A 47,742-nucleotide genomic window follows, 5' to 3' on the forward strand; every position below is an offset into this window, starting at 1 on the left:
CTAGGACGGAGGCGGAAAGACAATATGTTTGAACAGATAGGTGCGGCGCTCACAGGAGCGCCGAACGGACGGGCACGCACACCCGTCAGAAGGCAGAGCCGCGCGCTCGGCCGATGCGAAGCCGTCTTCTGGCGGCGCACCAATCGCGAGGAAGTGCAGCGCATTCTTCTTGCTGCTAAGCGCTATGAACGGATCGAGCGCCAAGCCGGCGCGAGGAGCGGCCCCTTGGGTGCCGTCGCCATCGAGGTCCTGGAGCTGTTCGTCAATCTTGTCGATTACAAGACCGGCCGGCTGGAGCCATCGATCGACACGCTGATGCTCCGGCTCAAACGCTCGCGTGACGCAATCGTCCGCGCGCTGAAGAATCTTCGCACCCATGGTTTTCTGGATTGGCTGCGTCGATACGAGCCGACGGGCAATACGGGACGTGGCCCACAGGTTCAGCAAACCAGCAATGCCTATCGCCTCTCCCTTCCCGAACGCGCCAAGCGCTTCCTTGGCCGGTTCGGGATTGCCCCTCCCCTCCCCGACGACCATCTCCAGGCCATGGCGGCGCGAACGGCTGCCATTGAGGAGCATCGTGTTACCCTGGCGCTGGATGAACGCGCCCTATTCGACCTCGGCGACAATCCCCTGGGGCAAGCCCTCGCACGCCTTGGAAAATCAATAAAACAACGCGAGTCCGCCAGACAGACTGAATCCCTTCCTGGTTCTATAATATATAGACGGGAATAAGCGGACGCCGCTGTTCGGGCTTCTAACGAAGCCCTGCGGCGGTTCCGGCCCGCGCCTATTGCGGGCCGGTGCGGCACCCCCAGATGCAAAATCGCCGTCGACGAATGCGCGGAAAGGAAAAATGGCTCTTGAAAGGGGCGAAGGGGGTTGGCGGCAGAGCCAAATAATGCGAATATCAGATAAACGCACCGAGGTTATTAGATATGGAGACGGAAATGGCGACGCTTTCTTTCCCGGACACGATTGACGGCAAAGCCGTGAAAAATCTGGCCGGCGCGCACGCGCTGAACGGCGCCGTGGTGTTCGGCCAGCCCGGCGGGTTCGCCGTTCTCGTCAAATATGGCGCCAACGAACGGGCCGTGGCCGCGCAGCGATCCAAGCGCATGCGGATTTGGCGGAATTTGAACACCGCCGCTGCCTATGTCCGCGACGAGCTCGGTCTTGCCCGCTTCGAAATCGACATGACCGACCACGATCCGGCGGCCCTCGAAAGGAGGCGGCCGGATACGGCCGAGCGACAGCGACAGCTGCACGAGGCAGCTGAGCATGATGCCTGGTTTCGTGGGGAGGTCCAGAAAGCCCTCGACGGCATCAGCGACGGCTCGAACCACGCGATTTCGGAGGAAGATTGGGAAATTCGCTCAAAAGCCAGACGGGCCGAGCTCGAACGGCGTGTCGTGAAAAATGATCGCTAAGCGCATGCGCCTTGTCAGGCGCGAGACCTACGCCCATGATCTGGACCGGATCGTTGAATATATCGCCAAGGACAATCCGGTGGCCGCTCTCGCCATGTGGGATGAAATCGAAGGCCAGGTCGAGCGGCTAAGAGACTTCCCGCTGTCCGGTCGGTCAGGCCGAGTACCGGAGACGCGAGAGCTTGTCGTCGCCGGCACAGCCTATATCGTCATCTATGTCGTGGGTGATGATGTGGATTTGGTTCGCGTCCTGCATGGCGCGCAGAAGTGGCCCCCAAATCCGTGAAATCGCTGTAGATCGTTGTCGGCAATTGCTGGCTGATAGATAATAGATTGCAAAAAGCTAGCTTTTTATAATCTGCTAGAAAACAGCATGTAATTTGTTTATTAATAATAAGCAGCTATCATATCTGCTGATAAACAGATTGTGAGGATTTGATATGCCCGTCATATCTCTGGTATCGAGCAAAGGAGGCGTCGGCAAAACGACTTCCGCCGTCGTGCTTGCCGGTGAATTCGCAGCCGCTGGCCGCAAGGTAATCCTGATTGATGCTGACCCCAACCGACCGCTCCAGGCTTGGTCAAATCTAAAGATCCTCCCCGAAACATTGCGCTTGATGATCGATGATTCCGCCGAGACGATCATCGACACGATCGAAGAAGCGCGTGCAGCGGCGGATTTCGTGATCGTTGACCTCGAAGGAACGGCTACAGACCGTATCGGCTTTGCGATTGCTCGATCGGATCTCGTGCTCATCCCACTGCAAAGTTCAGTCTTGGACGCAGCGGAGGCTGCGAAATCCGTGAAGCTCGTTCATCAAATGCGAAAAGTAGCCAACCGCGATATTCCGTATCGGGTCTTCTTCACGCGGGTTCCGCCCGCCATTCGCGAGCGGACCGCTCGTGATATTGGCCGACAGTTTTCCGAAGCTGCTATCCCAGTGCTGCCAGCTACACTGATTGATCGCGCGGCCTATCGCGCGTTGTTCTCTCTGGGCGGCTCGCTGCACGAACTGGAGGCGTCTGACGTTTCCGGGCTTGAAAGTGCAAGAGAGAACAGCCGGGAGTTTGCGCAGTCTGTTGTGAACGTCCTGAAAGGGGAGCACGCATGAATAGCGATGACAAAAAACGCGCTACGCTCGATTTTGGAGATTTAGACAACACGCCAGCGCCGCCGGTGGACACGGCGGCGGTGAAGGCGGCAACGCGCGCCGCGGGCTTTAGGGAAACACCGAAAGCAGTCGTCTCGGAGAGTTCTGTATCGTCACGGCCTATGAGACGGGCTCGGCGCAAGACCGGCCGCACAGAGCAGTTTGCGACACGCCTCAAGGCGGAAACCTTGGAGGCTATATATTCCTATGCTGATACTAACGAGATAACCTTGGCAGAAACGATCGAGCGGGCAGTGGCTGCACTTACCGAGATTGACAGAAAGAGCTAGCAGCAAGATAGCAATCTGCTACCTGAATGATAGCACCGGCCGGCATCCGGTGAGCCTCAAGCTCCAAGCCAATTAGAGGATGTAAATCGGACCTCAGCAAAGGAGTTCCGATGAATTACGATTGGACCGTCGTCAAAACAAAACGTCTAAAGGTAGCGAAAACCGCCTTACTCGCAGCCTCGCTGCTCGCCATCTGCCTCATCCCGTGGATAGCGCTTTGAGGCCCAGGCGGCAAAACCGTAGAAGTGTCGCTCCTACCAAGACGAATAGAAAAAGCTAGCATAAAGTTAGCAGTTTGCTATCTGATAGCAATCAGCTAGATTGCTGCTGTCCCGTCAAACTACCGCAGGGGAACTGACCGTCGGCAGATGCGTCGCGATAACGCGCGATGGCTTCAACCAACCGCGCGATCTTCTCCCGGTTCTCTGCGATCAGTTGCTCTGCCTTTTTACGGTCCTTTCCGGATATGGCCATAGTCACGAGCATGTTGCGGGTGAGGTCGATCGACTCCCTCAGGCCTTCGATGTCGATCTCCATCAACCGAATACGATCTTGCATCTCATTATGCGAGTTCATGAGCATCCCCATCGACAACGCAGAGATCCACTTGGTTCAGGCTCCGCTATTTTACAAGAGGCCTAAGCAGCCATCCGAGGTTGCTTCCACGGCAAGCTTGCAATCCTAATTTTGGTCATGGAAAATAGGCCAGGCCTAAGGGCGAGGGCTGAGCTACAAAATGGACGGGTGGCAACCGCCGAGTTCAATACCATCGGATCTAAGACGCAGAGCGCGGCAGGCCCTGCGGGGGTACACTTTGGCGGAAAATCAGTTTCAAAACATCCAGGATGAGCGGGATGCACTTGAAGAGCGGATGCGGATCCTCCTAAAACGATGGGCGAAGCTGCACTCGTTGGCGCCGCTGCCTCCTGAGGCCAGCGCCCAGGTCGAAATGGAAGTATTCTCGATCTGCGGCCGATTGCAGGATCTTTTGCTGCCATGGCAGACGGCGCATATTGCTCTGCTCTCGGCTTATGAGGAGGTCCAAGCCGTGTTGCGCGCCGGTGGCTTCACAGCGCACCTCGATAGCTGAGGTGCGGCTTCCCCCGTTGTAGTGGCAGGCGGGACAACCGGCCTGAAGAAAAAGGCCGCCACACGATCGCTGGCGGCCCGAGTTGTGCAAGTCGGGGTAACTTGCTGGTCTCTGGAATACAGAGAAATCCATGGAGACGGCCGTAAGGTAGCCACCCAGGGATGCTTTGAGCAAGTCGGCGACTGATGTTTCCCACGTCGACAGCGGCCGACGAGCGACAATGATGCGGAGGCGCATGCATGAAATGGTGGCCGGGCAGGGACATGCCCAATCTCCGAGCGATGGGTGATAGGGCAAGGGATGCGCTGAAGGCGTATGAGGTGGCCGAGGCCGTCTATTCCGAATATCGAAAAGAGCGAGATGCGCTGGAGGTCCGATACCGATCGCTCATAGGACGTTGGTGGGGCGAGTATGAAGCAGGTCATCTCAGTCCGATGGACCGTTATAGCGTGGAAAGGGAACTCGCGGCGATCAGCACCGGGATCGTTGAACTGGTGCAGCCCATGCATCACGCGCGGGTGGCGCTCGAGGTCGCCCAGCAGGAAATTCGCGCTGTCCTGCAAGCAGCCGGTTTTGCGCTGCCTCCGGATGATCTCACGAAGCTGTAGCGCGTGGATGCGCGGCTTTCGCCGCGTATCGGCCCGGAGGCGAACGCTCTCATCAATTGGGCTGTAGAGAGCCGGAGGGCCGCCTGTGACAATGCCCCGGTGCGCCAGCACTAGGACTACTTGGTCTTCGATTCGAGATGTTCGGCGCAGATCGCTGCGACGGCCTCTTGCAATGCTTCTGTCCGGTCGATCAGCCAGGCCAACTCCTCGCTGGTGATCTGGGGTCAGAACAAGAGCTGCTCGAAATCGTACGCTAAGACCGAACGGAGCGGGAACGTCATGCAGCGCGGAGGATTCTTCCAGGAAGTCGCAATGGCCTGAAGCCTTCGGGCATCTGCTGCTCGGTGTCCCAGGAATAGATGCCGGTGAGATTTATGTGCTCCCAGCTGAGTGGCGAGACATGCTTGAGCAATATGTCGGGGATAGTTCGACCACTTTGACGCAGATGGGCTACGGCACGGCTGAGATAAACGGTATTCCAGTGGACGATGGCGCTGACGACAAGGTTGAGGCCCGAGGCACGGAATGCCTGACTTTCGAACGATCGGTCGCGGATTTCGCCGCGCTCATGGAAGAAAACGGCCCGCTTGAGCTTGTGGGCGGATTCTCCTTTGTTAAGACCGGCTTGACATCGCCGGCGAAGTGCCGGGTTGGAATACCATTCGATCATAAACAGGGATCGCTCGATGCGCCCGAGCTCACGCAGGGCTTTCGCCAACTGGCTCGGTTTCGAGGATGCCGCCAGCTTTTTGAGGATCATTGAGGGCGCAACAGAGCGTGTCGTGATTGATGCCGCCAGATGGAGAAGGTCATCCCAGTGTTCCAGAATGAGGGCGGTATTGATCGGCGCGCCGATATGGTTGGCCAGTGCTGGATATGAGTCGGCCTTTTCGAAAGTATGGAACTTCCGGTCCTTGAGATTGCGCAGCCGAGGCGCAAAACGCTTTCCGATCAGAGTGAAGAGGGCAAATACATGATCGCTCGCACCTCCGGTATCGGTAAAGTGCTCCTCGATCTCCAGGATGGTGTCGTGGTCGAACAGGCCGTCGAGAACATAGGCTGCCTCGCTCTCGGTCGGGCTGATCGGCAGAATGCTGAAATAGCCGTACTGATCGGAAAGGTGGCTGTAAAATTTCGAGCCTGGCTCGCTGCCATAATGCAGGTTGATATCACCGCGTTTGGCGGCACGATCACTGGCCCGGAAGAACTGACCATCAGATGATGCGGTCGTCCCTGTTCCCCAGAGCTGGGCGTGGGGATGACGCGCATGGGCGTCGGTCACACATGCCTGCGCTGCGCGATAGGTTTCCGTGCGGGCATGGAACATGCGCATCCATCCGATCTGATGGGCGCTGATCCCCTTGGAGGCTCCGGCCATACGTTTCGGGCCAAGATTGGTGGCGTCCGCGAGCGTGCCGGCGAGCATGGCCGGAATGTTTTGCGGTGAATCGCCCGTTCGAACATGGGTGAACTGGTCGGCAAAGCCGGTCCACTCATGCACGTCTCTTAAGAGATCCGGCACTTCGACAAGCGGATACATTTCGCTGAGTTCGATATTTAGTTCATCGGCTGCAGCGGGCACTTCGCTCGCCAGCGGTGTTACAATCAGGGTTCCGGCATCGAGACGGACGCCTTCAAGTTTGCCGTTGCGGGCGCGATGGGCGAGACGTTTCAGATTGAAGTCCAGCAATTGTTGCATTTCGGTGAGCCAAGCCACCCCGTCGCGCTGCACACCGAGCCCAAGCTGGTCAGTTTCCTTCAGCTTGGTAAAAGTAGGGCGGGGCATGAAATTTTCATTTATCGGCCGGAACGCCCTGCTGCCTTCGACCCAGATGTCGGCCGAACGAAGCCGCTCGCGCAACGCTGCCAGTGTTGCAATCTCATAGAGACGGCGATCGGCCTTTGCCTGCCCGAAGATCAGTTTACGCTCCGCCGCGCCGAGATGAGCGATCGGGACACGTTCGGGAAGCACGCGCCTTCCTTCCGCGTAAAGGGATCTGAGTGTTTCGATCGCTGCCAGCAAAGGATCATACCGACGACTTGAATGGAATGTGAAGGTCAGGAGGAACCGGCCTGCATAATTGCGAACATTGGCATATTGCTCAGCTGCAATAAGCAAGGGTGAGGCGTCATTGTCTTCCACCATCGCCGCAAGCGTCGGCTTTGCCTGCACCAAGCGATGCCAGCCGACGTGGCGGTCGAGCGTTTCAATTGCATCTTCATCATTGTCATTGGCGCACTGAAGAGCCGATATCGTGTCGAGAAACAGCCGTAGTGCCTTAGCCGTCTCCATCCGGGTGTTCACATGGCGCTGCTTCTTGCGGTTATTCGCCTGCGAAAACAGCCTGCCGATCAGCTTGATGAACATGGTGACTGCGGCGTCGGTGAGCTTTTGCCCAAGCTTGATGATCTGCGCGATGATCGTCGCGCGCCGCCGACTGGCGTTGAAGTCGGCGGCAAGCCATGCCGGTGTCACATCGCCCTCCCGGACCATCTGCTCCCAGCGACCGGAGTGGATGCGGGCTTGTAGTCGGGGATCGATATCGAGCGCGCGGATGAAAGCGATCCTGTCGGTCAGCGTGACCAGGTTGGTTGCTCCCGGAGCATCTGGCGCAGATCGCAGCCAATGGAATCGCGTCTGTCGTATCTCGGGATCAACCGTCAAAAGATCATCGAGGGATTGGAGCTTTTCGGCTGAAAGGCCCGATATCAGGGCAGCCTCGGCGCGACGGCGGGCTATTACGCGGCCGGCAAAGCCGATCCGCTCTATTGTGTCAGGTGCGGGAAGTAACACCTTCCGCTCCCGCAGCGTGGTGACAATAGCTTGGGCAATAGAATGGCCCTTGTCCGTTGCGGTCGCCGTTTCGACGGCGGATAGTAAGGCGGCGCGCCGGTCCTGTGCTGTTGCTGTTCGTTTTCCAAAATAGGAAAGCAAATGCGCGATATGCTCGCGGCGAGTTTCCTCCCGCCTGGCATAGGAACGGAAACTCTCCGGATCAGCATCCAATTGTTCGGCTATATAATTGAGCATCGCCCTCGGCGGAATTTCGTGCACCATGAGAGCCCGGCCCGGATGCCGCATCATGCAAAGCTGGACAGCAAAGCCGAGCTGGTTATGTTTTCGCCTGCGGACTTCGATCTCCAGCCGGTCCGATGGAGATAGAGTGTAGTGACGGATCAGACTATCCTCATCGGTCGGTACGCCGAACAGCTCCTGTTGATCCTGAATTTTGAGAAACTTCCGCCGCGCCATTTTTTACTCCATACAAACTTGCGTCGATGGTTCCGGGCATGTCCGGAAACGGTCGTTTGCGTACAGGCCTAAATCACCCTGTCCACAAATTATCTTGACTTATTTGTGGACAGGCATCACCTTTCGGACAACCTATTCGGACGAAATTGAACCTTATGCCACGCACCTTTGCCTATGTCCGTGTCTCCACGACCGGACAGACCACCGAAAACCAGATTCAGGAAATCGAAGCGGCCGGCTTCCACGTCGAGCCACGCCGTATAGTCACCGAGACCATCTCGGGCAGCGTCGCCATTGCGCAGCGCCGGGGTTTCTCGCGACTGATGGATAAACTCGAAGCCGGGGACGTGCTCATCGTCACCAAGCTCGATCGGCTCGGCCGAGATGCGATCGATGTCAGTACGACGGTCAGGAAACTGGAGGAGCTGGGCGTGCGGGTCCATTGTCTGGCCCTCGGCGGCGTCGATCTGGCGAGTTCCGCCGGGAAGATGACGATGAGCGTCATCAATGCCGTCGCTCAGTTCGAGCGTGATCTGCTGATCGAACGCACGCAGTCGGGCCTCAAACGAGCCAAGTCGGAAGGCAAGACCCTCGGCCGTCCCGCTCGGCTCAATGAGAAGCAGAAATTGGATGTTCTCTCGGATTTGGCGGGCGGGATGAGCGTTTCCGCACTCGCCAGAAAATTTGACACCAGCCGCCAGACCATCATGCGTGTCAGGATCGAGGGCGACCGCTCCGTTTAAGCCGTGACTTGAGTAGGCACCCGTTTCCCTTTCGCCTCACCCCGCGCAGCAGGACAGTTTTTTCACATCCCTGTCGAAGGTCTGAGCCGCAAGCTTCAAACCTTCGACAGTCGTCAGATATGGAAAGATCGTCTCCGAGAGATCATCGATCGTCAGGCCGCAGCGGATGGCCAAGGCTGCCGTCTGAATGCTGTCAGCACCCTCTGGTGCAAGGATGTGAGCGCCAAGGAGTTTCCGGGTTGACCCGTCGGCGACCAGCTTGATCAGGCCGCGCGTGTCGCGCGCCGCCAGCGCCCGCGGCACATTGTCGAGGGAAAGGACGGAGGTGCGAACCGAATGTCCGGCAGCCCGCGCCTGCGCTTCGGTCATGCCGACGCTCGCCACCTGCGGATCGGTAAAGACCACGGCGGGCATTGCGGTGTTGTCGTAACTCAGGCTGTTGCCGTTCAATGCGTTCTTGGCGGCGAGCTTTGCGCCATAGGCGGCCATGTAGACGAACTGATCTTTTCCGGTTACATCGCCGGCGGCATAGACGCCCGCCTTCGAGGTGCGCATGCGATCATCAACGATGATGGCCCCGGCCGGTGTCAGGTCTATACCGGTTTCAGCAAGCCCAAGGGCTTCAGTGTTCGAGCGGCGTCCCGTCGCCACAAGAATCCGCTCGGCAGTCAAGATTTCCGGACGTCCGTCCCGCGCGATGGCGAGGGCAACACCACCATCATCGGTCTTGCGGGCGGACTCGTAGGTAATGCCGCTGACGATTTTAATCCCCTCATCGGCCAGATAGGTGGCAAGCGCAGCGCCGATTTCGGGTTCAGCCTCCGGCAGAAGCCGGCTGCGGAACACGAGTGTCACTTCGACACCGGCCCGTGCGAAAGTCTGGGCAAGCTCCACGCCGATGTAGCCGCCGCCAAGCACTATCATCGAGCGTGGCAGCTCGGTCAGGGCGAGCGCTGTCGTGCTGTCGAGCGGCGATACGTCAGCGATCCCCGGAATCCCCGGCAACGCCGGACGCGCACCGGTGGTGATGATAATTCGCTCGGAGCCGATGTGCTGGCCCGCGACCTGGACACCGCCGTCAACGAGGCGGGCCGGACCTTCGTGGTAGACCACATTGTTGTACTCCGGCAGCAGATCAGCGTATTTCGCCTGTCGCAGACCGGCAACCAAAGCGTCTTTCTGGGCGATCTGAGCGGCCCAATCAACCACGCGCGCGCCGCTTTCGATCCCATCAAACCGGGCAGCCGCATCGTTGGCGTGACGTACAGCCTCCGTGGCCCGGATCAGGGCTTTCGAGGGCACGCAGCCGATGTTGACGCATGTACCGCCGATCGTGCCATGCCCGACAAGAGCCACTTGGGCGCCTAGTTCGGCGGCCGTGATCGCGGCGGAGAAACCGGCCGAGCCAGCTCCGACGACCACAAGATCATAACGGCCGTTGCCTTTGTTGGAAGTTGGAACGTCGCAAGCTTCACACATTCAATTCACCTTTGTTGTCTTGTTATTCATCGAGCAGCAATTGGCATCCGCTGATGAGGCGGAACGCCGACGCCGGTAAAGATAAAGTGCGGACGCCCCAATCGCGGCGAGAGCGATCGGGATCAGCACATAGCCGGCCGCTGCGAACCATGCGGAAAAGCCAAAAGAGCCAGCGGCGACCAAAAGAAATGGCGCGGCGCAACAGATGACGGCGAGAAACCCGACTTCGCCAAGGCCGATGAACTTTCCATCTGTCATGCTGAACCTCCTTACTGCGAAACGCCGGACGGATAGCCAGCATTGGTGGTTGCGGTGATCAGCGCGGCGACATTCGTCTGGCTGTCGTCAAAGCGCACCTTCGCGATCGCCGCGCCGGTCGCCTCCGATACATCAACATCGAGCACGCCTGGAACGTTGCTGAGCGCCCGCTTCACAATCGGGCCGCAGAGTTCGCAGGTGGCATTGGCAACATTCAAGGTTACGGTCTGCTCGGCGGCAAAAGCGTGACCACCCGTCAGCAGGGACGCAGTAAGGGCAATGAGGGGCAGGATTTTCATGAGATTCTCCTTGGGATTAAGCATCGAGGACAAGGCGGGCGGCGTAGGGAAAGCCCACGGCGATAATGATCAAGACAGTTGCGACCCAAAGGCCGATCTTGGCGTTCCGATGGGATGATGGACGCGCGCAGTAGGAACCCTCGGCGCATTCAGCCGCCTTCGGCCTGCGATAGACGAGATAGAAACCGTAGCCGAGGCAGGCGAGCGCGATCGTGATAAACACAGGCTGGTAGGGTTCGAACGCGGTCAAATTGCCGATCCACGCGCCGCTGATGCCAGCGAAGAACAAGGCAAAGGGCAGCACGCAACAGGTTGCTGCGCCCAGTGCCGCAACGATGCCGCCGACCGACAGCAATGCTGCCCGATCAAAACCCTTTTCGGCTGGCTCTGTGACTGTATTTGCCAGCGTCCGTGTTTCATCCTGCATCATCGTTCACATGCTCCCGCAATTGATCTATCGTGACCCTAGTGCCTGTAGCGACTACAGGGTCAAGCGAGAAATTTTCACGGATTTGTGCGAGCTATGTGATGACACAGAATGATGAATTTTCGATCGGCGTGCTGTCCGAGCGCAGCGGCGTCAACATAGAGACGATCCGCTATTACGAGAAAATCGGCGTCATGCCGAAGCCCGCCCGCAGCGCAGCGGGTTATCGTATCTACACAACTGAACACGCAAGGCGGCTGCATTTCGTGCGGCGCGGCCGTGAACTCGGCTTCAGCCTGGACGAGTTGCGCGGCCTGCTTCGCCTGGTCGATGGGCATACCTACACCTGCCGGGAGGTCCATGCGCTCACCATCGAACATTTGAAAGATATCCGTCAGAAAATCGCCGATCTGCGGCGTCTGGAGCGGGCCATGTCGAATATGGCGGCGCAATGCACCGGCGATCAGGTTCCAGAATGTCCGGTCATAGATGCCCTTTTTGAAATGCGGTCAATCAAGCGTTCCCGCTCCGTTCAAGCTTAGCGTACGATTTCGAGCAGCTCTTGTTCTGACCCCTGATCTCGTAGGCGGGTGAATAGCGGGCATCGACATAGGCGCGATCGAGACGGGTGAAGCATCGTTTTGTAAAACGATCCTCGCGCGGCCACACGTCGATCAGTTGAGGTGCCAGACGCTCGGCCTGGGATCGCAGAAAGATCAGCCTGTGAGATTTCGGGCTGTAGAGGGCCAGGACGAGCAGGATGCAATGGTAGAGGTATTCGGCCGCTTGGTGTAGCTCAAAGGCTGCTTCGTCACCATAGCCTTGTTGAAGAGCAAGTTTTGCAAGATGGAGACGGCGACTTGCCTTCGGAAACCACTGGTCGAAATGCCGTTGCGCCTCAGTGCGGGCTTCCTCTGGCGCAAGTGCCTTGGGAGAGGCGAGGGGGAAGCCCGGTGTTTCATAGATCACGATGCCGTCGCGGGCGATGTCGATGAAAAAGGGCCGGCCTTGCGCCAACTGGTCGTTGAAGTCCTGATAGGTGTGGACGATGAAGTTGACCGGCGTCGACAGTCTGCGGGTAATCGTCAGTTCTTGCAAAAAGCGCTCGCCTGCCTTTTCCCAGGATTCATGCTGTTCGCCAAAGCTCTCGTAATTGACGACGACGAGAAGGTCATAGTCTGAGCGATAGCCGCTTTTTCGATCCTCAACCCAATCACCGCGGGCATAGGAGCCGAACAGAATGAGCTTGAGGATACGCCCCCTCTTTCCCTTATCGGAAAGCTTGGTCTTAACCGCGTCCTCGAATTCATCGAACAGGATCTGCATTGCGCGTTCCAATTCGCGGCGCTTCCTGTCGGGCAGATGGGGCAGGCGTTCAGGGAGCGTCATATTGCCCCCTGAACTCGGGATCGGCGTAATAGGCGAGCTTGCCGGCGGCGATCGGCCGTTGGCCCGCCAGGAACAGCAGTTGTCCTTGTGCCGGCAGGTTACGCACTTCATCAGGAGTGAGCAGCGGCCGGGCCGTGTGTTGCTGGCTGTAGGAGATCCCGGTTTTTTCCGAATCGAGGGCGCGGGCCATGGTCTGGAAGACGACGGTTTCTTGTCCGAGCAGATCGGAGACGAGCCGGGCGCTGTCGTGATCGTTGACGCCGAAGACCTGAAGCACACCGGCGTTTGAGAGGAAGGTGCCGGCACGCTGCCCGTAGGTGGCGCGCAGCTGGTGGACGTCCTGAAGGATCGGCCAGAGCTGGACGCCATAGCCTGCCATCAGGCCCATGGCGCGCTCGACTGGAGCGAGATGCCCGAGAGCGGCGAATTCATCGAGTAGATAGAGGACCGGCACGGCCGGCTTGGCCGGATCGCGTGCCATATCGAGAAGGCTTTGGCTGACGAGCAGGCGCAGCCAGCGCGAATAGGTCGAAAGGCGGTCGGGCGGCAGGACAAGGAACACCGTCACATTACGGTGCTTGAGATCGGCAAAGCGGAAATCCGATCGGCCGAGCACGGCCGTCATGCGCGGGCTGTCGAGGAAATGGGTGTGGCGCTGGGCGGCCGACAGCACGCCGGTCGCCTCGCGATCGGATTTGCCGAGATGGCGGTTTGCAGCGCGGGCGATCAGGCCGCCCGCCTCATCAGAGTCCTGCATGCGCTTGAGCAGGGCGGCGAAGGTTTCCGGAGCAACCGTCAGATATTCGCGCAGCGTGCCGAGATGGCGGCGGCTGGGAGATTCCACCGCAACGATCTTCAGCAGCAGGCCGGCAATGAGCGCCTTGGCTTCCTCATTCCAATGGGCCTCACCCGCCATGCCTGGTTCATCGAACACGAGGGCGTCGGCCAGGGTGGCGGCATCTTCCGCGACATCGAGGCTGGACGGATCGAGCGTATCGAGCGGATTGAAGGCGGCCGACGCCATGCCGGTGACGCCGAACGGATCGAGGACATGGACCGGGCCGAATTTCTGGCGAGCGCGGCCAGCGATCTTCGCATTCTCGCCCTTCGGGTCGATGCATATCACGGAACGGTCGGCGGTCAGCAGGTTCGGAATGATGGTTCCGACACCCTTGCCGGTACGCGTCGGCGCCATCGTCAACAGGTGCGCCGGCCCATCATAGCGCATGAGATTTTTCGATTTCGGATCGCGGCCGATCAGCAGACCGGTATCGGACCTAGTGAGGGGCGCGACCTCCTTGTTGGTGGCGAAGCGCGCCGAGCCGTGAGTGTCATCCTCCATGTCGCCAAAGTGTAGGATCAACTCAGCGGTGAGGAGGCGGAAGGCAATTGCCGCCATGATCAGCAGCGTCACGAAGTCCCAGGCAATAACCGGGATCGAACCGACGTTATAGCCGAATTCCCGAAGAACGGTTCGTCCGCCCAGGCCGACGATAAACAGGACGAGGAACAGAATGAACAAGGTCTGGAGCAGCGGCTTCCAGATGCGAAAAGGCATGCCGATCAGATTGACGAAAGCCCATATCGGATCACGGGCGGCGGCGCGCATCATGTTCTTGAACGCGGTCCATGCAAGTCCGGCCTGAATCATGAGGCAGCCTCCGTGCTATTCTCCGCTTTGCTGGTCGGGGCTGTGCCGAGCAGATCGGCAAAGAGCGCCTTGTCATTGTCACGTGTGAGGAAGCCGGGCAGCTCTCGGCGCAACCAGTCACCGAGGCGCTTTGTAAATTCCGGATCGTTGGTATTTTCGAGCCGATGTAAGACGAGTGCGCCGAGCAGGACCTTGCGACGCGTATCGTTCGCACGGTCCTGCTTCGAGAGCCGGGCCTTCAGCGCCGAGCGCTGCGCATCCAGTTCAGCCAAACGCTGTTCGATCGATTTCTTTGCCACGGTTGATCCTTTCACTTTTCTCCGGCAGAGGCCTTCAGCCTGACCGTTATTGCATTCGGGTTATCGCCAACGCTCTCCATGACAACCAGGCCGGATGCTGCCAGCATCTCAGACAGCCGTGCGAACCCATAGTCGCGGGCATGAAAATCCGGGGCCAATTTCGCCAGGTGCCCGCCGACGCGTGCGAGGTGGGCTCGGCCGTCGCCATCGGCCGAGGCCGCGATGGCTTTGGTCAAAATATCGAGGGCGGCCCGATCAAGGGTGTGCCTGGCTGTTCCGGGCTTGGCTTCTCCATGCACACCATGGGTGGAAACGAAGGGTCGCGCCATCACTTCGTCGAGGGCAACAGCGGCGCGTTTTATGTACTCGCGAGACTCCGGCATAGCTACGTTCTCCCGTGTGCGATTGCACCAGCGACGGTCCGTTCTCCAATTCGCGCGGAAGTGGGGAAAATCGCCGACGCACTCAACGCGCACTTTTCTGCCATTGAAGAATGAAAGTTGCAACGCCCACGGCAAGGATACCGGCAGTCAGCAGCATCGTGCCGAAGTCGAAGCGACTCTTCCTCTCAACGCTGTCGAAATGCGCGTTCACCAGCCATTCGAAGGCGTTCATGAGTGGTGTGCCCACCAGAATGGCCAGACAAGCAGATATACAGCGAGAATGCCAGTGGGTGCTCTGTGTTTCGAATGAGAGGCAGCGGCATCAGGAATACTGGCGCTCCGGCAAAGATCCCAAATGCAACAAGCCTCGCCAGATATGTTGGCCACATCGACATGGCTCTACGCTTTGGTTCTGTCTTCATTGTAATTCTCCGTGTTGTGCCAATCGGTTGATTGTGGCCTACATCAATGGGACTTCGAAAATCACGGAGCCGTCAATAGCCGATTTCGAGATTCCTTTCATTCTTACAGAACCCGCAGGATCTGACGTTCGTATGGAGACATACCTTAGCCGCTTGCGCGACACCGAGAAGCGAAGTAGCGTAGCGAATAAGTTAATAAGGGCGCATATACGGGTTGTTCCACAACTCATGTGCCGCTAGCGCGGGGCCTACGGCCAGAGAGGAGAAACAGCATTGGCGATCTTCTATTGCCAGATGTCTGTTGTCTCTCGCTCGTCTGGCCGCAGCGCTGTGGCGGCTTCAGCCTATCGCACGGCGGAGAAGCTGATCAACGAGCGTGACGGGCTGGTGCATGATTACTTACGGAGAGATGGCGTCGAACATTCGGAGATCGTCTTGCCGGAAGGCATGGAAGCTGCCTGGGCTCTTGAGCGTTCAACCTTATGGAACGCAGCCGAGGCGGCCGAGAAACGCGCTGACGCCCGTGTTGCGCGGGAATTCGTGATCGCGCTTCCACATGAGCTGAGTGCAGAGACGCGATTGGAATTGACGCGGGAGTTTGCACAGGATCTTGCAAACCGTTATGGCGCGGCAGTGGACTTTGCGATCCACGCTCCTCATCCGGAAGGCGACGTTCGCAATCATCATGCTCATGTGTTGATGACGACGCGGCAGATTACGGAGGAAGGGTTCGGCGCGAAGACATATCTTGAGCTTGCCAACAAGGAACTGCTGCCACGCGATCTGCCGACAACACAGATGCAGCTCGTCGACATTCGCCGCTCTTGGGAAGGAATGGCAAACGAACGTCTGGCGCAGGAAGGACTGGATGTTCGTATCGATCATCGCTCGCACGCCGAACGTGGTTTGGAGATCGAGCCAACGCAGCACATGGGTGTTGCCTCCACCAGCATGATGCGGCGCGGCGGCAGCGTGGAGCGCGGGCGCATTGATGAGAATGCGGCGAAGCGGAATGCCGACCTTATTCGCGAGAAGCCGGAACAGGTCCTGACGCTGATCAGCAATGAGAAGAGCGTGTTCGATCGGCGTGACATCGCAAGGACGCTGCATCGTTACATCAATGGCGATGTTCAGGAGTTCCAAAATGCCTTTGCGTCGGTGATGGCCTCGCCGGCGCTGGTGGAGCTTCAGGCAGAGCGAACGGATGTCGAGTCCGGCGAGCTCACGCTGGCGCGCTATTCGACACGTGAGATGGTCGACATCGAATACGGTATGATGGCGTCGGCCGAGCGCATGCATGGGGCGGAGCGCCACCGCGTCAGTCGCCGCCATGTGGAAGCGGCGATCGGCGTTCAGGACGAGGCGATCCGGCGGGCCGTTTCGTTCGACACGGAAGCCAAGGTTGGACGTGGCGAGATGTCGGAGGCCGAGCGGCAAACCCGCATCGACGGAGCAGGTCTGTCTGATGAGCAGCGCAAGGCGATCGAGCATATTACCGGGCCGGAGCAAATCGCGGCCGTGGTCGGGTTTGCCGGCGCTGGCAAATCGACAATGCTCGCCGCCGCTCGATCGGCGTGGGAAGCGCAAGGGTATCAGGTTCATGGTGCCGCCTTGTCGGGCAAGGCGGCCGAAGGGCTGGAGGAGAGCTCGGGTATCGAAAGCCGCACGCTGGCGTCATGGGAGAGAAGTTGGAAGCTTGAGAAACGTGAGCTTGGGCGAGGGGACGTATTCGTGATCGATGAAGCCGGCATGGTGGGCAGTCGACAGCTTGCCCGCTTTGTTGGCGAGGCCGAGCAGCGTGGCGCGAAGATCGTGCTCGTTGGCGATCATGAACAGCTGCAGGCGATCGGAGCCGGCGCGCCATTCCGGGCCATTGCCGAAGAGATCGGCCATGCCGAATTGTCGGATATTCGTCGCCAGCGCGAAGGTTGGCAGCGGGAGGCCTCCGTAGCTTTCGCCACCCACAAGACGGCCGAGGGACTGGCGGCCTATCGAGACAATGGCGATATTCACTTCGCCACCGATCGCGACCAGGCGCGGGCGGAGATCGTGCAGGATTATCTTGCCGACCGCGAGCAACGGCCGGAGGGCACGCGCGTCGCCATGGCGCATCGTCGTGTCGATGTTCGAGCGATCAATGACGGTGTTCGAGCCGAACTTCAGGAGAGGGGGCAGCTCGCCCAGGGTGAGGAGAGCGGCGAGCTCTCGTTCCAAACCAATGACGGCCAGCGTTCGTTTGCGGCCGGCGACCGCATCGTGTTTCTGGAAAACAATCGCGATCTCGGCGTGAAAAACGGGATGCTCGGGACCGTCGATCACGTCGAGTCTGGTCGTATCGTTGCGACCCTCGACGGCCGCGGCGACAGCATTTCGATCCCGACCAATGACTATCAGGCGATCGACCATGGATATGCGACAACGATCCACAAAAATCAGGGGGCCACGGTCGACCGCGCCTATGTGCTGGCATCCGGCACCATGGACCGGCATCTGACCTATGTCGCCATGACCCGTCATCGAGACAGTGCGCAGCTCTATGTCGATGCCCAGGAATTCACGGATCGAAAGGCCGGTCGCTTGGTAGAGCATGGGCAGGCGCCGTTCGAACACAAGGACGGCAACAGCCAAAGCTATTTCGTGACGCTGGAAAACGCGCAGGGACAGCGCTCGACGACATGGGGCGTGGATCTCGGCCGCGCCATGCAGGAGGCTGCACCGGAGATTGGTGCGACAATCGGACTCAAGCATGAGGGATCACAGCCGGTTCGGCTTCCTGATGGCACGGAGACGCATCGCAACGCGTGGAGCGTTCAGGATGCCGGCGAACTGGTTTATGCCCAGCTTGAAAGCCGCCTGTCACGCTCAGGGGCAAAAGAAACCACTTTGGACTATGCCAAGGATTTTGCCGAACGGCGCGGTATTGCGGAACAATTCGGAGTGCGCAGCGAGATCGAACTTGCTCCTGTCCAATTCCAAGGGCAGGAACTGTCGGCCCGTGCGGTGCGACCTGCGCAGGAGCAGCAGGACCGGCCTACCGAGCGCCAGCATGTTTACGAGGAACGTGCCGGCGAGCGGGCCGGTCCTGTACTCACGCAGGATGCGGCACAGGATCTCGCCCATGATGTTGCCAAGCGCGACAGCCAGAGCCGGACTGCATTTGACGGCCTGAAACTGGGGCGTGGCTCCGTCGCCGATAAGTCGCAGCAGGACCGCTCGGAGGGGAAGGGTATGCAGGCAGGGCAGAAGGGGCCGGAGAAGGCCGATCGCCAGCGGCGTGGCATGTTCGATGGTCTGAAGCTGAAGCCGTCCGTGCCGACCTATCGGCCGGAAAGGGAAGGGGGCGAGCGTCCCTCTCTTGGGCGAAAGGAGACGGCACAGGATCGCCTTGCGGAGCGGTCGCGGCCACTGTCGGGCTTTGAACAGGCGGTCGACGGTTATGCGCGGGCATTCAGCGCTGCCGACAAGCAGCTCCAGCAGAATTTGCCCGTACTCGAAGGGCAAAAGCAGGAGCTGCACACAGCGGGCCAGCGTCTTGACCAGACGCGGCCGGGATCGCATGACCTCATCCGGTCCGCTCTTCAATATGACCCCCAGACGGCGGATGCGATGACGCAGCTTTCCGGCCGCGAGCGCGTCGGCCAGCTTATCGCCGGCATGGACCGCGAGCGGGCTGCGCTTTCCGATCCCAATATTCGTGCAGAACGGTTCGTCCAGCACTGGCAGAAGCTGGATAAGGAGCGCAAAACACTGACGACGGGATGGCATGTCGAGGCCCGTCAGAAGGTCGAGGGACAGATGCGCGACATGGCGAAGAGCCTGGAGCGCGATCCGCAACTTGAATCGGCCTTGCGCAATCGAGGGCGAGATCTTGGTATGGGACGGAATCTGCAGCAAAACGAGCGTGTGTCCCAGGAACTGCAAAAGGGCATCACGCAGAGCCGTAGCCAGGGAATGGGACTTGGCTTGTAAGAGAAGGAAGCGGAATGACGGAAGACGATCGCAACGAAGTTCAGGCCGATGAATACCAGGATCACACAGACTCCGAAGCTTCGAACGAACATGATCCCGGCGACCCGGCGGCTGCCTTCGAGGCATTGCGCGAGACGGTCGAAGATCTCGCCGCCGATCTAAGCCGGGAAATGACCACAATCCGCAAAGGTGTCGAAGCGGCTTTTGACCGGCTTGAAGGCCAAAGCGCGCCGGTCGACTACAGCGCCGACATTGGCCGCGTCGTCCAGAGTCTCAACATTGTCGGAGAACGCCTGCAGGCCATCGAAAAATCGCCGGCTCTTCGGCAAGGACCGGACCATTATGCTCGTACGATCGAGCGCAGCGGCACGGACCTTGTTCGCAATGCCGCTCAGCAGCTTGAGCGCCAAGCGTCCGATCTCGAGCGTATCGGCAGGCAGCTCGCGACCGTCACGAAAGGGGCCTATATCCGGGAGCACCAAAATTTCCGGATGTGGATGGCCGGCGCGATCGGCATCATAGCCGGTATGGTGCTGCTCGCCCTATTGCCGCGCTTCCTGCCTTTTTCGATCGACAGCCATGTTGCCAGCCTTGTGATGGGAAGAGACCGTGTCAGCGCCGGCCGGGCGATGATCGAGGTTGCCGATCCCAACAAATCACAGGACATAGTTGTAGCGGCTTGCCAACATAAGCGCCTCTGCTCGCAAACATCGGCATTTTCTGCTCGAATTATCTGACAATGGAGCGGGCGTCGTGCTCACGCTCTTTGCCAATGTGCTCGCAAACATCCGGGTCTGCTTGCAAACATCCGCCACGTGCTCAGATTAATTGCCAGCGACGGCATGGTCAAACCGGGACGCCTGCCTGTCGTAGTTGCTCGGTCAGCTGACGGGAATATTCGGGATCAAGGGTGCCCGCCAGGAAGGCGCGGATATACGGACATGCGCTGTGGCTTTCCCTCCTTGGCGCTTCGGGTGCAGGAGGTTCTGCAGCATGATCCGTTGTCAGGGCATCTCTTCGTCTTCAGGGGCCGCAGATCGGATATTTTGAAGATCATCTGGCATGATGGTCTGGGCGCCTGCCTTTTTACCCGGCGGCTGGAGAAGGGCCGGTTTATCTGGCCGAATATGGGATAGCATCCGTCAAGGTGGTGTAGAATTGGGACCGGGCCGTCATGATCAGGCGGCTCTGGGTGAAATTTCTCCATCGCAGCTACGCGAGGAGGTAGAGCTGAGTTTAAGTGCTGTCATTGAAGTTTCACGAGCCTGATAAACGGACGTCATATGTCGCCCATAGTGATGCAAATATTCAATCGATGCACCACTAACGATCAGGATTATTGTGATGCTGGCTCTGAACGGAGTTGCCGTGACCTATGCCAACGGCACCCAAGCTTTGAAGACAACGACATTGACGTTCAACCAGGGTCAGTTCGTCGTGCTCCTCGGTAGATCCGGCGCAGGCAAATCTACCCTCATCCGGACACTCAACGGCTTGGTTGCGCCGACGTCTGGTTCGATCACTTCTAACGATATTGGTGCTCTGGATGCGGAAACTAAGCTTCGCATTCACCGAAGGCGAACTGGGATGATATTCCAGCAGCACCAACTCATAGGGCGCTTGAGCGCGCTCGACAACGTCATGACGGGCCGCCTGGGCTACCACTCTGGCTGGCGTACGTTGTTCCCTATGCCGCGTTCGGATCGAAGGCTGGGGTTGGAATGCCTTGAACGCGTAGGCCTTCTTGATAAGGCTCTCGTCAGGGCGGATCAACTATCCGGCGGTCAGCAGCAACGGGTGGGCATTGCGCGCGCGCTGGTCCAGAAGCCCCAACTGGTCCTTGCAGATGAGCCCGTTGCAAGTCTGGACCCTGAAACGGCTGTCGAGGTCCTGTCGCAGCTTCGCGAAATATGCACAGCCGACGGCATCACTGCTGTGATCAGCCTTCATCAGATCGATCTAGCTCGCCGGTTCGGCGACCGGGTCATTGCTATGCGCGACGGGGAAGTGGTTGCGGACGCCGCTGTCGACGAACTGACCGATCAAATGTGTGCGTCGATCTACCGCAGCGCCCCAAGAAATCCGACCACAACACAAGATTTGTCCAACTACGAGTATGATCAACCTTTAGCTGCCATGGAGGCCGCATTATGAAGAAGCTTCTGTCCCTCGCATTCCTCGCCGTTCTTGGCTGGAGTTCGTTGGCGCATGCTGGCTCAAATCCAGAGACATTGCGCGTCGCGTTGCTACCGGACGAGAACGCCGCCACTGTCATCAAAAACAATCGTCCTCTCGAGGAGTATCTTGAGAAGACACTCGGTCGGGAGATTGAACTGATCGTAACGACCGACTACTCGTCAATGATCGAAGCGATGCGTTTCGGCCGGCTTGAGTTGGCTTATTTCGGGCCGCTCTCTTACACGCTCGCGAAAACCAAGGCTGATATCGAGCCTTTCGCAGCACTTATGAAGGATGGCGAAACTACCTATCGCGCTGTAGTTGTCGCCAATGCAGAGGCTGGCATCGAAAGCCTTGAAGATGCAAAAGGGAAAAAGGTCGCGTTTGGGGACGTGGCTTCCACCTCAAGCCACCTTATCCCGAAATCTATGCTGCTTAAGGCCGGAGTTGAGGCTGGAAAAGACTATAGCGAGAACTTCGTAGGGTCGCATGATGCCGTGGCTATTGCAGTGCAGAATGGCAATGCTCAGATTGGCGGACTTTCGTTGCCCATCTACAATTCAATGGTCGCTCGTGGCACCATTGATCCTAAGAAAGTTATCGCCCTCGCCGAGTCCGATCCGTTCCCGCAGTACCCCTGGACCATGCGGTCGGATCTTGACACTTCGTTGAAAGAGGCGATCACCAAAGCCTTCATCGACCTTAAAGACGAAAAGGTATTGGCATCCTTCAAAGCCGATGGGTTCGCTCCGATCGATGACAAAGCCTACGACGTCGTCCGTGAGCTCGGTAAAGTGCTGAACTTGGACCTGAGTCAGTAAGGCGCGTTCGAGACAGTTTCTCACCTTTCGACGCAGGCGCTGGCCTGCGTCCTTTCTTCCAGGATATGTGATGACACAGCCGTCGGCCGACTACGACTCTATCCTTCAACATCAAAACAAAGCTTGGACCAGAGCTGGCGTGATCGCGTTGGCAATTGCGTGTGTGATCATTGTTAGCAGTTATCACTCCGGTCTTCTTGATCTGGAGCGTCTGGGATCTGGGTTTCCTGCGCTCTGGCAGCTCGGTACGGAAATGTTTCCCCCGGATTTCAACCGAGGCTTGGAGTGGATCAGCCCTCTCATCGACACTCTGGCGATGAGTATAGCTGGGACTGCGATCGCGGTACTGATATCACTTCCAGTTGGCTTTTTCGCCTCAGGGAAAACAGCACCCAACGCTGTCATCTATATGATCTCGCGTGGATTGTTGAATGGTCTACGGTCGATCCCGGAGCTGATTATGGGCATCGTCTTCGTGGCGGCAGTGGGATTTGGAGCGCTCCCAGGCGTGCTGGCTCTTGGTCTTCACTCGGTTGGCATGGTGGGCAAGTTCTTTGCGGAGGCGATCGAGCATTGCGATAATGCGCCTATAGAAGCCGCACGCGCAGCTGGTGCGTCGCCGTTCCAGATCGTGACGCGGGCGATCTTGCCACAAGTTCTACCGCAATTGGCCGATGTGACCATCTATCGGTGGGAGTACAACTTCCGCGCCTCGACAATCCTGGGCACTGTGGGAGCTGGTGGTATCGGTTTCGAGTTGATGACATCCCTCCGGATCATGAATTATCAGGAGGTTCTTGCGATCATGCTCGTTGTCCTTCTGATGGTCACCATCGTTGACCAGGTCGGCGCTCTCCTCCGCCGCCAGCTGCAATAGAAGGATAAATTAAATGCTCCCAAAGGTAGTAATCACCCATCGCGTCCACGAGGAGATTATCTCAAAGCTATCTCCCCACGCTCGTTTAGTTTGCAACGATACTGATGATACATGGCCCCGCGAGAAACTGCTCGCAGAATTGAGCGACGCCAAGGCGATGATGGCGTTCATGCCGGACATGATCGACGCGTCTGTACTCGCGCACGCTCCCGATCTTCAACTTGTGGCATGTGCGCTGAAAGGCTTCGATAACTTCGACATCGAAGCCTGCACGCAGCGTGGAGTCCACGTCACGATAGTGTCCGATCTTCTCACTGACCCGACAGCCGAACTTACAATCGGTCTGATGATTGCTCTTGGGCGGCACATTCTGCCAGGCGACAAGAGCGTCAGGAGGGATTACAAAGGTTGGCGCCCTCGGTTTTACGGCCTTGGGCTGCAGGGCACAGCAATCGGCATTTTAGGGATGGGAGCGATCGGAAAAGCTATAGCACAGCGCCTAAGTACCTTCGGCGCCATTGTGTCGTACTGGGATCGTCAATCCCTGGACAAAGCCGATGAGATCAGACTGAACGTAAAGCCTCTTGAATTTGACCAGTTGATCTCGTCGTCTACCTTTCTTGTGTGTGCACTCCCGCTTTCGGCCGAAACGAAGCATCTCCTCGGCGCTGAACAACTCGCCAAAATGCCCAAAGGAGCACTTCTTATTAATCCTGCACGCGGAAGCGTGGTTGATGAAGAGGCTGTTGTCGCTGCATTGCAGGCGGGGCGCTTGGGAGGCTACGCCGCTGATGTTTATGAGATGGAGGACTGGGCCAGACCCGACCGGCCTGACAAGGTCCACGGGGGTCTCCTCAATCGCGAACATGATTCGATCTTGACACCCCACATAGGCTCAGCAGTGGCGAAGTCGCGTTTGGCTATCGAGCACGAGGCTGCTGACAACATTATAGATTTTGTCCAAGGCCGAAGACCTCGTGCGGCAATTAACGAGGTTCAACTAATTCCTTGATTAGAGAAAGTAATGTTTAGCCTTTCGCATGTCGCAGCATTCATAGAGGTAATCGAAACTGGCAGCTTTCACGAGGCGTCGCGACGGCTTCAGATATCCCAACCGACTGTCTCACATAATGTGAAACGATTGGAGGATATACTAGGGGTGCGGCTGGTCGAGAGGAGGAAGGACAAGTGTGTGCCGACTCGGCAAGGGCTCGTATTCTTGCCATTCGCACGCAGCCTTTTGACCGTCACGAAGAGATCTCTGGACCGCCTGCACAGCGGCCGGATTACGTTGGGTGCCAGTACTAACATCGGTACCTATATTTTGCCAGTCCACTTGAAGCGTTTACAGGATGCTCAAGGCCGGCCACCTGAGGTGGCCGTTGCCTCAAATCCTGAAATCATCGAAAAGCTCTTGAGGAAGGAGATTGATCTAGCCTTTACCGAATGGTGGGACGATCGAAAAGGATATCAAGCCCGCCTTTGGCGGAAGGAAAAGCTGGTAATAATCGTATCCCCACAGCATAATTGGAGGACGCGAAAAACAATTGAAGCGGCAGAGTTATTTCAAGAGTCCCTCATTGGCGGAGAACGTGGAACCGGTACCGGATCCGTGCTCCGCGAGGCCTTCGGCCAAGCGGCAGAGCAATTCCCAATCTCATTCAATGTCGGGAGCACTGAGGCTGTGAAGCATGCAGTTCGAGCTGGTCTCGGCATTTCGATCGTGATGAGGAGCACTGTCCTCGATGAGCTCGCGTCGGGTAGGCTTTATGAGGTTTCTGTTGAGAATGTGGTTCTCGAAAAGTCTGTGTGGGCTGTACATCCCGTACATATGGAGGATGGTTCACCGGAAGCAATCGCGCTTAAGGTTATACTCGATGCGAGCGCCCCTCTGGGTGACCTAGAGCACGTCCACATTACTCGGGGTCATATCCGCAAGATTTGAAGTAGTTGGCGCATTCCTGCGGCTCGAACATGGTAACGGCCTGGCCGACCGCATCCTTTGGTATCGCCGCCTCAATTCCCGGAGTATCCCATACAAGGGGGACAAGATCGGGGACCGCCCGATTTTCGATGCGTAAGGTTCCCTGCTCCATGTCGCGAATATTCGGCCGTCAGACACATAGTTGGTTTCCATGGATCGTTTGTCATAAACGAGGGTTTTTGAGCATGCCATAGCGCATGCCGTCACGCCCCTTGAATGGCGCGATGGAATCTTCTCAAAACTGTTATAGAAACGGTTGTCGCAAAATGCTATGTGTCCAACGACTTTCAAGAACATTTGGATGGCTATGCGGGTCGGGTACGCCAGGGTCAGCACGATCGATCAAAATCCGGAGCTTCAGCTTGAGGCGCTGAGACGCGCCGGTTGCGAGAAGGTGTTTACCGAGCGCGGGTCAGGCGCTCGCGATGACCGCCCGGAATTGGGCCGAATTCTCTCCGACGTGCTTCGCACTGGTGACACGCTCGTTGTCTGGAAACTCGATCGGTTGGCGCGATCGCTAAAGAAGCTCATCGCGACGGCGGAAGAGTTGGAGCGCGCGAAGATCGGGCTCGTGTCCTTGACCGAGAGCATTGATACGACGACGCCGGGCGGCATGCTGACCTTCCATGTCTTCGGTGCGATCGCCCAGTTCGAACGTGCTCTGATCCGCGAACGCACGACGGCTGGACTGGTCGAGGCGCGGCAACGTGGCCGCAAGGGTGGCCGCCCGCCCGCGATGCGCCCGGGCGATATTGCCGCGGCGCGCGCCCTGATGAAGGAAGGCAGCATACCGGTACGCAATATTGCGCAGCGCATGGGGGTTTCTGTTGCAACCCTCTATCGTCATATCGGCAAGAAGGGTGGCTCTCCCAAAACAGTGGAATCCGAGGACGTCCATGGCTGAGCGGAGAAAGCGGCCGCCCGGAGAGGCTCTTGTCGATCTTCGACGCCGATTGTCGCTGCTTTCTCCCCGTGATCCAGGCCGTACCGAGATTGTTGCTCGTGCCGCCGATGCCTACGGCATCTCGATCTGGACCCTGTATCGGGCGCTGCGGGAGTTGAACCGCCCGAAATCCGTACGGCGCGCCGATCACGGAACCTCCCGGATCGCCCCGCAGCCGGAGATGGAAACCTATGCCGAAATCATCGCGGCCCTGAAGATCAGAACGGCGAACCGGAAGGGGCGGCATATCTCCACGGCGCGCGCCATCAAGCTGCTTGAGGAAGACGGCGTGGTGACGCCCGATGGCCTGGTCCGTGCACCGCCCGGCATCTTGAAACGCGCAACGGTCGATCGGCTGCTGCGTGTTTCCGGCCTGGATTATGCGCGCGTCACCCGCCCGGTGGCTGCCGTCCGATTCCAGGCGCGGCGTTCCAACGAACTCTGGCACTTCGACATGAGCCCGTCCGACCTGAAGCAGGTGGAAGCGCCGCTTTGGGTCGAGGAAGGGCGCGGCCGGCCGACGCTGATGCTGTTCTCCGTGGTCGATGATCGCTCCGGCGCGAGCTATCAGGAATACCGCTCCGTCTACGGCGAGGACGCGGAGTCCGCCTTGCGCTTTCTCTACAATGCCTTCGCCGCCAAGCCTGAACCGGAACTGCCGCTTCAGGGGATTCCAACGACCATCCATATGGATAACGGGCCGGTGAGCCGCTCGCGCGTTTTCCAGTCCGTCATGGGTAGCCTTGGTGTCCGGGTTCTCACGCATATGCCCCCGTCGGACAGCGAGCGGCGCACGCCGGCGCGAGCGAAAGGCAAGGTCGAGCGGCCGTTTCGCACGATCAAGGAAGTGCACGAGACCCTCTATCATTTCCACAAGCCGAAGGACGAAGAGGAAGCCAACCTTTGGCTCAGGCGCGCCTTGGTCACCTACAATAACGGCGACCATCGCACAGAGTCTCATGCACGCATCGAGGATTGGCTGCGGCATCTTCCTCCTGACGGGGTGCGGGCGATGTGCTCCTGGGAGCGGTTCTGCGCCTTTGCGCGCGAACCGGAACGACGGACGGTTGCTGGAGACGCGACCGTATCGGTCGAAGGCGCATCCTATGAGGTCGAGCCCGAACTTGCCGGCGAAACGGTGACCTTGCTCTGGGGCCTGTTCGATCAGGAACTGTTCGTCGAGCATGAGGGCAAGCGCTTCGGTCCATTCCAACCTTCGCGCGGGGCGGTTCCCCTCTTTCGCTATCGCAAATACCAGAAGAGCAAGCTCGAAGAGCGGCTCGACAAGGTGGTGCGCCTGGCAGACCAACTTGGGCTCCCCCGCGCCGCGGTCACCGGCGGGGATCGTCCATTGCCTTCGCTGCCCCCGACCACGGCTGGGCTGAGTGTACGGCGGACACCGTTTCCGGAACCCGCAATAGAGACCGCTTATCCAAATGGCCTCGCAGCCCGTGGGGCCATCGCCGACCAGCTCGGCCGGCCGATCGGCGCGATGAATGCCGGTGACCGCGCCTTCATCAATGAACTGCTTGGAGAAACACTCGACAAAAAGATGATCGCGGCCCGTATCCGCGAACGCTTCCAGGCGCGAAGAAAGGAAGAATGATGCTCGCTGACGTTCAATCCAGTTACGGCCTCGACCGGCCTTTCCAAGGGGCCGGCAACTTTGAGACCGAGCATCAGCGCACGATCATCCGCGAGGTGTGTGCGGCCGTCCAGACCGGTCGGCTTGTCGTGGTCTCCGGCCTGGTCGGTTCGGGGAAAACCCACCTTTTGCGCCGCATCGAGGCCGAACTCACCAAAGCCGGCAAGGTCGCACTCGCCAAATCGCTGGCGGTCGACAAGCGGCGCACTTCGCTGCCATCGCTCATTGAAGCCCTGTTCTACGACTTGTCTCCCGGCGATCGTGCGCAGGTCAAGATCCCCAAGCAGGCCGAGCGCCGGGAGCGCGACCTGCGCGACATCATGAAAAAAGGCAAACGGCCGATCGTCCTCGTGGTCGACGAGGCCCATGACCTGCACCACAAGACCTTAACCGGCCTGAAGCGACTGATGGAGGTGGTCGCCGACGCCGGCGTGCTCCTTTCCGTACTTCTTGTCGGGCATCCCCGGTTGCGCAATGATCTGCGCCGGCCGCAAATGGAGGAGATTGGCTACCGCACGACCATTTTTGACTACGAGGGGATCGGCTCCGCGCGCCGCGACTATGTTGCCTGGCTGCTTGGCGCCTGTGCGGCCGAAGGCGTAAAGGTTGGCGAACTCCTCGAGGAAGAAGCCATCGACCTCATCGCCGAACGTTTGCGCACGCCGCTTCAGATCGAGATGCATCTCACCCTCGCATTCGAGCAGGGCTTTCGCCTCGGCGCCAAGCCGGTTACCGCCGAAATCGTCGAGCAGGTCCTGTCCCGCGCCATCGACGATCTCGAACCGACGTTGACCCGAAATGGTTACGATGCGACGGCTCTGGTCACGCACCTCAATGCTCGGCCGTCGGATATCCGCGCCTTCCTGGCGGGCACCCTTGATCCCGAATATTCCCGTCAGCTGACCGAGCAACTACGACAGGCAGGCGTCCCGGTTTGACCATGCCGTCGCTGGCAATTAATCTGAGCACGTGGGGGATGTTTGCAAGCAGACCCGGATGTTTGCGAGCACATTGGCAAAGAGCGTGAGCACGACGCCCGCTCCATTGTCAGATAATTCGAGCAGAAAATGCCGATGTTTGCGAGCAGAGGCGCTTATGTTGGCAAGCCGCTACAGATAGGTAGCTCATTCGGTGCGTGAGCCACACATAAATGTCGAGCGCCAAGGGCGATTGACGAAGTACGCGCATCGCCCGCATGTCCACCGGCAAAGGGTGCTCGATGCACTCTTTAAAGAACGGTTCGGAAAGCTGTAGGCGCGATTGCCAAGTGCCTGCTTCGTCCTCGGCCTGCGGTTGCCACCATTCGACCTTATCGGCCAGCAGCACGTTTTGCAGCGCCCAGGAATCCTTGCCCTCGTACCGGCACGAAATGATCGCGCTGAAAAGCGTGGTCATGGCGTGCTTCAAGCGGGTGATGTCGCCGCGCTTGCCGCCTGTGCTGTGTAGTCCGAGTTCGTTCAAGTAAGAAGCCAGCGTGTCGCCCAGGCTCAAGACGCGCTCCTTCTTCTGAACGGCTTCGGTCGCAACCCAGGTCAGCAGCAGCCGGGGCAGGGTGCCGTAAGGCAATCCCTCCGGGTGCGCGGTGAGCATGGTCAATGTGAAGTCGCCGTTCTTGCGCACGAACCGATCTTCGGCGAGCCGGCGATGCGGTAGCGTCGCAATGGCGAGCGCGCGGGTCATGAAACCGAGCGTGCCGGCGCTTTTTGCATCCTCGGCCTCAATGGCAAGGTGCGCTTCGATCAGGTCGCGCACGCGCTCGGGTAGCTCGGCATAGCGGTAATCGAAAACGGCCTTGATGGGCGTTTCGATGCGGCGCTTTGCGGCGGCCGGCTTCTCGGCAGGCGGCGTAATGTCTTTGGCCGCCGACTTGAAAGCCCGATAGGGCTTGGCTGTGCCAGCCGGCCGGCCGTCCATCTGGTCGGCCCTCGCGCGGGCTTCGGTCTGCACTCTTGCCAGCAAAGGGAAGTCCTTCGCCAAAATGTCATTGAGCGAGGAAAGCCGTTTCGCCTCTTTCTGATTCCAGCGTTGACGCTCGGCCTGGGCCTTAGCTCTTACGGCCTCGGCCTTGGCCGTGGCCTCGCCCTTCGCCCTGAGTTGCGCCGTCACGTCGTCGGCGTCGCCGATGATCTTGCCCACGGTGGGCACGGCAAGCCGGCGCTTGGCCTCGGCGTTGTCTCGGTGCGCCTGGGCGGTCTTCGCGGCAACCATCGTTGCCGATTCAAGGTCGATGCCGATCTTCACCAGTTCGTCACGGTAGCCGGCTTCGTCGAACACGTCGGCGTCGGTTTTTTTGGTGCGTGTTCCGCCCCGTGTGGTAGATTGTTGTCTGGTCATCGTCGCCTGTCCCTTAAATGTGGTGGTGATGGCAAGCCGGCAGATTGCCCGATCTGCCGGCTTTTCTGTTTCTAGCGCTCATGCTCCGGTCCTTGCTGACCGGCCCGCGTGCGGTCGGTCTGCTTGGCCGGCGTGGCGTTTCCCTTCTGCCTTTCATCTGGCGACTGACGAAAATCCTTCGTCTCGCCCTGGTCTAGCTTCGCCTGGACGTGCTTGCGCACGGTCAGCAGCGCATTGCGCTGCGCGGCGGCGTCGTCCGGCATCTTTGTCTCGAAATACTGCGCGGCCGTGCGCATGGTCTTGTACGCTTCGCGCAATTCGGGATGTAGCTCGATGGCGTCGGCCTCGGGCATCTGCTCGAAGGCGATAGCGCGGCTTGGCCGGATCGCATCGCGCAGCAGGTCCGGCAAGGCGCGGTTGCTTTCAAACTGGTCCATGCTCAACACGACATCGCGCTTTGTGCCGGCGTGCTGGATATGAGGCAGTGCCAGTTCGTTCACGCTGAGGTCGCGGGCGATATAGAGAACATCGCGCCCGCCCGGCGACTTCCCGAAACGATCCCAATCGAGCGTGTAGCCGGACGCCTCGGCAAGCTCGCGGGTGAACTCGCGCAAGGTGCGGCTGTTGCCGTCACTGAATGGGTGGATGTAATCGACTTCGGAATAGAGCTTGCCGATAGCCTTGGTGAACTCGGCCGGCTTGAGCTTCGATAGCTCGGCCGGGTTCGCGCCCTTCAATACGTCATCAAGGCGGGCTTGCGCGGCCTTGTCCATCCGCGAGTAGGCGACATTCGACGGCGCTGCGACCGTCTCAAGGCTGCGGGTCTTGATCCAGTCGTTGCCGGCGGCCACGGCCGGGCGGTACTCGCCCGGCGTGACATCATCAAAGCCCAGGCCGGGAAGGTCTTGGAATATGCGGCGGTTGACTTCTTTCAGGTGTGAGGCGTCGAAGTTGCCGCGCACCGGGTCAAGGCGCAATTCAACGACGCGCTGCCATGTGTGCGTCGCTTCAAGCGCTTGGCGCTGTTCAGCCGAAAGCGGCTTACCGCTCTTGGGCTGATTCATTGCGCACCTTCACGAACTCGGGCAGGTCGATTTCGCCGTTGATGAAGCGCTGTGCGTGCCTCTCGTCGGCCTTGCTGAGTTTGAAGCCTTCCAGGCCGACCGAAGAACGGCCATAGTTCACGGCGTCTTCGCGGCGCTTGCGCTCGGCCGGGCTGATGAGGGAACGGGCCGGAGCGCGCGACCGGGACCGTTCGACATACTCGCGCATGAAATCGCGCAGCACCTGGGCGGCGGGCCGATGCTCTTGCTCGGCGGCTTCCGAAAAGCTCGAACGCAAATCCGGCTCGACCCGGAACGTCATAGTTACTTCTTTGCTCATGGCTCACTCCGTCACTGATTCGGATAGGGCATTGTGCCCGTAACGCCATTGTACTGCAAACGTCATTACATGGTCAATTTAAATAGCCAAAAATACCCTAGCCAATTTACTGTCATTTTCAGAAGACGACTGCACCAATTGACGGGGCGTAACGCCAGATGTGCAGGCGACTCCTGACAACGCAATATCAGAAGTCATCTGCACCAATCTCGACTATGCTCAATACTCGTGTGCACCAAAGCGAGGTGTGAGCATGGCGTCAGACACATCATTGATTGCCGAGCAAGGCGTGGCCACCCTGCCCGATGCGGCTTGGGCGCAGGCCCGGCAACGGGCGGAAATCATCGGGCCGCTGGCAGCGCTTGATGTGGTCGGGCATGAAGCCGCCGATGCCGCTGCTCACGCGCTTGGCCTGTCCAGGCGGCAGGTGTATGTCCTAATCCGCCGTGCCCGGCAAGGTGCTGGGCTTGTGACGGACCTGGCTCGCAGCCGATCCGGCGGCGGAAAAGGCAAGGGACGCTTGCCGGAATCAGTTGAGCGCATCATCCGCGAGTTGCTGCAAAAGCGCTTCCTGACCAAGCAGAAGCGTAGCCTGGCAGCGTTCCACCGCGAGGTCGCGCAGGCTTGCAAAGCGCAAAAGCTGCGGGCGCCGGCGCGCAACACCGTGGCTCTGCGGATCGCCGGCCTCGATCCGCTCAAGGCCACTCGCCGCCGGGAAGGTCAGGATGCGTCCCGCAGCCTGCAAGGTGTCGGTGGTGAGCCTCCCGCCGTGACCGCGCCACTGGAACAAGTGCAGATTGATCACACGGTCATCGACCTGATCGTGGTGGACGAGCGCGACCGGCAACCGATTGGCCGTCCGTATCTGACCATCGCCATCGACGTGTTTACCCGCTGCGTGCTCGGCATGGTCGTCACGCTGGAAGCGCCGTCATCTGTTTCGGTCGGCCTGTGCCTTGTGCATGTCGCCTGCGACAAGCGTCCCTGGCTGGAGGGTCTGAACATAGAAATGGAGTGGCCGATGAGCGGCAAGCCCAGGCTGCTCTACCTGGACAACGCGGCCGAGTTCAAGAGCGAAGCGCTACGCCGAGGCTGCGAGCAGCATGGCATCCGGCTTGACTATCGCCCGCTCGGGCAGCCGCACTACGGCGGCATCGTGGAACGGATCATCGGCACGGCGATGCAGATGATCCACGACGAATTGCCAGGGACGACCTTCTCCAACCCTGACCAGCGCGGCGACTACGATTCCGAAAACAAGGCCGCCCTGACGCTGCGTGAGCTGGAGCGCTGGCTCACATTGGCGGTCGGCACCTACCACGGCTCCGTGCACAACGGCCTGCTCCAGCCGCCGGCAGCGCGCTGGGCCGAAGCTATCGCGCGGACCGGCGTGCCAACCGTCATCACTCGCACCACGGCTTTTCTGGTCGATTTTCTGCCCATCATCCGCCGCACGCTGACCCGCACCGGCTTCGTCATCGACCACATCCATTACTACGCCGATGCGCTCAAGCCGTGGATAGCTCGGCGCGACCGCTTGCCTGCGTTCCTGATCCGGCGCGACCCGCGCGACATCAGCCGCATTTGGGTGCTGGAGCCGGAGGGGCAGCACTATCTGGAAATTCCATACCGCACCTTGTCGCACCCGGCTGTCACCCTCTGGGAACAACGACAGGCGCTGGCGAAATTGCGGCAGCAAGGGCGCGAACAGGTGGATGAGTCGGCGCTGTTTCGCATGATCGGCCAGATGCGCGAAATCGTGTCCACCGCGCAGAAAGCTACGCGCAAGGCGCGGCGCGACGCGGATCGACGCCAGCATCTCAAGGCAACGGCAGTTCTTTTCAAAACCACGCCACCACCGGACGCGGACATGGCTGACCCGCAGGCAGACAACCAGCCACCTGCCAAACCGTTCGACCAGATTGAGGAGTGGTAGCCGTGGAAGAATATCCCATCATCGACTTGTCCCACCTGATGCCGGTGGCCCAGGGCTTGGCCCGTCTTCCGGCGGACGAACGCATCCATCGCCTTCGCGCTGACCGCTGGATCGGCTATCCGCGAGCAGTCGAGGCGCTGAATCGGCTGGAAGCCCTGTATGCGTGGCCGAACAAACAACGCATGCCCAACCTGCTGTTGGTCGGTCCAACCAACAACGGCAAGTCGATGATCGTCGAGAAATTCCGCCGCACCCACCCGGCCAGCTCCGACGCCGACCAGGAGCACATTCCGGTACTGGTCGTGCAGATGCCATCCGAACCGTCGGTAATCCGCTTCTACGTCGCGCTACTTGCCGCGATGGGCGCGCCATTGCGCCCGCGCCCACGGCTGCCGGAAATGGAGCAATTGGCGCTGGCACTGCTACGCAAGGTCGGCGTGCGCATGCTGGTGATCGACGAATTGCACAACGTCCTGGCCGGCAACAGCGTCAACCGCCGGGAATTCCTCAACCTGCTGCGTTTCCTCGGCAACGAGCTGCGCATCCCGCTGGTCGGGGTCGGCACACGCGATGCCTACTTGGCGATCCGCTCGGACGACCAGTTGGAAAACCGCTTCGAGCCGATGATGCTGCCGGTGTGGGAGGCCAACGACGATTGCTGCTCACTGCTGGCCAGCTTCGCGGCTTCGCTCCCGCTGCGGCGACCCTCGTCGATTGCCACGCTGGATATGGCCCGCTACCTGCTCACGCGCAGCGAGGGCACCATCGGCGAGCTGGCGCACCTGTTGATGGCGGCGGCCGTCGCTGCCGTGGAGAGCGGTGAGGAAGCGATCAACCATCGCACGCTCAGCATGGCCGATTACACCGGTCCCAGCGAGCGGCGGCGGCAATTCGAGCGGGAACTGATGTGAAGCCAGCGCCACACTGGCCACTGCATCCGGCTCCCAGGGAAGGCGAAGCCTTGTCTTCGTGGCTCAACCGCGTGGCCCTTTGCTATCACATGGAGGTGTCCGAGCTGCTGGAGCACGATCTTGGTCACGGCCAGGTTGATGACCTGGACACCGCGCCACCACTGGCGCTGCTGGCGATGCTCTCCCAGCGGAGCGGCATCGAGCCGGACCGGCTGCGTTGCATGAGTTTCGCCGGCTGGGTGCCTTGGCTACTGGACAGCCTTGATGATCAGATTCCAGATGCATTGGAAACCTATGCGTTCCAGCTCTCGGTGCTGCTGCCGAAACTCCGCCGTAGGACGCGATCCATCACGAGCTGGCGTGCCTGGCTGCCCAGCCAGCCGATACATCGCGCCTGCCCGCTCTGTCTGAACGATCCGGAGAACCAAGCCGTACTGCTCGCGTGGAAGCTGCCCCTGATGCTGAGCTGCCCACTGCATGGCTGCTGGCTGGAATCCTATTGGGGCGTGCCAGGGCGGTTTCTCGGCTGGGAGAACGCCGACGCCGAACCGCGCACTGCCAGCGACGCGATTGCGGCGATGGACCAGCGTACCTGGCAGGCACTGACGACCGGCCACGTGGAGTTGCCGCGCCGACGCATCCACGCCGGATTGTGGTTTAGGCTGCTACGCACGCTGCTCGATGAGCTGAACACCCCGCTTTCGACGTGCGGCACCTACGCGGGGTATCTCCGCCAAATCTGGGAATGCTGCGGGCATCCGCTGCGTGCTGGGCAAAGTCTGTGGCGACCGTATGAAACCCTGAACCCGGCAGTACGGTTGCAGATGCTGGAGGCGGCGGCAACGGCAATCAGCTTGATTGAGGTGAGGGATATAAGCCCGCCAGGCGAGCACGCAAAGCTATTCTGGTCCGAGCCCCAAACCGGGTTCACCAGTGGCCTGCCGGCGAAAGCGCCGAAGCCCGAACCCGTCGATCACTGGCAGCGTGCAATCCAGGCCATTGATGAGGCCATCATTGAAGCACGACACAACCCCGAGACGGCACGCTCGCTGTTCGCGTTGGCTTCCTATGGTCGGCGCGACCCCGCTTCCTTGGAACAGTTGCGCGCCACCTTCGCGAAGGAAGGCATCCCCCCGGAATTTCTGTCACATTATGAGCCTAGCCTACCCTTTGCATGCCTTAGACAGAATGACGGGTTAAGTGACAAATTTTGACGTGCAGAGCTTCCCGATGCAAACTGTCACATAATCGAACGTATATGTGACAGGTACAAGATGCTGATTGGCTACATGCGAGTATCGAAGGCGGATGGCTCCCAGGCGACGGACTTGCAGCGCGATGCGCTGGTCGCGGCCGGTGTTGATCCGGCGCATCTCTATGAAGACCAAGCGTCCGGAAAACGCGAGGATCGTCCCGGTCTGGCGAGCTGTCTGAAGGCACTACGGCCAGGCGACACGTTGGTCGTTTGGAAACTGGATCGGCTCGGGCGCGACCTGCGCCATCTGATCAATACCGTCCATGACCTGACCGGACGCGGCATCGGCCTCAAGGTGCTGACCGGGCACGGCGCGGCCATTGACACCACGACCGCCGCCGGCAAGCTGGTCTTCGGTATCTTCGCCGCGCTGGCCGAGTTCGAGCGCGAGTTGATCGCCGAGCGCACCGTGGCGGGCCTGGCCTCAGCACGGGCACGCGGCCGGAAAGGCGGCCGGCCGTTCAAGATGACCGCCGCCAAGCTGCGGCTGGCGATGGCGGCAATGGGGCAGTCAGAGACCAAGGTCGGCGACCTGTGCCAGGAACTTGGCATCACGCGGCAGACCCTGTATCGGCATATTTCACCCAAGGGCGAGCTACGTCCAGATGGCGAGAAGCTACTCAGCCGAATTTGATGCCGACATGAGGCGACGTAGCGAAAGCGTGGTTTGTCTCAATTTGACGGCGGCGAACCGCAAGCGTTCGGTTCGCCGCTCGTTTCGGTCGCAGTGCTGGCCCGCGCCTGGAAACGTTGATAACACTCCAGCCCGCAGAAGTGCTCGACGTACTCCGCGCCTTCCGGTGTGAAGGCGGCATCGAGCGGAATTTCCTTGCAGCACACGCAGCAACTGGTGGCGGTCGGATCATTTGCATTCATGGTGGCACCCCTCCATTGACTGACGAAGACGGCGAATGCCGCCGCCGGCATCGGCTTTGCGAACAGAAAGCCTTGCCCGCGCTCGAACGCTTGGGCCCTCCGCCGTAGTCCATCCATCCGGCCGGGAAGCGCTCATGATCTTTCCCTGAATGCCCGCAACGCCCGCGCCAGTGACAGAAGAAACAGGCCGGTCAAACCGAGCGCCGTGATGACCCAATACTCGACAAGGAATGCACCGGCGGTTGTGCCGGCCAGCACGGCAGCGAGGATGGACAGGTGGCAGGGGCAAGTCAGCACGGCCAGCGTGCCCCACAGGTAGCCGGTGAACGGTTTGTGCGTCTCGGCCGGCATGCGCTCGGGGCTGTTCATGGCAAACTCTCCGCATGCTGTGCCGGCGCGGTCGGCATGGCGGCCAACTGCACTTCCAGATTGGCCAACGCTTCGCGCCGGCGTTCGACGAACTGACGCAGCACAGCAAGCTGCGCGGCAGTTTCATCGCAGTTCGCCGCATCCAGCGCCCGGCACAGCCGCGCCAATGCGCCGAGGCCGATGCCCGCCTCGAAGGCGGCCCGCACGAAGCACAGTCGCTGCAAGGCGGCGTCATCGAACAGGCCGTAGCCACCCGTGGTGCAGGCGACTGGCCGCAGCAATCCGCGCAGCAGGTAGTCGCGCACGATATGCACGCTCACCCCGGCATCAAGGGCCAGCCGGGACACCGTGTAGGCGTTCATCGAACACCTCCTTTTGGTCGGTTCACGGCAATGCATATACCGTTTCGCCGAGTTCAATCCGCGCGCTGCGAATCCGATGCCGGTGCCGTAGAACATTGGGTCGATATCCGATCACGGTGTCCTAGATGACATGGTCTGCAACAGATGTCGATTAAACTCCTGGCCCAAGCCGAAAGCCTCGTGGACACTGACGATCGCCAATCCTTCCAATCCTTGATGCTTGGAGGCCCAGTCTTCCGCCGTCGGGACAGATGCAAAGAAATGTACATGGCAACAGAAGGACTGACGAACGTCGGCTGCTTCCTGCGGCAATACCAAGGACACCGCCATGCCGGCAGGTTCGACAGCCTGTATCTCGCTGGGTGAAACCGTAAGCGAAACGGGTGCTCCAGTTGCAGCGCAATGCGACGAGACGCGAGCTGTACGGCCGATTAACGCCGGGAGCATCAGGGTGTCCAGCGCGCACCAGGCATACAGCCGGCGGTTGTCAATTTCCAAGACATGCGACGTCTCGCGCAAGGTGAGGACATAGCCGATGATGTTCCCATCGTTGTCGTATTCGGTACTGGTGGCTTGTTCGAGCACAGCCGCCACTTGCTCAGCGGGCCAGCCAAGAGTCCTGGCAAGCGTAGTTCGCGAAATCGGGCGTCCCTTGGCAAGTTCACCCAGTAGCGCGACCAAGAACTCCGCAAAACCTTTGGGCCGGTTGGTCGGGGTGAGACGTTCTAAAATATATGGGGCGAGCTTCATGGTTCCATCTCCTATTTGAATTGGATAGCGTAACCTTACTTCCGTACTCATGTACGGAGTCAAGCGGTATGGAAAATAATTTGGAGAACCTGACCATTGGCGTTTTTGCCAAGGCAGCCGGCGTCAACGTGGAGACCATCCGGTTCTATCAGCGCAAGGGCTTGTTGCCCGAGCCGGACAAGCCCTATGGCAGCATTCGCCGCTATGGCGCGGCGGACGTGACACGGGTGCGATTCGTGAAATCGGCCCAGCGGTTGGGCTTCAGCCTGGATGAAATCGCCGAGTTGCTGCGGCTCGACGATGGCACCCACTGCGAGGAGGCCAGCAGCCTGGCCGAGCACAAGCTCCAAGACGTGCGCGAGAAGATGGCCGATTTGGCGCGCATGGAGGCTGTGCTGTCTGACCTGGTGTGCGCCTGCCATTCGCGGCAGGGGAATGTTTCGTGTCCGCTGATTGCGTCGTTGCAAGGTGGAACGAGCTTGGCAGGGGCTTCCACAGCTTAGCGTGCTTTATTTTCCGTTTTCTGAGGTGCCCCCTACCAGCAACGCACCGCCGAAGACCGGCAGCAGGAGCGCGAGCAATTCCAGATGGTTAACCGGGGCCTGAAAGACCAGATTGGGGTCGGTTCCGGCTCGGGGCGAAATGACACCCTAAGCGCAAATGTCCTGCCCACATCCTCTCAGGGTTAGATCAAGCCTGCCACAAGTCCGCTCCCAATGAGCAAAATCATAATTGCGACGATGATCTGCACGGTGCGCAGTGTGATTTTCTGCAGGACACGCTTGCCCACGAACGATCCAATGAAGGCGCAGACCGTGCCCATGGCAACCGGCGCAGGCAGTTCCTGAGACCGGGCAAGGTGCTCCGCCAAGATACTCGTTCCATAAGTGATTAGCCGAACTGCATCGACGATAACTGCCGAGACGACCCCGGTGGCAACGAAAGCCTCCTTTGATAGCCCCGTTTTCAGCAGGAAGGCGGAGCGCAACGCACCCTGATTACCGGAAAGGCCGCCGAAGAATCCCGACAGCACGCCTCCGAGTGGCAACAAACGCGGCGAAAACGCAAGCGCTTGAAAGCGGCCACAGTTCCAGTAGGGCGAACACGACAATCAATACGCCGATGACGGCTTTGACCACTGTGATTTCATAGGCCGACCCGCCAAGGGTGTAACTCGCAACGGCTGGCAACTTGTCGAACCAAGTTAGCAGGCTCGCTCCCGCGAGAGCGGCAATCGCAGCCGGGAGCCCGAACCGCGTCACGACGCGCCAATCGGCCTGCTTGGCCATCAGTCCGAATTTGAAGATATTGTTGGCGAAATGCACGACGGCGGTCGCCGCGATTGCCAACGGGACCGGGAAGAACAGCGCGAAGGCCGGCATCAGGATCGTGCCGAGGCCGAAGCCCGAGAAAAGCGTGACGCCAGCGGTGAACACCGCCACAATGCCAATCAGGATAAGCTCAAAGTCTTGTCTTCCTTTTGTAATCGTCTTTCGCTATCGTAAATCGATAGTATGAACCGATTGCTCCGCGAATCAAGAAGGCAGGTGGCATGACAGGGAACCCGTCAAAAATCGCTGCGCCCGAGAAACGGCACTCGCTGAAAATGGAGCATCACGATCTGCTGTCCGGCCTCGTGCGCCTGCATGTGCTCTATCATGCGGCCGAGCGTGAGATTTACGGCCAGTGGATGATCGATGAGCTGGCGAGCCACGGCTACCGCCTGTCTGCCGGGACACTCTATCCGCTGCTGCACAAGATGGCGCGCGACGGCTATCTCACCGTGCGCGAGGAGCGTGACGGCCGCACGGTGCGCAAGCTCTATTCCATTACAGACAAGGGTCGCGAGGGCCTTACCGTGGCCAAGGAGCGCATCCGTGAATTTACCGGAGAGGCGATGAAACGATGACCGACACGACGAACCACAATGAAATCCAAATAAGCAGAGGCTCGGTCGGCGAAGTCTTCACCGCCTTTCTCAAACTTGGCCTCACCTCCTTCGGCGGGCCGATCGCGCACCTCGGCTATTTCCGCGACGAGCTGGTGCTGCGCCGCAAATGGATCGACGAAAAGGGCTATGCCGATCTTGTAGCACTGAGCCAGTTCCTGCCCGGTCCAGCCTCGAGCCAGGTAGGCTTTGCCCTGGGACTGTTGCGTGGCGGGCCGCTCGGCGCGCTTGCCGCCTGGGCAGCCTTCACCTTGCCGTCAGCGATCTTCCTCATGATCTTCGCTTACGGCGCCGCAGTATTTGGCGGCCCGGTCGGCGGCGGCATCATCACCGGCCTCAAGATCGTTGCGGTCGCTATCGTGGCGCAGGCGGTCTGGGGTATGGCGAGGAACCTGTGCCCGGATCGCGAGCGGGCCACAATCGCCCTCGGTGCGGTCCTGATAATCGTGCTTCTGGCGGGCGCGCTTGGCCAAGTGGCGGCGATCGCTGCAGGCGCGGCAGCAGGCCTTCTGGTTTGCCGTAATCATCACGAGGCAGTCACCAGGCACATCAACTTCCCGGTCTCGCGGACCTTTGGGGCAACCTCGCTGGTCCTGTTCTTCGCTTTACTATTTGGACTGCCAATCCTCGCTCCGGCCTTGTCCTCGCAAGGGCTCACCGTATTCGACTCGTTCTACCGCGCAGGCTCACTGGTCTTCGGCGGTGGCCATGTCGTGCTGCCGCTTCTCGAAACGGAAGTGGTGAAAAGCGGCTGGATCAGTCACGATCAGTTTCTTGCAGGCTATGGTGCGGCGCAGGCGGTACCGGGACCACTCTTCACCTTCGCGGCCTATCTTGGAACCTTATTGGGGCCGGAACCTAACGGCCTCATCGGAGCGGGCATTGCCCTGATCGCCGTGTTCCTTCCGGGTTTTCTGATCCTGCTTGGCGTTATTCCCTTCTGGGATAGCTTCCGCCAACGCGAAAGCGCGCAGGCCTTGATGAGGGGTGCCAACGCCGCCGTTGTCGGCATTCTCGGCGCAGCGCTCTACGATCCGGTTTTCACCAGTGCCATCGTCGGCCCTTATCAATTCGCGCTGGCACTTACCTGCTTTGTTCTGCTGATGGCGTGGAAGACCACGCCCTGGATTGTTGTGCTTGTGGCCGCAGCCGGTGGCGTGCTGATCAGCGTGGCCTGACGGTCGCCACAACCGACGAGAGCGACGAAACTTGTGCAAGAACTTTGGTTCCCGACAATGGATTTTTCATGCCATACGATTCTGTCATTGAGCCGATTGTTTCTGCCGCACGCGCACTTCACGCTCTGGCGCATTTGCTTTCCCTGTAGCGCTTGGCAATATCTGCAACCGTATTCTTGCTGATTGCCAGATCGCGGGCGATCCAGCGATAGCTGCGGCCTTCCGCGATGAGCGCCAGTACTTTCGGGGCGAGCCTGTCCGACTTTGGGCGCTGACCGGGCTGTCGTCCAAGCCGTCTCCCGCGTGCCTTGGCTGCGGCAAGTCCGGATTTCACGCGCTCGCTGATGAGATCGCGCTCGAACTCCGCAATCCCGGACAGAAACGTCGCGAGCATCCGGCCGTGCGGGCTGGCCAAATCGAAGGTCATGCCGCTCATGGCGATCACCGAGACCTTCCGACTTTCCAGTTCACGCAATGTGTTGAGAAGATCGATCGTAGATCGTCCCCATCGGGAAAGTTCGGTGACCAGAACCAGATCGATGCCTCTGGCCTGGGCGAGCGCCATGACCTTCTTCCGTTCGGCTCGATCCAGCTTCGCTCCGGAGCTCGTCTCTTTGTAGACACCGGCGATCGTGTAGCCGGCACGCTCGGCAAAGGAAGTGAGATCTCGCTCCTGTCGTTCACAGGACTGATCAGCTGTCGAGACACGGCAATAGATGGCGGCGCGCTGTCCCAATTGAACCCTCGTGGATTTTGGTGCCGGAAGACCTTGATTTGTAGGGGCCAATTGTTGTCCAAAACAGACTAAACTTCAATGGGGACAATTCTGGTATGCCACGACGACATATTCTCACCGAGCGACAGCGCTCGGCACTCTTCGACTTGCCAACCGACGAATTGTTGCTGCTCAGGCATTACACACTGGCCGACGACGATCTGGAACATATCCGTGAACGGCGTAGACCGGAAAATCGGCTCGGGTTCGCTTTACAGCTCTGCGCCCTTCGTTATCCCGGTCGTGCGCTGACACCCGGCGAGCTGATCCCGCAAGAAGTTCTGTCCTTCATCGGAGCGCAACTCGGTGTTCCGGCCGATGCGCTTCTCACTTACGCCACTCGCCGCCAAACTCGTCAGCAGCATATGGAAGCCTTGCGCGAGATTTACGGTTACAAGGCGTTCGCAGGCCGTGGCGCCCGCGATTTGCGAGACTGGCTTTTCGATCAGGCCGAAGATGCCAGGTCCAACGAAGATCTGGCGCAGCGCTTCGTCTCGCAATGCAGGAAAATGGTGACGATCCTGCCAGCGGTGTCCACGATAGAGCGCCTGTGCGCGGATGCTCTCGTTGCCGCCGAGCGACGCATCGAGACACGAATTGCCGACCGGCTCGACCTTGATGCGCGTGAGCGCCTGGACGGGCTTCTGACTGAAATGGTGAACGGAAATATCAGCCGCTTCATCTGGCTTCGCCAGTTCGAGGTCGGCAGCAATTCCGCGTCAGCGAACCGCTTGCTTGATCGGCTGGAGCTCCTGCGCGGTCTGAAGATCGATCCTCAGATCCTCGTGGGTATCCCGCCACACCGCATCGCGCGCCTGTGTCGGCAAGGCGAGCGCTATTTCACTGACGGGCTGCGCGATATCAGCTCTGATCGAAGGTGGGCGATCCTCGCCGTTTGCGCCGTCGAATGGGAAGCGGCAATTGCCGACGCCATCGTCGAGACCCACGACCGCATCGTCGGGAAAACCTGGCGGGAAGCCAAACGACTTCATGACGAGCGGATTGCCAGTTCCAAAGCGGCCGTCACTGATACGCTTCGCGCTTTCACGGCGTTGGGAGCCTCATTGCTGGAAGCCCGCGACGATGGCGTTCCGCTGGAAAATGTATTGGCGCGATCAGCTGAATGGCATCAACTTGAACAATTGGTCGCGGCAGGGACGCAGCTTACCAGCACGTTGGCAGACGAGCCACTCGCTCATGTAGGACAAGGTTATCATCGCTTCCGTCGATATGCTTCAAGGATGTTACGATGCCTGAGGCTCAAGGCCGCGCCGGTAGCCGAACCATTGATTGTAGCTGCGAAAGCCATCGGTGAAACGCGTGCGCCGACACCAACCAGTGTGTCCTTCTTGCGACCGAATTCGAAATGGCATCGTCATCTCCGCGCGCAAGATGGGAATGACAACCGCTTATGGGAGGTTGCGGTCCTCTTCCATCTTCGCGATGCTTTCCGATCGGGTGACATATGGCTCGATCATTCCCGCCGATACGGTGATCTCAAGCAGGTCCTTGTACCGTTAACCTCGGCGCAGGCAAACGCCAAGCTGGCAGTTCCCATTGATCCTCAAGCCTGGCTGACAGATCGCAAAGCCCGTCTTGCGGACGGTTTGAAGCGGCTGGCGCGTGCCGCTCGGGATGGGACTATTCCCCATGGCAGCATCGAAGATGGAACGCTGCGCATCGATCGGCTCACCGCGGACGTTCCCGAAAACGCAGAGGAGCTTGTTCTCGATCTTTATCGTCGAATGCCGGCGGCGCGGATCACGGACATCTTGCTGAAGGTTGATAAGGCGATTGGCTTCTCCGACACCTTCTCCCATCTGAGAACCGGAGCGCCATGCGCCGACCGGGTCGGCTTGCTGAACGTCCTTCTCGCCGAAGGACTAAATCTTGGCCTCCGAAAAATGGCGGAAGCTTCAAACACACATGATTACTGGCAGCTCTCGCGCCTCGCCCGCTGGCATGTCGAGAGCGAGGCTATGGACCAGGCGCTGGCAATGGTGGTGACCGCGCAGGGGAAGCTTCCGATGTCCCGGTTCTGGGGCACGGGCACGACTGCATCAAGCGATGGTCAGTTCTTCCCGTCGGCCCGGCAGGGCGAGGCCATGAACATGGTCAACGCCAAATACGGCAATGAACCCGGGCTGAAAGCCTACACCCACGTCAATGACCAGTTCGCGCCGTTTGCGTCACAGACGATTCCCGCAACGGTCAGCGAAGCACCGTACATCCTCGACGGCTTGCTGATGAATGAGGCAGGTCGGCAGGTTAGAGAGCAATATGCCGATACGGCCGGCTTTACCGATCACCTCTTCGGCATCAGCGCCATGCTTGGCTATCGCCTCATCCTGCGTATTCGTGATTTACCATCGAAACGGCTCTACGTGTTCGCCCCCGCAGCAACGCCGAAGGATTTACGCGGCCTGGTCGGCGGCAAAATCCGGGAAGAGTTGATCGTCGCAAATTGGCCTGATCTATTCCGGTGCGCCGCCACGATGGCTGCCGGCAAGATCAGGCCGAGCCAGTTGCTCCGGAAACTGGCGTCCTATCCCCGACAGAACGATTTGGCGGCGGCTCTGCGCGAGATCGGACGCGTCGAGCGCACTCTCTTTATTATAGAGTGGATTCTCGACACCGATATGCAGCGGCGCGCCCAGATCGGCCTCAACAAGGGCGAGGCTCATCATGCACTCAAGAATGCCTTGCGCATTGGCAGGCAGGGTGAAATCCGGGATCGAACCACGGAGGGGCAGCATTACCGGATCGCCGGGCTGAACCTGCTCACGGCGATCATCATTTACTGGAACACCGTCCATCTCAGCCACGCCGTGGTCGAACGACGAAACGAGGGCCTTGATGTCCCGCCCGAGCTCTTAGCCCATATCTCTCCTCTGGGCTGGGCGCACATCCTGCTCACCGGCGAATATCTCTGGCCCACGGAGGCAAGCGCTTAGGGTGTCATTCCGCCCCGAGCCGGAACCGACCCCAGCCAGAGGCTGTAAGTTCCGATGTTGAGCAGGATGAAGCCGGTACAAGCGGTGGAAACCCTCTCGCCCTGTCTCGCAATCAGGAGGATGACGAAAACGCCGAGCAGCAGACTTCCTATTCCGCCGCGCTGGTCGAGGAACTGACGGCGATCCGCACCGCCGCAATGCGCAATGAACTGGTCCTGCGTCCCGAGCTTGCCCTTGCCGTCATGCTCTACCCGCTGGTCCTGAATACCTTCCTCACCGGGCGCACCTATTGGCGGATCGGATCGGCGGTCGAGGTCAGCGGCCAGTTGAAGGACCTCAGCCCGTCGATCAAAGAACCGGAGGCAAGTGCAGTCCTCAACGAGTGGACCCGCATTCATGAGGCTTGGGGCTACAAGCTCCCCGGCGATCCGGCCGATCTTTGGGAATGGCTGCTGGAACAGGATCAGACCGAACTCATGGAGCTTCTGGCCGTCGTCACCGCCGCAAATATCAATGCTGTCGAGGCCAAGCACGATCACGACCGCGAACGCCTCGCCCATGCGGATCGGCTTGCCGCAGCCTTGAAGCTTGACATGAAGCAGCATTGGAAGCCGGAAGCGCCCTTCCTCTCCCGTCTGTCGAAAGCTCAGATTGCCGAGGTGATGGAGGATGCCGGTTGCACGAAGTCTTCCGTCAAGGCGGCAAGCAAGGCCCCGAAGGCCGAGGCCGTGGAGATGGCGGAAAAGGCGCTGGCCGGAAAGCTATGGCTCCCGGGTGTGTTCCGCTCGACCGTTCAGGATGAGCATCAGCCGGAAACCTCCCCGATGGTATCGGCAGCCGAATAGTGGAACCGGAGCCCTCACGACATTGGAAACCCGGCCTTCGTGCCGGGTTTTTCCCGTATAAAAAGCTAGCAGCTTGCAATCTGCTTATATGCTGATGACGAAGCGGATGGCTGGTTCCGGCCGGGATCGACCCGCCCGCAACCAGTCGAGAGGCGCCCGCGCCCCGCCTCTCGCGCTCTCCATCCCGCCCGCCATGGCCCGAATCTCTGCCGTTGACGCTGGCAGAAGGTCTTGAAACTTGCTAGAACCGCTGTGAACGCAGGATTTTCTGAAGAAAAATGCGTTTGGGGTAGGCAAAACTATTACCCTACGGTGGGTGATCAATCCGGCCCAGGTGGGGGCCAAAACGTCACCACTAAACAGCGCAATGCATTCAGCGCTATAAGCCAGGTAGACGAAACACGGGTAGGCAGGTGCGGTAGAATTCTAGCCTACCGTCGCTCAGGACACCTATTGAAGCGGCGGCTTTCTTCCCTCACATTCTCACTACATTCAATGTTTGCGAGATTTCCAATGATCGCCCAGGACAACACCGTCGTCGCCTTTCCGGCCAAGCCTTCCGACCCCGCACCCAGTAGCTTCGAGAAGATCTGGGGCAAGAAGGTGAAAAGCCATGGTTACGCCGCCATCCCCACGATCCTCATCCGCTCCCAGCATCGGCTCGGCATCAACAGCACGCAGTTCTGTCTGCTGATGCACCTGCTCGATCTCTTCTGGTCGCCGGATCGTCCTCCCTTCCCCACCAAGCAGCAGCTCGCCGACCGCATCGGCATCAAGCCCTCCTCCATCAAGCCCAACATGAAGGCCCTGGAGAAGGCAGGTCTCATCCAGCGGGTGCAACACAAGACCTCGGCAGGGGATTGGGGTGCCAACACCTATCACCTCGATGGCCTGATCCAGCGCATCAAGGATCTGGAGCCCGACTTCGACATGGAGAAGAAGAAGAGGTTGGCGGAGAGGAAGAGGGTGGAGACCCCGAAGGGTAAGCGCTCCAAGGAGTGACCAGGCACTCCCTCAGAAATGAATTACCCCGGCCGCATGCCTAGGGCAGAGACGGTACCGGGGTTTACGAAGCAAGATATATACAGGGGTGGGGGACAAATCAACCCCCCGGGACCTACGATGACCACCATGAGTACAGACGAGACCATACCCTATGAGGGCCTAGAGGATACCCTGTCGGCCGACAGGTTCGGCACCTACTTGGGTTGGGCCGGGGCAGACCGCAACAAGGCCGTTGCCCTCTACACCCTCAATGCCCTGCTGAGCGAGAGCCTGCATCTGCCTCTGCATATGCTGGAAGTGGCCCTGCGGAACCGCATCCATCAGGTCATGTCCAAGGCCCATGGGGAAAATTGGTTCGATATGCCCGAACACCAGCTGAACCCCACCCAGGTCGACATGCTCGCCAGAGCCCGCGAAGACCTTGCCGAGAAGGGTAAGGATGACACACCTGCCCGCATCGTGGCAGCGCTGACCTTCGGCTTTTGGACCGCCATGCTCGGCAAGGAATACGAGAACTTGTGGCAGCAGACCCTGAAGGACATCGCCAGGCGCGAGGATGGCAAGGGCCTTCGCCGCAAGGATTTCACAAAGTCATTGAGCGCGATCCGGACGTTGCGCAATAGGCTGGCCCATCATGAAACCGTGCTCTATTGGGATTTGCGCAAGCACTACGCCAACATCCTCCAGCTGATTATTTGGTTGTCGCCGGTGGCGGCCGACTGGTGCCGCGCTTATTGCAGGTTCGAGAGCATTTACCCGGTGGAAGGGGTTGTCCTTGAGGCATAAGGACCTTGCCGAGCGAGGCGGCTGGCTCACTTGGAAATTGTAGAAACCTGCAACCCGCAAATTTGCACCTTGCAGAATCAGCACGAATCGGCGTTTCTAGTAACTATGAATCGCGCACCTACACCTGTTCGAGAAAAAGTTGCCGCCCATCGCCAGCGTTTGCGGGAGGCTGGGCGTGTTTTTGTCAACACAGACCTGCCCGCCGACTTGGTGGACTGTCTTGATAAGATCAAGGCCAAACGTGGTGCGGCATCACGTGCGCAGCTGGTCGAAGAAGCTTTGAGGTTATTAATCGAAAAAGAAACAAGGGCATAACGAAAAAACCCCTCGCCGCTGGTAACGGCTAGGGGTTTTTGGTCAGTTAAGACGTAGGCTTTTTGGGAGCCCTGACTTCAACTCCCAACATAGTCGAGCGTTCACGAACCGGCAAGGGGTATCCTTTGCCGGAACGATGAATCTTTGTCTGCTGTCCACAGTGATGCCCGC

The 47,742-nt window shown here is 59.4% G+C and carries 53 protein-coding genes and 1 pseudogene; 32 read left to right on the forward strand and 22 right to left on the reverse strand.

The window, feature by feature from the left end:
- Positions 1-24: 24 nt before the first annotated feature.
- The 5 genes from CFBP6623_RS26390 (at position 25) to CFBP6623_RS26410 (ending at position 2,871) form a co-directional block, all read left to right on the forward strand.
- Positions 25-735 (forward strand): replication protein A, encoded by a 711-nt coding sequence (locus tag CFBP6623_RS26390; protein ID WP_080843396.1) that lies wholly within the window; start codon positions 25-27, stop codon positions 733-735.
- A gap of 215 nt (positions 736-950) precedes the next feature.
- Positions 951-1,430 carry a hypothetical protein gene (locus CFBP6623_RS26395; protein WP_080843395.1) on the forward strand — a complete coding sequence of 160 codons (480 nt, stop codon included), beginning with the start codon at positions 951-953 and terminating at the stop codon, positions 1,428-1,430.
- Positions 1,420-1,716 carry a type II toxin-antitoxin system RelE/ParE family toxin gene (locus tag CFBP6623_RS26400; protein ID WP_408606513.1) on the forward strand — a complete coding sequence of 99 codons (297 nt, stop codon included), beginning with the start codon at positions 1,420-1,422 and terminating at the stop codon, positions 1,714-1,716. The genes CFBP6623_RS26395 and CFBP6623_RS26400 overlap by 11 nt, the downstream gene beginning before the upstream one ends.
- A gap of 154 nt (positions 1,717-1,870) precedes the next feature.
- The gene (locus tag CFBP6623_RS26405; RefSeq protein WP_080843394.1) at positions 1,871-2,542 is read left to right on the forward strand and encodes a ParA family protein; all 672 of its coding nucleotides are present in this window, start codon (positions 1,871-1,873) and stop codon (positions 2,540-2,542) included.
- Positions 2,539-2,871, forward strand: coding sequence for a stability/partitioning determinant (locus CFBP6623_RS26410; RefSeq protein ID WP_080843393.1), 333 nt, complete (start codon positions 2,539-2,541; stop codon positions 2,869-2,871). Before CFBP6623_RS26405 ends, CFBP6623_RS26410 begins: the two co-directional genes overlap by 4 nt.
- 312 nt (positions 2,872-3,183) lie before the next feature.
- On the opposite strand, the gene CFBP6623_RS26415 is transcribed toward CFBP6623_RS26410, so the two are convergent.
- Positions 3,184-3,447, reverse strand: a complete 264-nt coding sequence (locus CFBP6623_RS26415) for a hypothetical protein (protein ID WP_137002621.1) — start codon at positions 3,445-3,447, stop codon at positions 3,184-3,186.
- A 238-nt stretch (positions 3,448-3,685) separates the two neighbouring features.
- Between CFBP6623_RS26415 and CFBP6623_RS26420 the strand changes: the two genes are divergently transcribed.
- Together CFBP6623_RS26420 and CFBP6623_RS26425 are read left to right on the forward strand one after the other, a co-directional pair.
- Positions 3,686-3,961 (forward strand): hypothetical protein, encoded by a 276-nt coding sequence (locus tag CFBP6623_RS26420; RefSeq protein WP_137002622.1) that lies wholly within the window; start codon positions 3,686-3,688, stop codon positions 3,959-3,961.
- Between the two features lie 239 nt (positions 3,962-4,200).
- Positions 4,201-4,569, forward strand: coding sequence for a hypothetical protein (locus CFBP6623_RS26425; protein ID WP_080843390.1), 369 nt, complete (start codon positions 4,201-4,203; stop codon positions 4,567-4,569).
- 277 nt (positions 4,570-4,846) lie between these two features.
- Here the strand turns inward: CFBP6623_RS26425 and CFBP6623_RS26435 are convergent, their stop codons facing one another.
- Positions 4,847-7,822, reverse strand: coding sequence for a Tn3 family transposase (locus tag CFBP6623_RS26435; RefSeq protein ID WP_003501082.1), 2,976 nt, complete (start codon positions 7,820-7,822; stop codon positions 4,847-4,849).
- Positions 7,823-7,977: 155 nt separating this feature from the next.
- Between CFBP6623_RS26435 and CFBP6623_RS26440 the strand changes: the two genes are divergently transcribed.
- Positions 7,978-8,565 carry a recombinase family protein gene (locus CFBP6623_RS26440; protein WP_003501080.1) on the forward strand — a complete coding sequence of 196 codons (588 nt, stop codon included), beginning with the start codon at positions 7,978-7,980 and terminating at the stop codon, positions 8,563-8,565.
- A gap of 36 nt (positions 8,566-8,601) precedes the next feature.
- On the opposite strand, the gene merA is transcribed toward CFBP6623_RS26440, so the two are convergent.
- From merA to CFBP6623_RS26460, 4 genes are read right to left on the reverse strand one after another with little or no spacing between them, the layout of a single operon-like run.
- Entirely contained in the window at positions 8,602-10,044 is a 1,443-nt protein-coding gene (gene merA, locus CFBP6623_RS26445) for a mercury(II) reductase (protein WP_003501078.1), read from the reverse strand.
- Positions 10,045-10,302, reverse strand: coding sequence for a hypothetical protein (locus CFBP6623_RS26450; RefSeq protein WP_023517539.1), 258 nt, complete (start codon positions 10,300-10,302; stop codon positions 10,045-10,047). It lies immediately after the preceding gene.
- Positions 10,303-10,313: 11 nt separating this feature from the next.
- Positions 10,314-10,601, reverse strand: coding sequence for a cation transporter (locus tag CFBP6623_RS26455; RefSeq protein WP_010661778.1), 288 nt, complete (start codon positions 10,599-10,601; stop codon positions 10,314-10,316).
- 16 nt (positions 10,602-10,617) lie between these two features.
- The gene (locus CFBP6623_RS26460) at positions 10,618-11,031 is read right to left on the reverse strand and encodes a mercuric transporter MerT family protein (protein ID WP_003501072.1); all 414 of its coding nucleotides are present in this window, start codon (positions 11,029-11,031) and stop codon (positions 10,618-10,620) included.
- A 98-nt stretch (positions 11,032-11,129) separates the two neighbouring features.
- Here CFBP6623_RS26460 and CFBP6623_RS26465 point away from each other — a divergent pair, with 98 nt between their 5' ends.
- Complete coding sequence (locus tag CFBP6623_RS26465) at positions 11,130-11,570, forward strand: MerR family transcriptional regulator (protein WP_023517540.1); 441 nt, start codon at positions 11,130-11,132, stop codon at positions 11,568-11,570.
- On the opposite strand, the gene CFBP6623_RS26470 is transcribed toward CFBP6623_RS26465, so the two are convergent.
- From CFBP6623_RS26470 to CFBP6623_RS26995, 5 genes are all read right to left on the reverse strand, one after another.
- Positions 11,542-12,417 (reverse strand): HEPN domain-containing protein, encoded by an 876-nt coding sequence (locus CFBP6623_RS26470; protein WP_080843388.1) that lies wholly within the window; start codon positions 12,415-12,417, stop codon positions 11,542-11,544. The genes CFBP6623_RS26465 and CFBP6623_RS26470 overlap by 29 nt on opposite strands.
- Entirely contained in the window at positions 12,404-14,068 is a 1,665-nt protein-coding gene (locus CFBP6623_RS26475; protein WP_080843387.1) for a type IV secretory system conjugative DNA transfer family protein, read from the reverse strand. The genes CFBP6623_RS26470 and CFBP6623_RS26475 overlap by 14 nt, the downstream gene beginning before the upstream one ends.
- Positions 14,065-14,367, reverse strand: coding sequence for a mobilization protein (locus CFBP6623_RS26480; protein ID WP_080843401.1), 303 nt, complete (start codon positions 14,365-14,367; stop codon positions 14,065-14,067). The genes CFBP6623_RS26475 and CFBP6623_RS26480 overlap by 4 nt, the downstream gene beginning before the upstream one ends.
- Before the next feature lie 11 nt (positions 14,368-14,378).
- The gene (locus CFBP6623_RS26485) at positions 14,379-14,750 is read right to left on the reverse strand and encodes an OST-HTH/LOTUS domain-containing protein (RefSeq protein ID WP_080843386.1); all 372 of its coding nucleotides are present in this window, start codon (positions 14,748-14,750) and stop codon (positions 14,379-14,381) included.
- Positions 14,751-14,832: 82 nt separating this feature from the next.
- The gene (locus CFBP6623_RS26995) at positions 14,833-14,982 is read right to left on the reverse strand and encodes a hypothetical protein (RefSeq protein WP_167379207.1); all 150 of its coding nucleotides are present in this window, start codon (positions 14,980-14,982) and stop codon (positions 14,833-14,835) included.
- Positions 14,983-15,445: 463 nt separating this feature from the next.
- Here CFBP6623_RS26995 and traA point away from each other — a divergent pair, with 463 nt between their 5' ends.
- The 11 genes and pseudogenes from traA to CFBP6623_RS26540 all read left to right on the forward strand — a co-directional run bounded on the left by traA (position 15,446) and on the right by CFBP6623_RS26540 (position 28,527).
- Positions 15,446-19,141 carry a Ti-type conjugative transfer relaxase TraA gene (gene traA, locus CFBP6623_RS26490; RefSeq protein ID WP_080843385.1) on the forward strand — a complete coding sequence of 1,232 codons (3,696 nt, stop codon included), beginning with the start codon at positions 15,446-15,448 and terminating at the stop codon, positions 19,139-19,141.
- A gap of 14 nt (positions 19,142-19,155) precedes the next feature.
- On the forward strand, positions 19,156-19,878 hold the full coding sequence (locus tag CFBP6623_RS26495) for a DUF6118 family protein (protein WP_080843384.1): 723 nt from the start codon (positions 19,156-19,158) through the stop codon (positions 19,876-19,878).
- Between the two features lie 204 nt (positions 19,879-20,082).
- Positions 20,083-20,265, forward strand: a pseudogene (gene tnpB / locus CFBP6623_RS27165) (IS66 family insertion sequence element accessory protein TnpB); the annotation flags it as partial.
- A 220-nt stretch (positions 20,266-20,485) separates the two neighbouring features.
- Positions 20,486-21,295 (forward strand): phosphonate ABC transporter ATP-binding protein, encoded by an 810-nt coding sequence (phnC, locus tag CFBP6623_RS26505; protein ID WP_006473175.1) that lies wholly within the window; start codon positions 20,486-20,488, stop codon positions 21,293-21,295.
- Entirely contained in the window at positions 21,292-22,140 is an 849-nt protein-coding gene (gene phnD / locus CFBP6623_RS26510) for a phosphate/phosphite/phosphonate ABC transporter substrate-binding protein (RefSeq protein WP_003501103.1), read from the forward strand. The genes phnC and phnD overlap by 4 nt, the downstream gene beginning before the upstream one ends.
- 70 nt (positions 22,141-22,210) lie before the next feature.
- The gene (phnE, locus tag CFBP6623_RS26515) at positions 22,211-23,017 is read left to right on the forward strand and encodes a phosphonate ABC transporter, permease protein PhnE (protein ID WP_006473411.1); all 807 of its coding nucleotides are present in this window, start codon (positions 22,211-22,213) and stop codon (positions 23,015-23,017) included.
- A gap of 13 nt (positions 23,018-23,030) precedes the next feature.
- Entirely contained in the window at positions 23,031-24,029 is a 999-nt protein-coding gene (locus tag CFBP6623_RS26520) for a phosphonate dehydrogenase (RefSeq protein ID WP_003501101.1), read from the forward strand.
- A 12-nt stretch (positions 24,030-24,041) separates the two neighbouring features.
- A complete protein-coding gene (locus CFBP6623_RS26525) occupies positions 24,042-24,962 on the forward strand; it encodes a LysR family transcriptional regulator (RefSeq protein WP_003501100.1) in 921 nt (306 codons plus the stop codon).
- A gap of 346 nt (positions 24,963-25,308) precedes the next feature.
- Positions 25,309-25,905 carry a recombinase family protein gene (locus CFBP6623_RS26530; RefSeq protein WP_024710158.1) on the forward strand — a complete coding sequence of 199 codons (597 nt, stop codon included), beginning with the start codon at positions 25,309-25,311 and terminating at the stop codon, positions 25,903-25,905.
- Positions 25,898-27,550: an IS481 family transposase gene (locus tag CFBP6623_RS26535; RefSeq protein ID WP_003501095.1), complete on the forward strand. Its 1,653-nt coding sequence runs from the start codon at positions 25,898-25,900 to the stop codon at positions 27,548-27,550. Before CFBP6623_RS26530 ends, CFBP6623_RS26535 begins: the two co-directional genes overlap by 8 nt.
- Positions 27,550-28,527, forward strand: a complete 978-nt coding sequence (locus tag CFBP6623_RS26540; RefSeq protein ID WP_024710159.1) for an ExeA family protein — start codon at positions 27,550-27,552, stop codon at positions 28,525-28,527. Before CFBP6623_RS26535 ends, CFBP6623_RS26540 begins: the two co-directional genes overlap by 1 nt.
- 109 nt (positions 28,528-28,636) lie before the next feature.
- Here CFBP6623_RS26540 and CFBP6623_RS27170 read toward each other — a convergent pair whose 3' ends face one another.
- The 4 genes from CFBP6623_RS27170 to CFBP6623_RS27285 all read right to left on the reverse strand — a co-directional run bounded on the left by CFBP6623_RS27170 (position 28,637) and on the right by CFBP6623_RS27285 (position 31,513).
- Entirely contained in the window at positions 28,637-29,923 is a 1,287-nt protein-coding gene (locus CFBP6623_RS27170) for a replication protein RepA (protein WP_232370482.1), read from the reverse strand.
- A gap of 71 nt (positions 29,924-29,994) precedes the next feature.
- Positions 29,995-30,987: a Fic family protein gene (locus CFBP6623_RS26550; protein ID WP_080843383.1), complete on the reverse strand. Its 993-nt coding sequence runs from the start codon at positions 30,985-30,987 to the stop codon at positions 29,995-29,997.
- Entirely contained in the window at positions 30,965-31,306 is a 342-nt protein-coding gene (locus tag CFBP6623_RS26555) for an antitoxin VbhA family protein (RefSeq protein WP_208613766.1), read from the reverse strand. The genes CFBP6623_RS26550 and CFBP6623_RS26555 overlap by 23 nt, the downstream gene beginning before the upstream one ends.
- Before the next feature lie 78 nt (positions 31,307-31,384).
- Positions 31,385-31,513 (reverse strand): NTP-binding protein, encoded by a 129-nt coding sequence (locus CFBP6623_RS27285; RefSeq protein WP_425090551.1) that lies wholly within the window; start codon positions 31,511-31,513, stop codon positions 31,385-31,387.
- Positions 31,514-31,559: 46 nt separating this feature from the next.
- Here CFBP6623_RS27285 and CFBP6623_RS26565 point away from each other — a divergent pair, with 46 nt between their 5' ends.
- Genes CFBP6623_RS26565 through CFBP6623_RS26580 form a run of 4 tightly spaced genes read left to right on the forward strand, consistent with a single transcriptional unit; the run spans position 31,560 to position 36,042 of the window.
- On the forward strand, positions 31,560-33,242 hold the full coding sequence (locus CFBP6623_RS26565; RefSeq protein WP_010791757.1) for a Mu transposase C-terminal domain-containing protein: 1,683 nt from the start codon (positions 31,560-31,562) through the stop codon (positions 33,240-33,242).
- A gap of 2 nt (positions 33,243-33,244) precedes the next feature.
- Positions 33,245-34,153, forward strand: coding sequence for a TniB family NTP-binding protein (locus tag CFBP6623_RS26570; protein WP_000393453.1), 909 nt, complete (start codon positions 33,245-33,247; stop codon positions 34,151-34,153).
- Positions 34,150-35,367, forward strand: coding sequence for a TniQ family protein (locus CFBP6623_RS26575; protein WP_011405615.1), 1,218 nt, complete (start codon positions 34,150-34,152; stop codon positions 35,365-35,367). Before CFBP6623_RS26570 ends, CFBP6623_RS26575 begins: the two co-directional genes overlap by 4 nt.
- A 60-nt stretch (positions 35,368-35,427) precedes the next feature.
- Positions 35,428-36,042: a recombinase family protein gene (locus CFBP6623_RS26580; RefSeq protein WP_010981357.1), complete on the forward strand. Its 615-nt coding sequence runs from the start codon at positions 35,428-35,430 to the stop codon at positions 36,040-36,042.
- Between the two features lie 38 nt (positions 36,043-36,080).
- Here CFBP6623_RS26580 and CFBP6623_RS27175 read toward each other — a convergent pair whose 3' ends face one another.
- From CFBP6623_RS27175 to merB, 4 genes are all read right to left on the reverse strand, one after another.
- Complete coding sequence (locus tag CFBP6623_RS27175; protein ID WP_010981356.1) at positions 36,081-36,401, reverse strand: DUF3330 domain-containing protein; 321 nt, start codon at positions 36,399-36,401, stop codon at positions 36,081-36,083.
- A 15-nt stretch (positions 36,402-36,416) separates the two neighbouring features.
- The gene (merE, locus tag CFBP6623_RS26590) at positions 36,417-36,653 is read right to left on the reverse strand and encodes a broad-spectrum mercury transporter MerE (protein ID WP_005413392.1); all 237 of its coding nucleotides are present in this window, start codon (positions 36,651-36,653) and stop codon (positions 36,417-36,419) included.
- Positions 36,650-37,015 (reverse strand): mercury resistance co-regulator MerD, encoded by a 366-nt coding sequence (gene merD, locus CFBP6623_RS26595; RefSeq protein ID WP_000995361.1) that lies wholly within the window; start codon positions 37,013-37,015, stop codon positions 36,650-36,652. The genes merE and merD overlap by 4 nt, the downstream gene beginning before the upstream one ends.
- Positions 37,016-37,126: 111 nt before the next feature.
- Positions 37,127-37,765 carry an organomercurial lyase MerB gene (gene merB / locus CFBP6623_RS26600; protein WP_011405612.1) on the reverse strand — a complete coding sequence of 213 codons (639 nt, stop codon included), beginning with the start codon at positions 37,763-37,765 and terminating at the stop codon, positions 37,127-37,129.
- A gap of 68 nt (positions 37,766-37,833) precedes the next feature.
- Between merB and CFBP6623_RS26605 the strand changes: the two genes are divergently transcribed.
- Positions 37,834-38,268, forward strand: coding sequence for a mercury resistance transcriptional regulator MerR (locus tag CFBP6623_RS26605; protein ID WP_010981353.1), 435 nt, complete (start codon positions 37,834-37,836; stop codon positions 38,266-38,268).
- 182 nt (positions 38,269-38,450) lie between these two features.
- On the opposite strand, the gene CFBP6623_RS27230 is transcribed toward CFBP6623_RS26605, so the two are convergent.
- Both CFBP6623_RS27230 and CFBP6623_RS27235 read right to left on the reverse strand, forming a co-directional pair.
- Positions 38,451-38,798 carry a TSUP family transporter gene (locus CFBP6623_RS27230; RefSeq protein ID WP_198513208.1) on the reverse strand — a complete coding sequence of 116 codons (348 nt, stop codon included), beginning with the start codon at positions 38,796-38,798 and terminating at the stop codon, positions 38,451-38,453.
- On the reverse strand, positions 38,764-39,207 hold the full coding sequence (locus CFBP6623_RS27235) for a TSUP family transporter (protein ID WP_198513209.1): 444 nt from the start codon (positions 39,205-39,207) through the stop codon (positions 38,764-38,766). The genes CFBP6623_RS27230 and CFBP6623_RS27235 overlap by 35 nt, the downstream gene beginning before the upstream one ends.
- 164 nt (positions 39,208-39,371) lie before the next feature.
- On the opposite strand from CFBP6623_RS27235, the gene CFBP6623_RS26615 reads away from it, so the two are divergent.
- Positions 39,372-39,674, forward strand: a complete 303-nt coding sequence (locus tag CFBP6623_RS26615) for a PadR family transcriptional regulator (protein WP_075657609.1) — start codon at positions 39,372-39,374, stop codon at positions 39,672-39,674.
- Positions 39,671-40,891, forward strand: coding sequence for a chromate efflux transporter (gene chrA / locus CFBP6623_RS26620; RefSeq protein WP_075657590.1), 1,221 nt, complete (start codon positions 39,671-39,673; stop codon positions 40,889-40,891). Before CFBP6623_RS26615 ends, chrA begins: the two co-directional genes overlap by 4 nt.
- Positions 40,892-41,009: 118 nt before the next feature.
- Here chrA and CFBP6623_RS26625 read toward each other — a convergent pair whose 3' ends face one another.
- The gene (locus CFBP6623_RS26625; protein WP_075657591.1) at positions 41,010-41,627 is read right to left on the reverse strand and encodes a recombinase family protein; all 618 of its coding nucleotides are present in this window, start codon (positions 41,625-41,627) and stop codon (positions 41,010-41,012) included.
- Between the two features lie 95 nt (positions 41,628-41,722).
- On the opposite strand from CFBP6623_RS26625, the gene CFBP6623_RS26630 reads away from it, so the two are divergent.
- The 5 genes from CFBP6623_RS26630 (at position 41,723) to CFBP6623_RS26650 (ending at position 47,571) form a co-directional block, all read left to right on the forward strand.
- Positions 41,723-44,620 carry a Tn3 family transposase gene (locus tag CFBP6623_RS26630; protein WP_075657592.1) on the forward strand — a complete coding sequence of 966 codons (2,898 nt, stop codon included), beginning with the start codon at positions 41,723-41,725 and terminating at the stop codon, positions 44,618-44,620.
- A gap of 197 nt (positions 44,621-44,817) precedes the next feature.
- Entirely contained in the window at positions 44,818-45,465 is a 648-nt protein-coding gene (locus tag CFBP6623_RS26635) for a hypothetical protein (RefSeq protein ID WP_080843398.1), read from the forward strand.
- 513 nt (positions 45,466-45,978) lie between these two features.
- Positions 45,979-46,467: a hypothetical protein gene (locus CFBP6623_RS26640; protein WP_080843397.1), complete on the forward strand. Its 489-nt coding sequence runs from the start codon at positions 45,979-45,981 to the stop codon at positions 46,465-46,467.
- Positions 46,468-46,587: 120 nt separating this feature from the next.
- On the forward strand, positions 46,588-47,256 hold the full coding sequence (locus CFBP6623_RS26645) for an Abi family protein (protein ID WP_232370484.1): 669 nt from the start codon (positions 46,588-46,590) through the stop codon (positions 47,254-47,256).
- A gap of 30 nt (positions 47,257-47,286) precedes the next feature.
- Positions 47,287-47,571, forward strand: a complete 285-nt coding sequence (locus CFBP6623_RS26650) for a ribbon-helix-helix domain-containing protein (RefSeq protein ID WP_232370483.1) — start codon at positions 47,287-47,289, stop codon at positions 47,569-47,571.
- Positions 47,572-47,742: the final 171 nt, after the last annotated feature.

Source organism: Agrobacterium tumefaciens (assembly GCF_005221385.1).
GTDB classification, from domain to species: domain Bacteria; phylum Pseudomonadota; class Alphaproteobacteria; order Rhizobiales; family Rhizobiaceae; genus Agrobacterium; species Agrobacterium tomkonis.

Bases quoted from the DNA above. Each gene is read 5' to 3' on its own strand.
- CFBP6623_RS26390 (WP_080843396.1), top strand. From the start codon at position 25: ATGTTTGAACAGATAGGTGCGGCGCTCACAGGAGCGCCGAACGGACGG.
- CFBP6623_RS26395 (WP_080843395.1), top strand. From the start codon at position 951: ATGGCGACGCTTTCTTTCCCGGACACGATTGACGGCAAAGCCGTGAAA.
- CFBP6623_RS26400 (WP_408606513.1), top strand. From the start codon at position 1,420: ATGATCGCTAAGCGCATGCGCCTTGTCAGGCGCGAGACCTACGCCCAT.
- CFBP6623_RS26405 (WP_080843394.1), top strand. From the start codon at position 1,871: ATGCCCGTCATATCTCTGGTATCGAGCAAAGGAGGCGTCGGCAAAACG.
- CFBP6623_RS26410 (WP_080843393.1), top strand. From the start codon at position 2,539: ATGAATAGCGATGACAAAAAACGCGCTACGCTCGATTTTGGAGATTTA.
- CFBP6623_RS26415 (WP_137002621.1), bottom strand. From the start codon at position 3,447: ATGAACTCGCATAATGAGATGCAAGATCGTATTCGGTTGATGGAGATC.
- CFBP6623_RS26425 (WP_080843390.1), top strand. From the start codon at position 4,201: ATGAAATGGTGGCCGGGCAGGGACATGCCCAATCTCCGAGCGATGGGT.
- CFBP6623_RS26435 (WP_003501082.1), bottom strand. From the start codon at position 7,822: ATGGCGCGGCGGAAGTTTCTCAAAATTCAGGATCAACAGGAGCTGTTC.
- CFBP6623_RS26440 (WP_003501080.1), top strand. From the start codon at position 7,978: ATGCCACGCACCTTTGCCTATGTCCGTGTCTCCACGACCGGACAGACC.
- merA (WP_003501078.1), bottom strand. From the start codon at position 10,044: ATGTGTGAAGCTTGCGACGTTCCAACTTCCAACAAAGGCAACGGCCGT.
- CFBP6623_RS26450 (WP_023517539.1), bottom strand. From the start codon at position 10,302: ATGACAGATGGAAAGTTCATCGGCCTTGGCGAAGTCGGGTTTCTCGCC.
- CFBP6623_RS26455 (WP_010661778.1), bottom strand. From the start codon at position 10,601: ATGAAAATCCTGCCCCTCATTGCCCTTACTGCGTCCCTGCTGACGGGT.
- CFBP6623_RS26460 (WP_003501072.1), bottom strand. From the start codon at position 11,031: ATGATGCAGGATGAAACACGGACGCTGGCAAATACAGTCACAGAGCCA.
- CFBP6623_RS26465 (WP_023517540.1), top strand. From the start codon at position 11,130: ATGACACAGAATGATGAATTTTCGATCGGCGTGCTGTCCGAGCGCAGC.
- CFBP6623_RS26470 (WP_080843388.1), bottom strand. From the start codon at position 12,417: ATGACGCTCCCTGAACGCCTGCCCCATCTGCCCGACAGGAAGCGCCGC.
- CFBP6623_RS26475 (WP_080843387.1), bottom strand. From the start codon at position 14,068: ATGATTCAGGCCGGACTTGCATGGACCGCGTTCAAGAACATGATGCGC.
- CFBP6623_RS26485 (WP_080843386.1), bottom strand. From the start codon at position 14,750: ATGCCGGAGTCTCGCGAGTACATAAAACGCGCCGCTGTTGCCCTCGAC.
- CFBP6623_RS26995 (WP_167379207.1), bottom strand. From the start codon at position 14,982: ATGAACGCCTTCGAATGGCTGGTGAACGCGCATTTCGACAGCGTTGAG.
- CFBP6623_RS26495 (WP_080843384.1), top strand. From the start codon at position 19,156: ATGACGGAAGACGATCGCAACGAAGTTCAGGCCGATGAATACCAGGAT.
- phnC (WP_006473175.1), top strand. From the start codon at position 20,486: ATGCTGGCTCTGAACGGAGTTGCCGTGACCTATGCCAACGGCACCCAA.
- phnD (WP_003501103.1), top strand. From the start codon at position 21,292: ATGAAGAAGCTTCTGTCCCTCGCATTCCTCGCCGTTCTTGGCTGGAGT.
- phnE (WP_006473411.1), top strand. From the start codon at position 22,211: ATGACACAGCCGTCGGCCGACTACGACTCTATCCTTCAACATCAAAAC.
- CFBP6623_RS26520 (WP_003501101.1), top strand. From the start codon at position 23,031: ATGCTCCCAAAGGTAGTAATCACCCATCGCGTCCACGAGGAGATTATC.
- CFBP6623_RS26525 (WP_003501100.1), top strand. From the start codon at position 24,042: ATGTTTAGCCTTTCGCATGTCGCAGCATTCATAGAGGTAATCGAAACT.
- CFBP6623_RS26530 (WP_024710158.1), top strand. From the start codon at position 25,309: ATGCGGGTCGGGTACGCCAGGGTCAGCACGATCGATCAAAATCCGGAG.
- CFBP6623_RS26535 (WP_003501095.1), top strand. From the start codon at position 25,898: ATGGCTGAGCGGAGAAAGCGGCCGCCCGGAGAGGCTCTTGTCGATCTT.
- CFBP6623_RS26540 (WP_024710159.1), top strand. From the start codon at position 27,550: ATGCTCGCTGACGTTCAATCCAGTTACGGCCTCGACCGGCCTTTCCAA.
- CFBP6623_RS27170 (WP_232370482.1), bottom strand. From the start codon at position 29,923: ATGACCAGACAACAATCTACCACACGGGGCGGAACACGCACCAAAAAA.
- CFBP6623_RS26550 (WP_080843383.1), bottom strand. From the start codon at position 30,987: ATGAATCAGCCCAAGAGCGGTAAGCCGCTTTCGGCTGAACAGCGCCAA.
- CFBP6623_RS26555 (WP_208613766.1), bottom strand. From the start codon at position 31,306: ATGAGCAAAGAAGTAACTATGACGTTCCGGGTCGAGCCGGATTTGCGT.
- CFBP6623_RS26565 (WP_010791757.1), top strand. From the start codon at position 31,560: ATGGCGTCAGACACATCATTGATTGCCGAGCAAGGCGTGGCCACCCTG.
- CFBP6623_RS26580 (WP_010981357.1), top strand. From the start codon at position 35,428: ATGCTGATTGGCTACATGCGAGTATCGAAGGCGGATGGCTCCCAGGCG.
- CFBP6623_RS27175 (WP_010981356.1), bottom strand. From the start codon at position 36,401: ATGGATGGACTACGGCGGAGGGCCCAAGCGTTCGAGCGCGGGCAAGGC.
- merE (WP_005413392.1), bottom strand. From the start codon at position 36,653: ATGAACAGCCCCGAGCGCATGCCGGCCGAGACGCACAAACCGTTCACC.
- merD (WP_000995361.1), bottom strand. From the start codon at position 37,015: ATGAACGCCTACACGGTGTCCCGGCTGGCCCTTGATGCCGGGGTGAGC.
- merB (WP_011405612.1), bottom strand. From the start codon at position 37,765: ATGAAGCTCGCCCCATATATTTTAGAACGTCTCACCCCGACCAACCGG.
- CFBP6623_RS26605 (WP_010981353.1), top strand. From the start codon at position 37,834: ATGGAAAATAATTTGGAGAACCTGACCATTGGCGTTTTTGCCAAGGCA.
- CFBP6623_RS26615 (WP_075657609.1), top strand. From the start codon at position 39,372: ATGGAGCATCACGATCTGCTGTCCGGCCTCGTGCGCCTGCATGTGCTC.
- chrA (WP_075657590.1), top strand. From the start codon at position 39,671: ATGACCGACACGACGAACCACAATGAAATCCAAATAAGCAGAGGCTCG.
- CFBP6623_RS26630 (WP_075657592.1), top strand. From the start codon at position 41,723: ATGCCACGACGACATATTCTCACCGAGCGACAGCGCTCGGCACTCTTC.
- CFBP6623_RS26635 (WP_080843398.1), top strand. From the start codon at position 44,818: ATGCGCAATGAACTGGTCCTGCGTCCCGAGCTTGCCCTTGCCGTCATG.
- CFBP6623_RS26640 (WP_080843397.1), top strand. From the start codon at position 45,979: ATGATCGCCCAGGACAACACCGTCGTCGCCTTTCCGGCCAAGCCTTCC.
- CFBP6623_RS26645 (WP_232370484.1), top strand. From the start codon at position 46,588: ATGACCACCATGAGTACAGACGAGACCATACCCTATGAGGGCCTAGAG.